This window comes from Loktanella gaetbuli (assembly GCF_020531945.1).
In the GTDB taxonomy this organism is placed as follows: Bacteria; Pseudomonadota; Alphaproteobacteria; order Rhodobacterales; family Rhodobacteraceae; genus Loktanella; species Loktanella gaetbuli.
Genome location: NZ_JAJATZ010000001.1, coordinates 679205 through 725450, shown reverse-complemented (window position 1 = coordinate 725450; position 46246 = coordinate 679205). Strand labels below are relative to the sequence as shown.

Sequence of the window (46246 nt, the reverse complement as noted above, 5' to 3'; positions counted from 1 at the left end):
GTACCGGCCTGTCACGCCGGGGGTCGCGGGTTCGAGCCCCGTCAACCGCGCCATTGACCCCCGAAACGTACGCAAACGTGATGAAATGCGCGGTTGTAGCTCAGTTGGTTAGAGTACCGGCCTGTCACGCCGGGGGTCGCGGGTTCGAGCCCCGTCAACCGCGCCATTTCACCCCTTTCTCAACCTGCTTTCCGGTGCCGATTTTTCGCGAAAAATCGGTTGCACGCCCGACCCTGCGACAGGCCGGACGCATTCTTGATTTTTCGCGAAAAATCGCGGCCCCGTCAGCGGGTCATCGCATGCAGGATTCGCGCCCAACTGCGCGTGCCCTTGTGAAAGGATGACAGGTCGTATTTCTCGTTCGGGGAATGAATTTGATCGTCGTCCTTTCCGAAACCGATCAGCATGGCGTCCATGTCGAGATAGGTCTTGAAATAGGCGGCGATGGGAATCGAACCGCCACAGCCGACATATGCCGCTGCATTGGGCCATTCGTCCGACAGGGCGCGGCGGGCCTGATCGAACGCCGGATGAGTTGTCGTCATCTGGCCCGCTGCCGATGCCCCGTGCGCGTGAAACGTCACACCGCAATCGGCAGGAATCATGTCGCTGACTTGCTTGCGGAACGCCACGCGGATCGCCTCGGGATCCTGCTGGCCCACAAGGCGGAAACTGATTTTCGCGCTGGCCTGCGCAGGCAAGACTGTCTTAAACCCGTCACCGGTATAGCCTGCGGTCATGCCGTTGACCTCGCAGGTGGGGCGCGACCAGATCATTTCCAGCGGGCGGCGGCCTTGTTCGCCAGCAGGATATTTCAGTCCGACTTCGCCCAGGAACGCTTCGGCGTCGAAATTCAGGTCGTCCCAGGCGGCGGCCAGTTCGTTCGACAGTTCGGGTACGCCGTCATAGAAACCAGGCACAGTGATACGTCCCGTTTCATCGTGCAGTGCTGCAATCACCTTGGCCAGGACGCGGGCAGGGTTCATCGCGATCCCGCCATACATGCCCGAATGCAAATCCTTGGACGGGCCGGTGATCGTGACTTCTTCGCCCAGCAGTCCGCGCAACTGCGTGATGATCGCAGGTGTCGCGTCGCCATACATGCCGGTGTCGCAAATCAGCGCGATATCCGCGCGCAACAGGTCGGCGTTGTCTTTCAGAAACGGGATCAGCGACGGCGACCCTGATTCCTCCTCACCTTCGAAAAAGATGGTGATGTTTCCGGGCAGGGTGCCATGCACCGCTTTCCAGGCGCGACAGGCCTCGATGAATGTCATCAGCTGGCCCTTGTCGTCCGATGCGCCACGCCCGCGAATGACCGGCCCCTTGTCCGTCTGCTCGACTGCGGGGTCGAACGGGTCGCGGTCCCACAGATGCAGCGGGTCCACGGGTTGCACGTCGTAATGCCCGTAAAACAGGATGTGCGGGCCGTCGCCGCCGGACTGCGCGACCACCATCGGGTGTCCTGTTGTCGGGTGCTTGGTGGCCTCGAATCCGATGGATTGCAGGTCCGCAACCAGCCAGTCGGCCGCACGGTCGCAATCACCCTTGTAGGCGGGATCGGTGGAAATGGACGGAATGCGGAGCAGGTCCAGCAGCCGTTCGGTCGCAGGATCAATGTTTGCGTCGATGTGGTCGAGTACTGGGTCAAGGGACATTGCGGCGTCTTTCTCTGCTGTTTGAAGTGAAACCTAGCCGGTTTCACCGCATGTGCCAGTAGCGTGACAGTGGGTCGCGTATTGTCGTCCGGTGATGCGCCCTATATGTCCGGAACCGAAGAAACGATAACAGGACCTGCCCGGTGAATTACGACGCTGCCCTCGCGACCGCTATCGACCGTCTGCATGCCGAAGACCGGTATCGCACCTTTATCGACATCGAACGCACCCGGGGTCAGTATCCACATGCTGTCTGGAACAAACCCGATGGCAGCACCCAGCAGGTCACCGTCTGGTGCGGAAACGATTATCTGGGCATGGGTCAGCATCCCGTCGTGCTGTCCGCCATGCACGAGGCACTGGATGCGACCGGCGCGGGATCGGGCGGCACCCGCAACATTTCCGGCACCACCGTCTATCACAAGCGGCTGGAGGCCGAACTGGCCGATCTGCACCGCAAGGAAGCAGCACTGCTGTTCACCAGCGCCTACATCGCCAATGACGCGACGCTGTCGACCCTGCCGAAACTGTTTCCCGGTCTGATCATTTATTCAGACGCACTGAACCATGCGTCCATGATCGAAGGTGTGCGTCGCAACGGCGGGGCCAAGCGGATCTTCCGCCACAACGATGTGACGCATTTGCGCGAATTGCTGGCAGCGGATGATCCTGCCGCCCCCAAGCTGATTGCATTTGAATCGATCTATTCGATGGACGGTGATTTTGGTCCCATCGCCGAAATCTGCGACCTGGCACAGGAATTCGACGCGCTGACGTATATCGACGAGGTCCATGCAGTCGGCATGTATGGCCCGCGCGGTGCGGGCGTGGCCGAACGTGACGGATTGATGGGGCGGATCGACATCATCAACGGGACGCTGGCCAAGGCATATGGCGTCATGGGGGGCTATATCGCGGCCTCGGCCCGGATGTGCGACGCGGTTAGGTCCTATGCACCGGGTTTCATCTTTACCACCTCGATCCCTCCAGCCGTGGCTGCAGGGGCTGCCGCGAGTGTTCGCCACCTCAAGACCGACCAGGGGTTGCGCGACGCGCAGCAGACGCAAGCCGCCATTCTGAAAACCCGGCTCAAGGGGATGGGTCTGCCCATCATCGACCATGGCAGCCATATCGTGCCGCTGATCGTGGGTGATCCGAAACACACCAAGAAACTGTCCGACATGCTGTTGCAGGATTTCGGGATCTATGTGCAGCCGATCAACTATCCGACAGTGCCGCGCGGAACAGAACGTCTGCGTTTCACACCATCACCGGTGCATGGTCCGCGCGAGATGGACACGTTGGTTCGTGCGTTGGACGGTCTGTGGTCCCATTGTGCGCTGAATCGCGCCGATTTAGCGGGCTGACCTTTCTGCGAGTGCAAAGGCTGTGACGCTCTGCTAGATGTTGTGTGTCAAATTTCTACAAATAAATCGACTTTAGGTCGCATTTATGTGAGATAATGGCACAAGGCAGGGCAGACGGCGGTTAAGCACATGATCGTAAAGACTTTTCGGCGAAACAAAACGCCCGATGAGATCGAATCCAAGGGATTCGACGCATTCGACTTGCGCCTTGGCGACCTGATGCGTGGCGAGCGTGCCACCTTGGGCAAGAGTCTCTTGGACGTTCAAAGCGAGCTTAAAATCAAGGCGTCTTACATTGCCGCGATTGAAAATGCTGATCCTGCCGCGTTCGACACACCGGGTTTCATTGCCGGTTATGTGCGGTCCTATGCGCGCTATCTCAAGATGGATCCGGACTGGGCTTTTGATACATTCTGCCGCGAAAGCGGGTTTGCCACGGCTCACGGTATGTCAAAGGCGGCATCATCTGCCAAACCGGCTGTCGGCACCGCAACCCCGAGTGCGGGTCGTGATATCTTTGCCAGTTCCGCCACGCCATTCATTCCGCGGGGCGATCGGATGTTCACGGGTGTTGAACCTGCGGCAGTTGGTTCCCTCATGGTGTTGGTTGCATTGATCGGCAGTTTAGGCTGGGGCGGTTTCGCCATTCTGCAAGAAGTGCAAAAGGTACGCTTGGCACCCGTGGAACAAACGCCGGTCGTGCTGACCGACCTGGATCCGCTGGCTGGTGCCACCGCATTGCCCGACACTGACACCGATGCAACGCCGGAACTTGCCGGAACCAGCACCGAGGCGCTGGACCGTCTGTATCGCCCCCAGGCTCTCGAGGTGCCCGTGCTTGTGGCGCGGGATGCGCCAATCTCTACGTTGAACCCCGGCACGATCGGCACATTGATCCCCAATAGCGTCGATGCAGGGCTTGCGCAGGCGGTGGCCGATGCGACGCCGACGCTCGAAACGCCGATCGGACCAGCCATTCAAGTCAGCGAAGACCCGGCACCCGGCGTTCAACTGGTTGCTGTGCGACCCGCATGGGTGCGCGTGCGTGCGGCAGACGATTCCGTCATTTTCGAAGGGATCATGAACGCGGGTGACACCTTTGCACTGCCAAACACCGAAGAGCCGGCAACCCTGCGGGTCGGAGAAAGCGGCGCCGTGTATTTTGCCGTGAATGGTCAGCACTACGGCCCGGCCGGTGCCGCAGGCACTGTCACCTCGAACCTTGCGCTGTCCGCAGAGAGTCTGACTGCCACCTATGCGCTGGCTGATCTCGAGGCCGATGGCGATTTGGCAGCCGTGGTGAATGTCGCCGAAGTGGTGACTGAATAAACCGTGCCGGTGGTTGCCGCTGCACTGTGCAGGGATTAGGTTCTGATCAACATTCCTGATCCGAAAGCTGCGTGATGTCGCTGAATTCAATCCGTCCCTGGCGCGAGATCGATCGCCGTAAATCCCGTCAGATCATGGTCGGCAATGTGCCGGTCGGGGGGGATGCGCCGATCAGCGTCCAGACGATGACGAATACCCTGACCACCGACGTCAAGGCGACGATTGCGCAGATCCAGGCGGCCGCAGATGCCGGTGCCGACATCGTGCGTGTGTCTGTCCCCGACGAGGCATCGAGCAAGGCGCTGAAGCTGATCGTGCCAGAGGTCAGCGTGCCCATCGTTGCGGACATCCATTTCCATTACAAACGCGGGATTGAGGCGGCAGAAGCGGGTGCGGCCTGTCTGCGGATCAACCCGGGTAACATCGGTGACGAAAAGCGCGTCAAAGAGGTCATCAAGGCCGCGCGCGACCACAATTGCAGCATCCGGATCGGCGTGAACGCCGGTAGCCTCGAACGGCATCTGTTGGAAAAATACGGCGAACCCTGTCCCGATGCGATGGTCGAAAGCGGGCTGGATCATATCAAGATCCTGCAAGACAATGATTTTCACGAATTCAAGATCAGCTGCAAGGCGTCCGACGTGTTCATGGCGGCGGCTGCCTATCAGCAGTTGGCCGATGCCACCGACGCGCCCATCCATCTGGGCATCACCGAAGCCGGGGGCCTGATTTCCGGCACCGTCAAATCCGCGATCGGCATGGGCAACCTCTTGTGGGCGGGGATTGGTGACACGATCCGAGTCAGCCTGTCCGCTGATCCGGTCGAAGAGGTCAAGATGGGGTTCGAGATCCTCAAATCCCTCGGGCTGCGGCATCGCGGTGTCAACATCATTTCCTGCCCCAGCTGTGCGCGGCAGGGATTTGACGTGATCAAGACCGTCGAGGCGTTGGAAAAACGTCTGGAACACATCAAGACGCCGATGTCGTTGTCGATCATCGGTTGCGTGGTCAACGGCCCCGGAGAGGCACTGATGACCGACGTGGGTTTCACCGGCGGCGGCGCGGGGCATGGCATGGTCTATCTGGCTGGCAAGCAAAGCCACAAGCAGGACAACGCCAACATGATCGAGCACATTGTCGAACAGGTTGAAAAGAAGGCAGCTGAACTGGAAGCCGCCGCCGCACAGGAGGCGGCAGAATAAACCATGTCACACGGCCTCAATCGGTCACGGGGATGGCGCGCTACATCTGGCCGCTGACCTTGCGACAGGGTGACATGAATGCGGCTCCGCCGATGTATCTGCCGATGCGGTTGCCCCTCAGGCATTCTTCGGCGGCCTCCCGAAACTGGTTTGTCAGGTAGAATGACCCTCTTGGAAGTAGATCTGCATAGGTAGCCGCAGACCAGCCCAGAACCACAGTCAGCCGACCGGTGTCGTGCGCCGTGATGACCGTCCGTTTTGTCTGTCAGGCTCATGCGTCTTCTGACATCTCGCAACAGGGTCAAAACCGGTGCTGCAAGATGAGGTCCACAGCGACGTGCCAGACGAGCGTGGTGCCTCAGGGCAAGCCAAGACTTGCCGGCTATCAAGCGGAAATTTCGCACATTCGGGATCAGGACCCCTGCAACCCCGGCGCGGGTGGCGGTCCCGACTGTGGTCATGCCCACGAAAAAAGGCGTCAGATCGCTCTGACGCCTTTGTGCTGTCGCTGTGTCTGTTGGGTCAGGACGGCATCACATCGCCGCCATACCAGTCACCGATCCGCACTTCGATTGCGTCATCGACCAGTTCGGCAAATGCATTGGGGTCCTGTGTGCCGCCATCGCGGCCACGGTAGTGGTAGGGATAGACATAGGTCGGCGCGAATTCGTTCACGGCGGATGCGGCCGCCTCCATATCCATGGTGAACGGCAAGTTGTTCGACACGAAGGCCAGATCAATCTCTGTCAGCGCGCGCATCTCGGGTGTGTCCTCGGTGTCGCCGGACACGTAGATGCGGAACCCGTCAAAGCCGAGGATATAGCCGTTGTCGCGGCCTTCGGGGTGAAAGTTCAGGCGTTCTTCGGTGATGTTGTAGGCCGGGATCGCCTCGATCCCGAGGGTGTCGAACGTGCCTGTTTCGCCATTGGCGATGGACATCGTAACGGCCTGAAGGTTTTCGGGCATCATGTCGAACACGGCGGGGTTGGCGAACATGACGGTCGCGTCGGTAATAACGCCGTTCAGGGTGTCAACGTTGTAGTGGTCGCCGTGCTCGTGCGTGATCATCACCAGATCGGGGCGCGGGAAATCCGCATAGAGGGACGGATCACCAACCGGATCGACGTAGATCGTGCCGACAGGCGTTTCCAGCACGATGGAGGCATGTTCGACCGGATGTACCGTGATATCGCCCGCGGGCGTGTTGAACACGTTGGATGTATGGGCAGCGGCCTGTGCTGCAAATGGCAGCACGGTCATGGACCCTGCGGCCGCGCCGGAAATGAGGAATGTGCGACGTGTCGTTTTCATTGTCAGTCTCCGTTGTTTACGATTGAGGCTGACCTAGCGCGGCCCGATGCCGCGGCAACTGACGCAGGCGTGAACGGTCAGCCGCGCAGATCGTCCACCAACTGTTGCAGTTGGTCGGCCGGCACATATCCGCGCACCATCTGGTCGGCCACGACAAAGGTCGGCGTGCCACTGATCCGCAGCGCCTGACCCAGCGCACGATTGTTGGCGATCACCTGCGTGACCGCATCGTCGTTCATCATGGCCGTGATCGCGTCGGTATCCAGTCCCAGCGTGTTCCCCAGCCGCACCAGCGTGTCGATATTGGGGCTGCCGTTCAATTCCATCAGCGTGTCGTGGACCGCCTTGTAGGCATCGTCCCCTGCGATCATCTTGGTCGCGATGGCAAACCGAGAGGCAAGCACCGACTCCTCACCCAGAATCGGGAATTCCTTGACGATCAGGCGGATGTTGCCGTCAGCCGACAGCAGGCTCTCGACCTCGGGAAAGGCACGTTTGCAGTAGCCGCAACGATAATCCATGAATTCGACAATGGTGATGTCGCCGTCGGGATTGCCGTCGACAAAGGAAAATCCGTCGTTGGTCAGCGCCTCCATCTGGGCCTGCACCATGGCGGCGTCGGCCTGTGCCTGCATCGCTTCTTCGCGGGCTTGCAGCACGTCGATGGCTTCCATGATGACTTCGGGGTTTTCCATGAGGTAGGCGCGCACTTCTGCCCGGAATGCATCGCGTTCAGCTTCTGACATCTGTGTCTGGGCCTGCGCGGGCAGGGCGATGGTCAGGGCGGCGAGGGCAGCAAAGGCGAGGCGCATGGCATGTCTTTCGGTTGGGTTTCGGGCGGCAGATGACCATAGAACCGGCCAACTGCCAAGCGCCGTGGTTGACGCAGACCAGCCTGCGCGGGCACAAGCATGGCAAAGAGCATAGAAGGTCAGGCATGAGACAATCCACCCGTGGTGACGTCGATCCCTTTATCGTGATGGACGTCATGGAATCCGCCCGCAAGGCCGAGGCCGCAGGCCGGTCGATCATTCACATGGAAGTGGGCCAGCCCGGTACCGGTGCGCCCGCCGCGGCGCTGACGGCGCTGAAATCGGACCTGTCGGATACGCTGGGCTATACCGTGGGCCTTGGTCTGCCGGCATTGCGGACGCGGATCGCGCAGCACTATGGCGACATCTACGACATCGATCTGGACCCCGCCCGCGTTGTCGTGACGGCGGGTGCATCGGGTGCCTTTGTGCTGGCGTTTTCGGCGCTGTTCGACAACGGCGACCGGGTGGGTCTGGGGCTGCCGTGCTATCCGAGCTACCGCCAGATCCTGCGCGCGATGGGGCTGACCCCGGTCGAAATCACGACGACGCCGCAGGGACGGTTTCAGCCGCAACCGGGCGATGTCGACGGCCTGGACGGTCTGATCGTGGCCTCGCCTGCCAATCCCACCGGCACGATGCTGTCGAAAACCGAATTGGCCGCATTGGCCTATGCCTGCGAGGACACGAACACCGCGCTGATCTCTGACGAGATTTATCACGGGATCGACTATGGCACCCGCGCCGTCAGCGCGCTGGAGGTCACGGATGATGTCTATGTCATCAATTCGTTTTCCAAGTATTTCTCGATGACAGGCTGGCGCGTGGGCTGGATGGTCGTGCCCGCCGATCACGTCCGCCAGGTCGAGAGGCTGGCGCAGAACATGTTCATCTGTCCGTCCCACGCATCGCAGCGACTGGCATTGCATGCGATGGATGCACGCCCCGAACTGGATGCCAATCTGGAGGTTTATGCCGCCAACCGCGCCTTGTTGTTGGATGGGCTGCCCAAGGCCGGTTTCGGCACCTTTGCACCACCCGACGGGGCGTTTTACGTTTACGCGGATGTCAGCGACCATACCGACGATGCGCTGGCCTTTGCGGCCGAAATTCTGGACCGCGCGGGTGTCGCGGTCACACCGGGGCTGGATTTTGACCCGCAGGACGGCCACCGATGGTTGCGGTTTTCCTATGCTGGATCGACAGCAGACATCGCCGAGGGATTGCGCCGTCTGACTGCATTCATGGCTGAGCGATGATCCGCGCGCTGGCGTTGCTGCTGATGATGATGGCTGGCCCGCTTGCAGCGCAGGATTTCGGCGCATTGGCGCGGGTCGATCCAACACAAAGCCGGATTGCCGATGCGGGCGGCGATCTGGTGGTGGACCTGGCCCTGTCGCAACCGGTGCCCTACCGGGTGTTCACTCTCGACACTCCAAGGCGGCTTGTCGTCGAATTCCGCGAGGTGGACTGGACCGGATTGCAGCCTGCGGATCTTTTGCAGGGCGCTCTGGCGACCGATCTGGGGTTCGGCGTGCCGCGTCCGGGGTGGTCGTCCTTGACGGTGGCCATTGCGGCACCGCTGGCATTGACCACAGCCGGACTGCGTGTCGATGATCTGACAGGACGTGCCGCCCTGACCATCAGACTGACCCCGACAGATGCCACCAGCTTTGCGGCTGCCACTGGCGGATCGTTGGATCGCAGCCTGCCTGCGCCCGCGCTGACTGCCCCCGATTCCGACGCGGGTCCCCCCGTCATCGTGATCGATCCCGGTCACGGCGGTGTCGATCCCGGTGCCCTGCGCGGCGGGGTCAAGGAGGCCGACCTGATGCTGGCACTGGGGATTGAGCTGGCCGACGCCCTGAACCGCACGGGCCGGTTGCGTGCGGTGCTGACCCGGCAGGCCGATGACTTTGTCCCGCTGGAGGCGCGCATGACCATCGCGCGGGCGGCGCGGGCGGATGCGCTGATTTCGCTGCATGCCGATGCGCTGGACGAGGGCGGCGCGCAGGGTGCGTCGGTCTATACCCTGAGTGCCGAAGGTGTGGACCGCGCATCGCAGCGCATGGCCGAACGGCACGAACGGGGCGATCTGCTGGCAGGGCTGGATCTGACGGGGCAGGACGACCGTGTTGCAACCGTTTTGATGGACCTTGCACGGGCGCAGACACGGCCTGCATCGGATCAATTGGCCGAGGCGGTCGTGGCAGGCCTGCGCCAGTCGGGCGCACGCGTGAACACCCGCGCGCGACGCGAAGGGCGATTGGCGGTGCTGAACGCCGCCGACTTCGCATCGGTCCTGATTGAGGCAGGATTTTTGTCCGACGCACGCGATCGCGAGACCTTGTCCACGCCACAGGGGCGCGCGCCGATCGTGGCGGGGTTGACCACTGCGATCCTAGCCTGGGTCGATGCGCAGGCCGCCCGTGCGCCACTCTTGCGTCAGTAGGGCGCAACCTCATGCAGTCGTGATCCGGACGGGCGCGGAAACCGGCCGTCACCGGGTGCTTCCGCTTTTGACGTGACCACGTGTCCGCCCTATAAGCGGGCAAGTTTCACACACCAAGGTAGGGTTACGTGCTGCGTTTCATCATGTCCTTTTTCGGCGCCATCTTTTCGATGGCGACACTGGGCCTTGCCATGCTGGCCGTCAGCATTGGTGCGGTGTTCTACCTGTATGGTCGCGATCTGCCATCCTACGATACGCTGGCGCAATATACGCCCAAGACGATCAGCCGGATCTATTCCGGCGAGGGCAATATCATAGACGAATTCGCCGTCGAACGCCGCCTGTTCACGCCTGCCGAGGAAATCCCCGATATCGTCAAGCAGGCGTTCATTTCCGCCGAGGACAAAAATTTCTACATCCACGAAGGTTATGACCCCGTTGGTATGGCCTCGGCCTTTGTCGATGCGGTGAAATCCCGTGGCGAGGACGTGCGCGGCGCATCCACAATCACCCAGCAGGTGATGAAAAACTTCCTTTTGGACGGGTCCCGTTCCGCCGAACGCAAGATCAAGGAAATCATCCTGGCCAGCCGGATCGAGGGCGCGATGCCCAAGGAAAAGATCCTGGAACTGTACCTGAACGAGATTTTCCTGGGCAAGAACAGCTACGGCGTGACCGCAGCAGCCCTGACCTATTTCAACAAGCCGCTGACCGAACTGACCGTCGAAGAAGCGGCCTATCTGGCCGTTCTGCCCAAGGCCCCGTCGGATTATGACCCCGTGCGCCAATACGACCGGTCTGTGGCCCGGCGCGCATTCGTGCTGCGCGAGATGTGGGAAAACGGCTATATAGACGAAGAAACCTATCAGACCGCGCGCGTGGCCCCGCTGCGCACCGTGCAGAACGGCGATTTCGAGAGCTTTCGGTCCGAACTTCCGCCGCGCGACTATTTCACCGATGAAATCCGTCGCCAGCTCAGCCAGAACTTTGGCGAAGACGAATTTTTTTCCGGTGGTCTGGCGATCCGCGCCACGGTCGACCCGTCCTTGCAGGTCGAGGCGGCTCATGCGCTGCAACGCGCACTTGAAACCTATGACCGCGGGCAGGGGCGGTGGCGCGGCACGGGTGAAACCATTCCTGCCGATCAGCTGGACAACTGGCGCGACGCGTTGGGCGACGTTCAGGTGGCCCGCGACATCACGCTGGAAAACCGCTGGTATCCCGCCGTGGTGCTGGACATCGCCGATCAGGAAATGACCGTCGGCGTCGAAGGCCAGGCAGAGGTCAAGACCATCCCGCGCGAGGATATTGCGTGGATATCCGGCGATTTCTTTGCCAACTTCGAGGTGGGCGACGTTGTCCACGTGCGCGAGATGACCGATGATGCCGATGGATCACTGATCCGCTGGACCCTGCGGCAAACCCCAGAGGTGCAGGGCGCATTCATGGCGATGGACGTGAACACGGGCCGCGTGTTGGCGATGCAGGGCGGATTTTCCTACCAGTCGTCGGTGTTCAACCGCGCGACGCAGGCAAACCGCCAGCCCGGGTCCAGCTTCAAGCCGTTCGTCTATGCGGCAGCACTCGATTCCGGCTATTCGCCTGCAACGGTGGTCGTTGACGCACCGATCGAAATCAACACCCCGCAGGGCGTCTGGCGGCCGCAGAACTATTCCAACCGATTCTACGGACCAACACCGCTGCGCACGGGCATCGAACAGTCACGCAACCTGATGACGGTCCGTCTGGCCCAAGAGGTCGGGATCGATACCGTCGGCAATTACGCCGAGAAATTCGGCGTCTATGATCGGATGAATCGCGTGCTGGCGGCCTCGCTCGGTTCCGACGAAACGACGCTGTTCAAGATGGTCGCTGCCTACGCGATGTTCGCCAACGGCGGTGAACGGGTTGAACCCACGCTTGTCGACCGGGTTCAGGACCGCTTCGGCAACACCGTCTATCGCCACGACCAGCGGATCTGCGAGGATTGCGCCCTGACCAGCCTGCCGTCCGGCGAGGCCCCGACCATCACGTCAAACCGCCAGCGCGTGATGAATGAAGTGACGGCCTACCAGTTGACCTCGATGATGCAGGGCGTGGTCGATCGCGGCACAGCCAAGAATGCGATCAATCTGCCTGTGGCCATCGCAGGCAAGACCGGCACGACCAATGATGAAAAGGACGCCTGGTTCGTCGGATTTTCGTCCAACATCGCGGCGGGTTGCTACATTGGTTTCGACAACCCGCGTCCCATGGGCAAGAGCGCCTCGGGCGGTGGTATCTGCGCGCCCGTGTTCAATGCCTTCATGCGCGAGGCGATCAAGACCTATGGCGGCACGGCGTTCCGCGCCCCCGAAAGCTGTCAGTTCATCAATATCGACCGCTTTACCGGCGCGCGGATGCCCGACGGTGCATCGGGTGACAACATCATCGCGGAATGTTTCCGCGCTGGCGAAGAGCCGATCTTTGGCATCACCTTTGACGGTGGCTTTGCCATGGCGGCGGATTTGCCGTTGTTCGACGAGGTGCCGCAAGCGGCACGTCAGGTCACGACCTCGACCGGGTCCACGGCGACGGTCGGGCCGCGTGCCACCGCCGGCGCATTGTCGTCGGGTGGCCTATATTAATCTGCGTCGCTTGCCGACGTCTGCGGGCCGGGGTATTCCCGGCCCGATCCTATTTTGATGAGGGGCTGCCATGCGCGCCGAGACTGAAACCACCATCGCCGCCATTCAGAAATCGCTGGCACTGTTGGCGCAGCGTCTGGACTATGACACGGCGGCCCACCGGCTGGAGGAATTCAACGCGCGCGTCGAGGATCCGACCCTGTGGGATGATCCCGCAAACGCGCAGAAACTGATGCGTGAACGGCAGATGCTGGTCGATGCGATGGACAGCTACCACGGCATCAAACAGGAACTGTCGGACAACGTCGAACTGATCGAACTGGGCGAAATGGAAGACGACGCCGGTGTGGTCGCCGAAGCCGAAGAGGCCTTGACCGCGCTGCGGGCCAAGGCCGCCGAAAAAGAGCTGGAGGCGCTCTTGAACGGCGAGGCGGACGGCAACGATACTTTCCTTGAAATCAACGCAGGTGCTGGCGGCACCGAATCCTGTGACTGGGCCAACATGCTCAAACGCATGTACATCCGCTGGGCCGAGAAAAAGGGCTACAAGGTCGAATTGCAGTCCGAAAGCCAGGGCGAAGAGGTCGGCATCAAATCGACCGCGCTGAAAATCAGCGGCCCGAACGCCTATGGCTGGCTGAAATCGGAATCCGGTGTGCACCGTCTGGTGCGGATCAGCCCCTACGATTCCGCGGCCAAGCGGCATACGTCGTTTTCATCGGTCTGGGTCTATCCGGTCGTCGACGACAACATCGAAATCGAAGTGAACCCATCCGATATCCGCATCGACACCTACCGGTCGTCGGGGGCGGGCGGTCAGCACGTGAACACGACGGACTCGGCTGTGCGGATCACCCACGAACCGACCGGCATCGTCGTGACCAGCTCGGAAAAATCCCAGCACCAGAACCGCGATATCGCGATGAAGGCGCTGAAATCCCGCCTGTATCAGATCGAACTGGACCGCCGGAATGCGGCGATCAACGAGGCGCATGAAAACAAGGGCGACGCGGGCTGGGGCAACCAGATCCGGTCCTACGTTCTTCAGCCTTACCAGATGGTGAAAGACCTGCGCACCCGCTACGAGACGTCGGATACTTCGGGCGTGCTGGATGGCGATCTGGATGGTCTGATGGCGGCGACACTGGCGATGGATGTCAGCGGTAAATCCCGCGCCGAGGCGACAGCAGAAGACTGAACCTTGCCAATCCTGATCCGGCAGGGTCAGGATGTGGGATATGGACCAGATACTTGATCAGGATGCACTGGCGCTGTCCGCAGCCTTGGCCAATGGCCAACTGACTGCCGAACAGCTAATGCGGGCGACGCTCGACCGGATTGCAATGCGCAACCCGGATTTGAATGCCATCGTCGGCCTGCGCGATGCTGACGATTTGCTGGCAGAGGCGCGTGCGGCAGACAACGCCCCGCGCAAGGGCTGGCTGCATGGTATCCCCATCGCGGTCAAGGATCTGTCCAACGTCGCAGGCCTGCCCACATCCATGGGCTCGCCTGCATTGGCCGGGCGCGTGGCGAAAACATCCGACATCATGGTGCAACGGATGCAGGACGCAGGTGCCATCGTAATCGGCAAGACGAACACCCCGGAATTCGGTCTGGGCAGTCACACCTTTAATCCGGTGTTCGGTGCGACGCAGAACGGCTTGCTGCCCGGGCGTAGCGCTGGGGGATCGTCAGGCGGTGCCGCCGTTGCGCTGTCGTCCCGCATGATCGCGGTGGCGGACGGGTCCGACATGATGGGCAGTCTGCGCAACCCAGCGGGCTGGAACGGGGTTTACGGCATGCGCCCGACATGGGGGCTGGTGCCGTCGGAACCCGCTGGCGACAGTTTCCTGCACCAGCTGTCTACCAATGGCCCCATGGCGCGCAGCCCTGCCGATCTCTCTGCCTTGCTGGCCACGCAGTCGGGCCCTGATCCACGCCAGCCGCATGGTTTGCCAGCCTATGTGCATGAAAGCCTGGACGTCGATCTTACGGGGCGCCGCATCGGCTGGCTGGGTGACTGGGGCGGGGCCTATCCGATGGAGGACGGTGTGCTGGACCATTGTGCAGGCCAAATCCAGCGCATGTCGGATCTGGGCTGTTCGGTGATTCAGATTGCCCCACCGTTTGATGCGTCGGCACTATGGGACAGTTGGACCACGCTGCGCAGCTTTGCCATCGCGGGCAGCCTCGGGTCACTTTATGACACTGCGGCCACGCGTGACGCCCTCAAACCCGAGGCGATCTGGGAAATCGAACGGGGCCGCGCCTTGACGGCTGTCGAAATCCAGCGTGCCAGCAACATACGCTCTGACTGGTTTCGTGCGGCGGTACGTCTGTTCGATAAGGTAGATGCAGTGGTGCTGCCCACGGCGCAATGCTGGCCATTTCCGCTGGACTGGACCTGGCCCCAGAATATCGCGGGCGTTGCGATGGATACCTACCATCGCTGGATGGAGGTCGTCGTGCCCGCATCGTTGATCGGCCTGCCAGCCGTCGCGGTGCCGCTGCCACCGACAGCGGCGGGGGAACCAATGGGCCTGCAATTCATCGGGCGCGCCCGTGATGATCGCCGGTTGCTGGAACTGGCACAGGGCTGGCACCGGATCAACGCCTGACCAGCAGTGCCGCGATGATGGCCGATAGCGCCGCCAGTCCGGACGACCCCCAGGCGATCACGGCAAACCCGCTGTTCATCGCGTCCAGATGGCCGGGCAGGGTGGATACCTCGCCAAAGCTGGCTGGCCCGCCGTTGATCGCATAGCCGATGGCCACGACCGACGACATCGCCGCCACCGCGATCAGCCCCGCGATCCGACTGACGGCGTTATTGATCCCGGATGCAATCCCGTCGCGGCCCGGACCTGCCGCGCCCATGATGCTGGCAGACAGCGGGGCGACGACCATGCTCATGCCCAGTCCGACGACCGCCATGGTCGGCAAAACCCCCAGCCAGAAATTCTGGGACGGTATCACCAGTGCCAGGCCCGCATAGCCGATTGCGACCAACGCCGATCCCCCGGTGATCAGGGGGCCGGCACCGTGCTGGTCCGCCATCTTGCCGAACCGGGTGGAAAACGCCGCGATGAACACGGTGATTGGCCCAAAGGCAAAGATCGTCTGAAACGCCGTCAGACCCCAACCCGCCACGGTGAGCATCGGTAAAAAGAACAGGATCGCCGACATGCCGAAGTACAAAAGAAAGGTCGAGGCATTCGCCGCTGAAAACGTGCGGTTCCGGAACATCCATAGCGGCATCATCGGGGCGGCTGCACGACGTTGCTGGAAAAGAAAAACCGCAAGGACCAGACAACCTGCAACGCCTGTTACCACCGTCAGGCGGGTGTCATTGCTGCCCTCCAGGTGGGTTAGCGTCCAGGCCAGCAGACCCAGACCAGTGATTGCCAGCAACGCGCCGGCGATATCGACCGGTTCGCCCTGGCGGCGGGGGTCGGCATTGACCGCGCGCCAGACCAGAAACAGGGTCGTAATCCCAAGCGGCAGGTTGATTGCAAAGATACCGCGCCAGGCCTCTGGCGCACCCGACGAGAGCAGGAGACCGCCGACAATCGGCCCCGCTGCCGTTGTGAGGCCGGATGCTGCGGCCCAGATTCCGATCGCGCGTCCGCGCTCTTCGCGCGGGTAGGCCCGCGAAATCATGGCCAGTGATCCTGGCACCATGAGGGCTGCACCCACGCCTTGGGCCAGCCGGGCGATGATCAGCAGATCCGGGGTCGGTGCCACGGCGCAGAGGAGCGAGGTCATCAGGAACAGCCCCACGCCAAGCGAGAAGACCCGTGCCAGACCGAACCTGTCGCCAAAGGCCCCGCCGGTCAGGATCAGGGCCGACAATGTCAGCATGTAGGCGTTGTTGATCCAGGTGGCCTGGTCGAGCGTCGCGCCAAGCGAAGCGCGAATCGCGGGGATGGCAATACTGACGACCGTGCCGTCGATAAACCCCATCGACGAGGCCAGAACACCCGCAGCCAGAATCCAGCCGCGTCTGCCATCGCGCGCAAAGTCCGGCACGAAAACGGGCCGCGTCCGATAAGACGTGGCCCGTAAGGGATCATTATCCTGCGTCAAGGATCAGCTTTTGTCGGCGTCCCCGGATGCACCCTTGGGCGCAGCGGTCGGCATTTTGGTGGACTTGCCACCAGCAGAGAGGGGATCATCCTGACGCTGAACCGATCCTTCGAAATGGGCACCAGATTCGATGGCGATCGTCTTGTGGATGATGTCGCCCTCGACGCGGGCCGTCGATGTCAGCCGCACCTTGAGGCCGCGCACGCGACCGATGATGCGGCCATGAATGACGATATCGTCGCCGATCACTTCGCCTTTGACGGTGGCGCCTTCGCCGACGGTCAGCAGGTGGGCATGCACGTCGCCCTCGACCTGACCTTCGATCTGCACGTCACCGCTGGTTTTCATGTTGCCGGTGACCAGAAGGTCCGACGACAGGATGGATGCCGGCGGCTTGGCCTTGGCGGGGGTGGGCGATTTGTAATCGCTGCTGGACGACGACGGTGCGGGGCTTGCAGGTGCAGGCGCGGCGGTGTCGGCCTTGGGGCCAGGTTCATTGATCTTGGATTTAGAAAACATCTTGTCCCGCTCTTATGTAGGTCATCGGATTGACGGGTGTACCACCCACGCGCACTTCGTAATGCAGATGGGAACCAGTAGACCGTCCTGAATTGCCCATATCACCGATCCGCTCACCGCGCGAGACCCTTTGACCGACCTTCACACGCATCGCGGAGAGGTGAGCATAGCGGGTCTCGATCCCGAACTCGTGCTGGATCTTGATCAGGCGACCATAGCCGGACGACCAGCCTGCGTTGGTGACCACGCCATCGGCCGTCGCATAGATCGGTGTGCCCACGGGGGCTGCGAAATCGGTGCCCGCATGCAGGCGTCCCCAACGCTGGCCAAAGCCCGAGGTAAAGCGGTAGGCCGCCTTGACCGGGGTATCGAACGGCGCCTTTTCGGCGGCGATGCGATACAGGTTGATTTCGTCCAGGCGGTTCAGGATGCCGTTGGCGCGTTCCGCGTTCGGATCGGGCGCACCGCCACGGGTCGAGAACGACAGCGGTGTCAGAGGACCGCCGGACCCAGAGTAGCCCCGGCGCACCTGGCTGATCATGTTGTCGGGGTTCATGCCGGCCGCGCGGAACATCTTGTCCAGCGGTTCGACAGATACCGTCATCGCGTCTTCGAGCTGACGGAAGATATCGTCGTTGCGGTCCTGCAAGAGCCGCAGTTCCAGTTGCGTTTCCGCGGCGCTGTCCAGTGCGAACTGCGCGTCGGCGGCGATCTTGTCGCGTTCTGCCGCAGTTTCGGCCAGCGCGGATGCCAGCAGATCGACGGTGCTGTCGGCCTGTGCGGACATCACGGCCCCGGCGGCAGCAGATCCCGGCTCGGCGGCCAGCTGTTCCAGTGCAAGGCGGCTTGTCTTTACGTCCTGCATGGTGTCGCGCAGCGTTGCCTGCACCACGTCCAGACCGGTTTCCAGCTCGCGGCGTTGATCCTCGGTTTCCAGCAGCGCGCTTTGCATGATCGAAATCTGTTCAAGTGCAGAGCTGAACCGCTGCTGTGCCGCGACAGCCTCGGCGGCACGGGCGTCACGTTCGGTCGAGAGGGCGTTCAGACGCTGTTCGTAGATGATCTGATCACGCTGGGCCTGTGCGCGGAAATTGCCGGCCCCGATGCTGTCCATCAGGATCACGGCGGTCGAGATGATGGACCAGCCAACCAGGAGCGATGCAACGCTCCACCCGACGAGCTGATGAGAAGGACGCAGACGAATGAAACGGGTTTCGGTGTCCGAGCGAATAAAAAGCCGCTTTTCCGGAAATCTCTTTTCAAGCCGTGTATGCACGGCCATCGCCAAACGTGATCTCACGCGTCTCTCCCTACCTGTCCCACGGCGCAGCTGCCTGTATTGTTTTTTGCCGCGTCAAGACCGTTTACAAAGACTGACGCATCGGAGCAACGCTTTTGGTAAAATTAAGTGACGATTGGAATTCTTGGGCAATATTACGCCGAAACCGGCCGAATCTGCATCAATTCCCAGCAGCCAATGGCCAATAGAAATCCGGCGGAATCCCTGATTCTGCACGCTTTTCTTCGTTGAACGGTGGTTTCAGCGCACCGTGGAAATAGCGTCTGACCAAGGCGTGAAATACGGGCGTTGGATCGCGGTTGTCGCGCCCGCAGAGAAAGTTGAACCACTTTGACCCGTAGGACACATGGTGGACCTCTTCGGCGTAGATCACGTTCAGGGCTGCGACCGTGTCCTTGTCGCCAGCGCGTTTGAAGACCTCGATCATGTTCGGCGTCACATCCAGACCGCGCGCCTCGAGCACCATTGGAACAACCGCAAGACGGCCCAGCAGGTCATCGGCTGTGTCCTCGGCCGCACGCCACATCCCCGCATGGGCGGGCAAGGCCCCGTAATGCGAACCCTGTGCCTCGAGCCTGTCGCACATCAAATTGAAATGCTTGGATTCTTCGTCAGCGGCCTAGACCCAGTCGTCGTAGAAACCGACGGGCATAGGCGAATCGGCAAACCGCGCGATGATGTCCCAGTGCAGATCCACGGCGTTCAGTTCGATATGCGCAACCGCGTGCAGCAAGGCCAGCCGCCCTTCCGGAGAGCCGGGTTTGCGCTGAGGCACATCGCGCGGGTCAAGCAGCTCTGGCCGGGCGGGACGGGCTGGCTGGTCGGGCGGCGCTGCCTGCCCGACCGCGATGGGCGTGCCAGCCGCCCGCGCCGCGCGCCAGGTCGCGGCATGTGCATGACTGATTGCCGTCTTGGCGCGACCGTCGGCCGTGGTCAGGACCTCGACCGCCATCTGGGCCAATGTTAGGGTCACAGGGCCTGCGCCGCTTCGAGAACGGCATCGACGTGACCAGGTACCTTGACCTTGGGCCAGACCTGCGCAATCCGGCCTTCGGTATCGATCAGGAATGTCGCCCTTTCGATTCCCATGAAGGTCTTGCCGTACATCTGTTTTTCGCCCCAGACGCCGTAGCGTTCACAGACATCGCCGTCGGCATCGGACAGCAGGACCACGCTCAGATTATGCTTGTCGCGGAATTTGTCGTGTTTTGCGACGGTATCCTTGGAAATGCCCAGAACGACTGTATTGGCGGCTGCGAAATCGGATGCACGTTCAGTAAATCCCACAGCCTCCTTGGTGCAGCCGGGCGTGTCGTCGCGCGGGTAGAAATAGACGACGACCTTTTGTCCTGCGTATTGTGCGAGTGTCACCGTTTCACCGCCGTCGCGTGGCAGGCTGATTTCAGGTGCGTTATCACCGGGGGCAGGTTGTGACATATCTGTGATCCTTCAGCAGTGGGCCCGGGCGCGGGGTTTCGCTTTGCGCCATCTGCGGCGAAACTAACGCGGTGAGGCGGACAGGCAAACCATGACAGACCCCGAAACAGCGACAATCCCGCGCAGGCGGATGCCGTCCCGCGGCATCAGGGCGCTGTTGTGGCTGTTCGGGCTGCCGGTTCTGTTGCTGTTTGTGGCCGGAATTGCGGTGCTGGACCGCGACATCACGGCCCCTGCCTGGGTACGCGACCGGGTCGAATCGCGTGCCGCCGAGGTGCTGGGCGGCGGGACGCTGCATTTTGGCGATATCCACCTGCGCGTGGGACGTGATCTGCATCCGCAGATATGGCTGACGGATACGGTGCTGCGCGATGGCACGGGCCAGGTGCTGGCAGAGGTCGACCAGATCGCAGCTGGCCTGTCGCCAAGAGGCGTGCTGTTCGAACGTGCGGCACTGGTGCAGCGGATCGCACTGACGGGGACGCAGGTGTCTGTCCGGCGTGACGCGGATGGTGCGTTTCAATTCGGATTTGACCGCCCCGGTGGCAACGGCGCGTTGTTGGCCGACGGTCTGGGCGGCTTGGTGGCGCAGCTCGACGGGTTGCGCGAACGTCCGGCCTTTGCCGCCCTCGAACAGGTGACGCTGGACGGGGTGGCGATGACCTATAGCGACGCGCGTGTCGATCGGGTCTGGACCGTGGACGACGGGCGTTTCGATCTGCGTCTGACGGCAGCCCGCACGACGGCCGAGCTTGCGGTCGCGCTCGCGGGGGACGCAGGGACAGCGCAGGTCGACTTGGCGCTGGACAGTCCGCGTGACAGTCGGGCTGCCGATATCAGCGTATCCGTGCGCGACCTGCCTGCGCGTGATCTGGCCAGCCAGTCGGCGGCGCTGGCTGTGCTGGACGCGCTGGATGCACCCGTGTCCGCGCAACTGACGACAGCGCTGGATGCAGATGGGGTTCTGGCCCCACTCGCCGTTACCTTGTCCGTTGGTGCCGGTGAAATCACAGGCGGGCCGGTTCCGCTGCCGGTGGATTCTGCCACGATCACGGGCCGTTATGATCCCGTTGCCCAACGGGTTGCGGTCGATGCGCTGTCGCTTGCATCTCCTTCGACGAGGTTCGCCGCACAAGGACACGTCTTGTTGCAGGATTTCCGCGCCGGTCTGCCGCGCAGTTTCGTGATGCAGATGGTTGCGACCGAAATCGCGCTGAACCCGCGCGGCTTTTACGACGATCCCCTGCCGCTTGCGCGGGCGGATATCGACATGCGTCTGCGGCTTGCGCCCTTTCGTCTGGATATCGGGCAGGTCACGGTGACCGACCCGGCCATCACCGCGCAGGCCGCCATGACGGTCGCGGCCACGGCGCAAGGCTGGACCTCGCGTCTGGATATCGCGGCGAATCGCCTGACACCCGAGGCGCTGATGCGGGTCTGGCCGGAACAGGTCCGACCGGGGACACGTCGGTGGATTGCCAACAATATCGACGGTGGCACACTAAAGGATGTGAACCTCGGGTTGCGGTTGCTGCCCGAAGCGGCACCCGTTCTTGCGGCCAGTTTCGGGTTCGAGGGCGCGCGGGTGCGCTATCTGCGCGATAATCCGTGGATCGAGAATGCGGCGGGTTTTGCCAGTCTTGCGCAGGATCGGTTTGCGCTGTCGCTTGGCAGTGGTCGGGTAATCGCCCCGCAAGGAGGGGCCGTCAGCGTGGCAGGTTCCACGCTGGTCATTCCCGATCTGGCCGAGAAACCGGCACGCCTTGACATTGATCTGCGCACCGACGGCACGGTGACGGCGGCACTGTCGCTGTTGTCGCAGCCACCACTGCGGTTGATGGACCGGGCAAACCTGCCAGTGACATTGGCAGACGGCCGCGCGGCAGTGCGCGCCGCAATTGGCCTGCCTATCCGTGACGGCGTGCGTGGGCCGGATGTTTCCTATGACGCGACGGCGGTCCTGACGCGCATCAGCAGCGACGTGCTGGTGCCAAACCGCAGGCTGACAAGTAGCCGTCTGGAGGCCGAAATCGGTCCCGATGGTCTGACCCTGACTGGCCCAGCCAGTCTGGATGGTGTCGCGCTGCGCGGGGTCTACCGGCAGGGGTTCGGCCCCTCTGGCGCGCGACCGCAGATCACGGCGGATGTCACGATCACGCCTGGTGCCTTGCAGACCTTTGGTATCGGTTTGCCGCCGGGGGCGGTCCGCGGTCGCGGCTTGGCACGCATTGACCTGACCTTGCCCAGAAACAGCCCGCCACGTCTGCGTCTGACATCGGACCTCGCCGGGGTCGGCCTGTCCGTGCCTGCGATCAACTGGATCAAGCCCGAGACGACATCGGCCAGTCTGGCGCTGACTGCGACACTGGGCGCCACGCCACAGGTCGAGGAAATCAACCTCGAGGCACCCGGCCTGCGCGCCACGGGTGCCGTTTCATTGGCGCAAGGCCAGTTGCAGGCGGCGCGGTTTGACCGTGTGCGGGTCGGCAACTGGTTCGACGGGCCTGTCACCCTGACTGGACGCGGTGCCGGGCGGGCCGTTGGTGTGACCATCTCGGGCGGGGTGCTGGACCTGTCGCGCGCTCAGCTGGGGGGCGGGTCCGGTGGCGGGCAGGGCGGGCCGATCGACGTAACGCTGAACCGGCTCGACATTGCGGGCGGTCTTGCGCTGACGGGGTTTCGTGGCCGCTTTGATACGACCGGTGGGCTGACGGGTCGTTTCGACGGACAGTTCAACGGGCAGGCCCCGGTGACCGGAGAGGTGACGCCGACCGGCGGACGCACGGCGGTGCGCATTGCGGCAACGGACGCCGGGGCGGTGCTGCGCGCGGGCGGTTTCATGGAAGGGGCGCTGGGTGGCAATCTGGACCTGACACTGGTCCCGGCGCCCGAACGCCGCGCCTATGACGGTACACTTGCGATCCGCAATTTGCGGGTACGGGACGCGCCGGGTGTCGCCGCGCTGCTGGATGCCATCAGCGTTGTCGGCCTGTTGCAGCAACTGGACGGTCAGGGGTTGTCGTTCGATACGGTGGATGCAGCGTTTCGGTTGACCCCCGAAGCGATCACCGTGACCCAATCCAGCGCGGTTGGACCGGGACTTGGCATTTCGTTGGATGGAATTTACACGCTGGCGTCAAAGCAGGTGGCGTTTCAAGGCGTCGTCTCGCCGTTCTATATCCTCAACGGGATCGGCAGTTTCCTGACCCGCAGGGGCGAAGGGCTGATCGGTTTCAATTTCAACCTTGCGGGAACGGCAGCGGCCCCACAGGTCACGGTCAACCCGCTGTCACTGTTCACGCCGGGTATGTTCCGCGAGATTTTTCGCCGCCCGCCACCACAGGTTAGCCGATGAAACTATCCGATTTCGATTTCGACCTGCCCGAGGACCTGATTGCAACCCGTCCTGCGCGTCCGCGGACGGCCGCGCGGCTGCTGGTGGCGACACCTGACAGACTGGACGACCGCCGGGTCAGTGATCTGGTCGATCTGCTGCAACCCGGCGACCGTCTGGTGCTGAATGATACCAAGGTGATCCCAGCGCGGCTGACCGGCACGCGCAGCCGCACCGGCGAGGCAGGCGAGACGACGGCGCGGATCGAGGTCACGCTGCTGGCCCCGCAGGCCATCGGTTGGACAGCGCTGGTCAAGCCGCTGAAAAAGGTGCGCGATGGCGAGGTGATCGTGTTTTCCGACACTCTTCGGGCCCGCGTGCTGGGACGTGCGGACGGTCAGGCGCATCTTGAATTCGACCTGACAGGCAGTGATTTCGACAAGGCGCTCGATCAGGCAGGACAGATGCCGTTGCCACCCTACATTGCCGCCCTGCGCCCCGCCGATGAGGCGGACCGCACGGATTACCAGACGGCCTGGGCGCGCACGTCTGGTGCTGTGGCGGCACCGACCGCATCGCTGCATTTCGACGAAGCCTTGTTGCAGGCGCTACGCGACAAGGGTGTGCAGTTTACTTATGTCACCCTGCACGTCGGTGCGGGCACGTTCCTGCCGGTCAAGGTCGACGACATTGCGCAGCACAAGATGCATGCCGAATGGGGCGAGGTCACGGCCGAGGCGGCAGGCCAGATCAATGCGACCCGTGCTGCCGGTGGCCGGATCATTCCCGTGGGAACGACCGCGCTGCGCCTGATCGAAACGGCAGCCACCGATGACGGGGTTCAGCCGTGGACGGGTGATACCGACATTTTCATCACGCCGGGGTTCCGGTTGCGTGCGTCTGATGCGCTGATGACCAATTTCCATCTGCCGAAATCCACGCTGATGATGCTGGTATCGGCAGTCATGGGCGTCGACCGCGTGCGCGACATCTACGCGCACGCGATTGAAGAGCGTTACCGCTTTTTCTCTTACGGGGATTCGTCGTTGTTGTTGCCGGGTGGCGATCCTAGCGGTTGAACAGGCGCAGCAGCGTCCGCTGATCCGGCAGTCCCGTCGGGTCGAGTGCGTTGTCGGTCTGGAATGCGGCGATCGCATCGGTCAGGCCCGCATCGCCGTCTGCCACGTCATAATCCAGCGCCGTCAATGCATCGCGCACGCCCTGTGCCACAGCGGTGTAGACTTGGATGCTTTCCTCGTCCGCGGTCAGGGTGAGCGGCTCACTGGCCTCGGTCAGTTTGACCGCGTCCAGCTGCCGGATCAGGCGGCGCAGCGCCTCGAAAAAGGGCACATCGGGGTTTTGACGGCAATATGTGCCGACCTGCGCGAGGATCAGGCTCTCTGATTGCCACGGGGTCATGTCGAATGTTCCCGGTGCCAGCGCGTTGGTCGCAGTCAGATAGCCCGATGCCCAGCTGCCAAAGCCCGCAACCAGTGCGGTGTCGCCAGCATCATTCGCGGCGACCAGAACCGAACACCGCCCGACACCGATCCCGTCAACGGCAAACCTGTTTTCGCTGTCGGCCGCCATGGCGGTCAGCGGGGCAAGGGCGGTGATCAGGGCAAGGCTGCGCAGTAACATCTGGTGGCTCCGTCGTTCGGTGTGATGCGTTCGGCTGTGCCCTAACGGATTGTCGGGTGGCGGAACAGGCACCGCTCGCGGCTAAGCGATCAACCGCCTGCAACCCGTGGCACAATACGACCCCTCAAATGCGACTTGCGACATGAGCCGGCAGAAACACGCGAACTGTCACGAAGCCTTTGCCACAATCTGTTGCAAAGTGTTGACAACCTTCGCCATGACGGCGACGGGGGCACCTGACTGACTGCGTCACTGATTGAAAGGGCCGCGCCATGATCAACGTATTCACCTCGTCCTGGGCGCTGTTCCTGGGCATGTTCATGCTGATGATCGGCAACGGTCTGCAAGGCACGCTGCTGGGTCTGCGCGGCGAAATCGAAGGTTTCAGCACGCTGCAGATCTCGATCGTGATGTCGGGCTATTTCATGGGGTTTCTGTTTGCCTCGAAAACGGTGCCGGAACTGATCCGCAGGGTCGGTCATGTGCGGGTCTTTGCGGCGCTGGGATCGACCATCTCGGCTGTGTTGATCCTGTATCCCGTGCTGGCCGATCCGATTTCCTGGACCGTTGGCCGTGTGGTGATCGGGTTCTGTTTCTGCGGTGTCTATGTCACCGCCGAAAGCTGGCTGAACGATGCCTCGTCGAACGAGACGCGCGGGCAGGCGTTGTCGCTGTACATGATCGTGCAGATGGCGGGCATCGTCACGGCGCAATTCGTCATCACGCGGGGTGACGTGTCGGGCTATACGCTGTTCATCGTGTCGAGCGCGCTGGTGTCGATGGCCTTTGCGCCGATCCTTTTGTCGATCAAGCCGATGCCTGCATTCGGTCGCACCAAACCGATGAAGGTCACGCAGCTGATCAAGACCTCTCCGCTGGCCTGCGTTGGCATGTTCCTGCTGGGTGGGGTGTTTTCCGCACAGTTCGGCATGTCGGCGGTCTATGGCGCGCGGGCAGGGTTCAGCGTCGCGCAGATTTCGTTGTTCGTGTCGGGTATCTACACGGCGGCGCTGATCGCGCAGTATCCGATCGGCTGGCTGTCCGACCGTCTGGACCGGCGTATCCTGATCATCGGTGTCGCCTTCGTCGGCGGTCTGGGGTCATTGATCGCAGGATTCTTTCCGGCATCCTACACCCTCGCGTTGCTGTCGGGGGCGTTGGTGGGTGGTACGTCCAACCCGCTGTATGCGCTGCTGATCGCCTATTGCAACGACTACCTCGAACGCGAGGATATGGCGGCTGCATCGGGTGGTTTGCTGTTCGTGAACGGCGTGGGCGCGATCCTGGGACCTATCACCCTGGGCTATATGCTCGATATGATCGGACCCGCCGGATACTGGTTTTTCCTCGCGTTCCTGATGATCGTGATGGGTGCCTATGGTCTGGTGCGGATGGTTCAGCGTGAACGCATCGCCGACGAATTCGATCAGGTCAGCTATTCCGCGCTGAGCCCGTCGACGACGCCGATCGTCACCGAGATGGCGCAAGAGGTTTACATCGACAACGAGGAAACCGCTGCCGAGCACGCCCTCACCGAAAGAGACGAAGACGACACAGCCGCGACACCCCCGGTCAGCTGAGGCTTGCGCGGTGCGCGCGGATTTGCTTGGGTCTGTAACACTTTGGCCCTGAACAGGGCCTACGCGGAGGGCGTTTCGATGATTACACCACAGGATGTGTTGCGGTTCTGGCTCGAGGAATGTGACCCGGCGGATTGGTACCGACAGAACGATGCGCTGGATGCCAAGATCCGCGAGACGTTCATGGATCGCTGGCAAGAGGCAGAGGACGGCGGGTTGGGCCTGTGGCTGACATGCCCGTCAGAGGCGCTTGCCTATATCATTTTGACGGATCAGTTCCCGCGCAACATGTTTCGCGGTGACGGGCGGTCCTTTGCAACCGACCATCTGGCGCGGTCGGCGGCAAAAATGGCAATCGACCGCGATTGGGATCTGCGGATCGACCCGCCCGCCAGACAGTTCTTTTATCTGCCTCTGATGCATTCCGAAAATCTGACGGACCAGGATCGTGCCGTTCGGCTGCTGCATGCGCGGATGCCGGAGGGTGACAATGGTGTGCACGCGCAAGCGCACCGCGAGGTGATCCGTGAATTCGGTCGGTTCCCGTATCGCAATGCAGCGCTCGATCGCACCAGCACCAAGGCCGAGGTCGATTATCTGGCAAACGGCGGCTATGGTCTGACCTTGCGTAAGCTTCAGGCGGACGAGGCCTGAAACTTCGGGTTGCCCTTGGCCACGAGGGTCATATAGTTGGGTCAGGACATTTAGTTCAACGTTAAACTATTCTTGCTCAGGGAGCCGCGACATGGCCGCACAAAATTTCGACGTGATCGTGATCGGGGCTGGTCCCGGCGGCTACGTGGCCGCGATCCGTGCGGCCCAACTGGGTCAGAAGGTCGTGATCGTCGAGCGCGAACACATGGGCGGCATCTGCCTGAACTGGGGCTGTATCCCGACCAAGGCGTTGTTGCGATCATCAGAGGTGTTCCACCTGATGCACCGGGCCAAGGAATTCGGCCTGTCGGTTGAAAAACCAAGCTTTGACCTGGCGGCCGTGGTCAAGCGGTCGCGCAATGTCGCAGGTCAACTGTCGTCCGGCATCGGCCACCTGATGAAAAAGAACAAGATCACCACGATCATGGGCGAGGCCCGGATCACCGCCAAGGGCAAGGTCAGCGTCAAGACCGACAAGGGCGAAGAACAGCTGGAGGCCAAGAACATCGTTCTGGCCACAGGTGCGCGTGCACGCAATCTGCCCGGCCTCGAGGCCGACGGCGACCGCGTCTGGAATTACAAGCATGCCTTGCAGGCACCACGCATGCCCGAAAAACTGCTGGTCATCGGGTCGGGTGCCATCGGGATCGAATTCGCCAGCTTCTTCAACACCATGGGTGCCGATACCACGGTGGTCGAGGTCATGGACCGCGTGCTGCCCGTCGAGGACGCCGAGATCAGCAAGTTCGCCAAGAAGCAGTTCGAAAAGCAGGGCATGAAGATCATGGAGAAATCCGTGGTCAAGCAGTTGGACCGCGCCAAGGACAAGGTGACCGCCCATATCGAAAGCAAGGGCAAGGTCGAAAAGATGGAATTCGACACGGTGATTTCCGCCGTGGGGATCGTGGGCAACGTCGAAAACCTTGGGCTGGAGGAGTTGGGCGTCAAGATCGACCGCACCCATGTGGTCACCGATGAATATTGCCGCACGGGCGTCGACGGTCTGTTCGCCATCGGCGATATCGCGGGCGCGCCCTGGCTTGCGCACAAGGCGTCCCACGAGGGCGTCATGGTGGCGGAACTGATCGCAGGCAAACATCCGCACCCCGTGAAACCCGAGAGCATCGCGGGCTGCACCTATTGCCACCCGCAGGTGGCATCCGTCGGCTATACCGAGGCGAAGGCCAAGGAATTGGGCTATGACATCAAGGTTGGCCGGTTCCCGTTCATCGGCAATGGCAAGGCCATCGCGCTGGGTGAACCCGAAGGCATGGTCAAGACGATCTTTGATGCAAAAACCGGCGAACTGCTGGGTGCCCACATGGTCGGCGCGGAAGTGACCGAACTGATCCAGGGCTATGTCGTCGGCCGCCAGTTGGAGACCACCGAAGAAGACCTGATGAACACCGTGTTCCCGCATCCCACCTTGTCGGAGATGATGCACGAAAGCGTGCTGGACGCCTACGGCCGCGTTATTCACATGTAAGGATTGGGGGCGCTGCCCCCAAACCCCCGGGATATTTTTGACCAGAAGAAGGATGGACGCCGCTGAATCTTTCGGTGTTCATCGTTTGTTCATTTTCGGGGCTGGCAAACGGCTGTTTGCTTGCTATCTGAGAGGGAACACTGCCTTGGGGGCGATATGGCCGAGCTGAAGAACATCGAAGTGCGCGGCGCGCGCGAACACAACCTCAAGAATATCGACGTGGATATACCGCGCGATCAGCTGGTCGTGATTACCGGCCTGTCCGGATCCGGCAAGTCCTCACTCGCGTTTGACACGATTTATGCCGAAGGCCAGCGGCGCTATGTCGAAAGCCTGAGTGCCTATGCGCGCCAGTTTCTGGACATGATGGAAAAGCCGGATGTGGATCACATCTCCGGCCTGTCGCCCGCCATTTCGATCGAACAGAAAACCACGTCGAAAAACCCCCGATCGACAGTTGGCACGATCACCGAGATCTATGACTACATGCGCCTGCTGTTTGCGCGTGCAGGCACGCCCTATTCACCCGCGACCGGAATGCCCATCGAGGCGCAGCAGGTGCAGGACATGGTTGACCGTGTCATGGCGATGGAGGAGGGCACGCGCGGTTATCTGCTGGCCCCGATCATCCGCGACCGCAAGGGGGAGTACCGCAAGGAATTCCTGGAACTGCGCAAACAGGGATTCCAGCGGGTCAAGGTCGACGGGCAGTTCTACGAGTTGGACGAACCGCCCACGCTGGACAAGAAGTTCCGTCACGATATCGACGTGGTGGTCGACCGGATCGTGGTGCGCGAGGGGCTTGAGACGCGGCTGGCGGATTCGTTCCGAACGGCACTTGATCTGGCTGACGGGATCACGATCCTGGAAACCGCACCCAGTGAGGGTGAGCCGGAGCGCATAACGTTTTCCGAGAATTTCGCCTGCCCTGTCAGCGGGTTCACCATTCCCGAGATCGAGCCGCGGCTGTTTTCATTCAACGCGCCCGTGGGGGCCTGTCCCAAGTGTGACGGTCTGGGCGTCGAGCTGTTTTTCGACGAACAGCTTGTGGTACCTGACGTCACACTGAAAATCGAGGATGGTGCGCTCGCCCCGTGGCGCAAGGGGAAATCGCCCTATTTTCTGCAAACCATTGAGGCGATCGCCAAACACTACGGGTTCAAGAAAACCGCGCGTTGGAAGGATCTGGACCCTGCTGTTCAGCAGGTGTTCCTGCGGGGATCGGGCAAGGAAGAGATCAAGTTCCGCTACGATGAGGGCGGGCGCGTCTATACCGTCAGCCGTCCCTTTGAGGGCGTCATTCCCAACATGGAACGCCGCTACCGCGAGACAGACAGCAATTGGATCCGCGAAGAGTTCGAGCAGTTCCAGAACAACCGGCCTTGCGGTGCCTGCGGCGGATACCGGCTGCGCGAAGAGGCGCTGGCGATCAAGATCGGCAAATTGCATATCGGTGAGATCGTGCAGATGTCCATCGCGGACGCCTATGACTGGTGTCTGGCGGTGCCCGATCAGCTGTCCAAGCAGAAAAACGAGATCGCGCGCGCAATCCTCAAGGAAATTCGCGAACGGCTGGGGTTCCTGAACAACGTCGGTCTTAACTATCTCAACATGGCGCGTAATGCGGGCACGCTGTCGGGTGGCGAAAGCCAGCGGATCAGGCTGGCCAGCCAGATCGGGTCCGGGTTGACGGGGGTTCTCTATGTGCTGGACGAGCCGAGCATCGGTCTGCACCAGCGTGACAACGATCGTTTGCTGACCACGCTGAAGAACCTGCGCGATCAGGGAAACACCGTCATCGTGGTCGAACACGACGAAGAAGCCATCCGCGAGGCGGATTACGTGTTCGATATCGGTCCGGGGGCCGGCGTGCATGGTGGACAGGTCGTGGCCAAGGGCACCCCGGCCGAGATCATGGCAAATGCCGATTCCGTAACCGGCCAGTATCTGACCGGCACGCGTGAAATCGCGGTGCCCACGGAACGGCGCAAGGGCAGCGGCAAGAAACTGACGGTGGTCAAGGCGACGGGCAACAACCTGCAAAACGTGACGGCTGATTTTCCATTGGGTAAATTCGTCTGCGTGACGGGCGTGTCGGGCGGCGGGAAATCGACGCTCACAATTGAAACCCTGTTCAAGAACGCCGCGATGAAGCTGAATGGTGCCCGCCAGGCCCCGGCCCCTTGCGAGACGATCAAGGGGTTCGAGCATCTGGATAAGGTGATCGACATCGACCAGCGGCCCATCGGCCGGACGCCGCGTTCGAACCCTGCGACCTATACGGGGGCGTTCACACCGATCCGCGACTGGTTCTCTGGTTTGCCCGAGGCCAAGGCGCGGGGCTACAAACCCGGGCGGTTCAGTTTCAACGTCAAGGGCGGGCGCTGCGAAGCCTGTCAGGGTGACGGCGTCATCAAGATCGAGATGCACTTTCTGCCTGACGTCTATGTCACCTGCGAAACCTGCAAGGGCGCGCGCTATAACCGCGAGACGCTGGAAATCCGGTTCAAGGGCAAGAGCATCGCGGATGTGCTGGACATGACCGTCGAGGACGCGCAGGAATTTTTCAAGGCGGTGCCTTCGATCCGGACCAAGATGGATGCGCTGATGCGCGTGGGTCTGGGGTATATCAAGGTCGGCCAGCAGGCGACGACGCTTTCTGGCGGTGAGGCGCAGCGCGTCAAACTGTCAAAGGAGCTGGCGCGCGCATCAACGGGTCGCACGCTGTATATTCTGGACGAACCGACAACAGGCCTGCATTTCGAAGATGTGCGCAAGCTGTTGGAAGTGCTGCATGAACTGGTCGATCAGGGCAATTCGGTCGTGGTCATCGAACACAATCTGGATGTGATCAAAACGGCGGATCACCTGATTGATATCGGACCAGAAGGCGGCGACGGGGGCGGTCGGATCGTCGCAGAGGGGACACCGGAGGAGGTCTCGGTCGTGGCCGAGAGTCATACGGGGCGCTATCTAAAGCCGATGCTGGATGCCAAGCGGGTTGCCGCAGAATAAGTAGGTCCGCATTCCGAGCCTCCGGAATGCGGACCCTGACGATCAGATCACCTGCTTTGGGGCTCAGGTGACCGTGATCGAACCGGTCATGCGCGGATGTACCGAGCAGATATATGAATAGGTTGCGGCACCCGGAAACGTCAGCTGCGCCGATTGGCCTGCGTTCAGGCGCGGCGTCTTGAACGCACCGTTGTTGGCCGTTGCGTCATGAGGCGCGCGGTCTTCGTTTCTGAAAATCACGGTGTCGCCGGCCTTGATGGTGAGGTTCGCCGGATTGAATGCCATGTTCTGGATTGTCACGGTATGGGTCGTCGGCTGCGCATGGGCCGCGGCATAGGCGGTCGTCACCATCAGTGGAACGGCGGCAGATGATGCCATGATGCGCAGGGCGCGGCGGCGGGTCATCGTATTGGACATGTGATATTTCCTCCTCAATGATTTGAACCACGATGGTTGCGGGGAAATGGTTTCAGTCAGTGAAAAGTTTTTGCGCGTGCTTTTGCTTTTTTTGCCGGCTGTTTGTGCCGCCGAGGCAAAAAAAAGGGTGACGCGCATTGCTGCGCGCCACCCTGTGCATGATGATCTGATGCGTGATCAGTCCATCGGTTTGAAGTTGAATTCACCACCCTGCTTGATGCCCGACGGCCAGCGCGCGGTCACGGTTTTGGTCCGGGTGTAGAATTTGAACGCATCCGGGCCGTGCTGGTTCAGGTCGCCAAAGACGGATTTTTTCCAGCCGCCAAAGGTGTGATAGGCCAGCGGCACCGGGATCGGGACGTTGACGCCGATCATGCCGACGTTGACACGGTTGGCAAAGTCACGTGCCGCGTCGCCGTCACGGGTAAAGATCGCAGTGCCATTGCCCATCTCGTGATCCATTGCGAGGCCAAGTGCCTCTTCGTAGTCGTTTGCGCGGACGACTGACAGCACTGGGCCAAAGATTTCGTGCTTGTAGATGTCCATATCCTTGGTCACGCGGTCGAACAGATGCGGGCCGACGAAAAAGCCGTCTTCGTAGCCTTGCAGGCTGAAATCGCGACCGTCGACGACCAGCTCGGCACCTTGTTCCACACCCGTTTCGACCAGCCGCAGGATGTTCGCCTTGGCCGCTGCGGTCACGACGGGGCCGTAGTCCACGTCCTTGCCACCCGTGTAGGGGCCAACCTTGAGCGCGTCGATGCGCGGGATCAGCTTTTCGATCAGCGCATCGGCGGTTTTTTCCCCGACGGGAACCGCGACGGAAATTGCCATGCAGCGTTCGCCGGCAGCGCCATAGCCTGCGCCGATCAGTGCGTCAGCGGCCTGATCCATGTCGGCGTCGGGCATGATGATCATGTGGTTTTTCGCGCCGCCAAAGCACTGGACGCGCTTGCCGTTGGAACAGCCGCGACCATAGATGTATTCCGCAATCGGGGTCGATCCGACGAAACCGACGGACTGGATCACGTCGTGATCGAGGATCGCGTCGACCGCTTCCTTGTCGCCGTTGACCACCTGCAGGATGCCCTTGGGCAGGCCCGCTTCCTCGATCAGTTCGGCCAGCATCAGCGGGACGGATGGATCACGTTCCGACGGCTTCAGGATGAATGCGTTGCCGCAGACGATGGCAGGGGCGAACATCCACATCGGGATCATGGCGGGAAAGTTGAACGGCGTGATACCTGCGGACACACCCAGCGGCTGGCGCATGGAATACATGTCGATGCCCGGGCCTGCACCATCGGTGAATTCACCCTTCAGCAGTTGCGGTGCGCCGATGCAGTATTCGACCACCTCGAGCCCGCGCTGCACGTCGCCTGCGGCGTCGGGCAGCGTCTTGCCGTGTTCACGGCTCAGCGCTTCGGCCAGTTTGTCCATGTCGCGGTGCAGCAGATCGACGAATTTCATCATCACGCGCGCGCGGCGCTGCGGGTTGGTCGCGGCCCATGCCGGCTGTGCCCTGAGCGCGATCTGGACGGCGCGGTCCATTTCTTCGGCATTCGCCAGTGGCACCTTGGCCTGCACCTCGCCCGTGGCAGGATTGAAAACGTCCGCGAAACGGCCGGACGTGCCTTTGACATGTGCGCCGTCGATGTAATGGGTCAGTTCTTGCATCATAGCCTCCTCTGGTTTGGCAGGACCTTAGTCTTGCGTTTTTGGGTGCGAAAGCGTCAATTTGACAAATCGGTTTTGCAAATTTGCGGGTATGCGATGAATTGGGATGATATGCGCGTGTTCCTCGCGGTCGCCCGCGCCGAGAGCTTGTCTGCGGCGGCACCGGGATTGCGGATGGACCCTGCCACGCTGGGGCGACGGATCAACCGGCTGGAACAGACCATGGGTGCGGCGCTGTTCGTGAAATCACCCCAAGGCTATGCCGTCACGGATTTGGGTGCGCGGATGCAAGAGGCCGCCGAGCAGGCCGAGGTCGCGCTGAGCCGGGCCTGGGATATCGGCCAGACGCCCAGCGCAGGGTTGTCGGGGCAGATCCGCATCGGCGCACCGGACGGCTGTGCAAATTACCTGCTGCCGCAGGTCTGTGCCGCGATACAGGCCGACAATCCAGAGCTTGAGGTCCAGATCCTGTCGCTGCCGCGTGTGGTGAACCTGTCGCGGCGCGAGGCGGATATGGCGATCACCGTCAGTCCGCCGCAGGCCGGGCGGCTGACCGTGCAGAAAATCACCGACTACCGCCTGCATCTGGCGCAGAACCGCAGGCTGGCGGTGCCGCAAACGCTGGAGGCGCTACAGGGCAGGGCGCTGGTGGGGTATATCCCCGACATGATCTTTGACGCGGCGTTGGATTATCTGGGTCCGCTTGCGCGTGCCGGGGTGCAGTTGGCCAGCAATTCCGTGTCCGTGCAGTTGCAGATGCTGCGCGCGGGTGCGGGCATCGGCATCGTGCATGATTTCGCGCTGCCGTCGGCACCTGACCTGCACCGGGTTCTGATGGATCAGGTGTCATTGACGCGGTCGTTCTATCTGGTGCGCCACGACGCGGACCGCAGGTCAGAACGTCTGACCCGGTTTGCGGATCTGTTGCTGGCCGGGATCAAGACCGAGGTCGCGCGACTGGAGGCTATTCCGGATCGTCCATCATGCTGATGCCGTGACGCCGCATGTAGAGTGTTGCGGGAATGATCTCGATCAGCGCCATCGTCACAAGGGAAAAGAACAACCAGTTCGTGTCAAACAGGATCATCGAAAACCGGATCCCTGATCCGTAATACAGCAATCCCGCCAGGATCAGTGCGGCACTGCCGATGATCAGGTCGAACAGCGCGAGCCTGTTCATCGTCCGCACCCGCAGCATGGGGTAGGCGAACCCGTAGGCAAACCCCACAAAGACCGCGTTGATAACTAAAATCGTCAGTTCCGGTGACATCGGACCCCCCTGTGATTCCCGACGGAAAATTTAGGTTGCGGCCTTCGGGACGGCAATGATCCTTGACCTGTGGCAGCGTGTCTGGAACCTTTGGTTCAGGCAGACGGGAGGGTCATCATGCTTGTGCAACAAATACTTGGGTCGAAAACCTCGCAAGAGATGTTCTGGGTCAAACCCAGCAGCAGCGTCGCTGACGCAGCCAAAGTGATGTCTGACAACCGGATCGGTACGGTGGTGGTGTCCAGCGATGGTGCGGCACTGACGGGCATCCTGTCCGAACGCGATATCGTCCGTGAAATCGGCAAGCGCGGCCCGGAGTGTCTATCCGATACCGTCGAGACGATGATGACATCGAAAATCACCACCTGCACTACCCGCGACAATGCCGACAGCGTGCTGTCGATGATGACCGAAGGACGGTTCCGCCACTTGCCGGTCATGGACGGTGACGCGATGATCGGGTTGATTTCCATCGGTGACGTTGTCAAAGCTCGGCTGTCAGAGCTGTCGATGGAAAAAGACGCGCTTGAAGGCATGATAAAGGGCTACTGATCGCCCGACCGAATTGCGAGGTGCCGATGCGCACAGGATTATACCCCGGCACCTTTGATCCGGTGACCCATGGTCATATTGATATCGTGCGCCGTGCCTGTTCGCTGGTCGACAGGCTGGTAATCGGTGTCGCCATCAACCGGGACAAGGGGCCGCTTTTCGATCTGCACGAGCGGGTCGAGATGATCCGGTCAGAGGTCGTGCCACTGGGCAAACCGCTGGGCACCGAAATTGTGGTGCATCCGTTTGAAAATCTGCTGATCCACTGCGCCCGCGACGTGGGTGCCGGGGTCATCATCCGCGGTCTGCGCGCGGTCGCCGATTTTGAATATGAATTTCAGATGGTCGGCATGAACCGCAGTCTGGATAACAGCATCGAAACCGTGTTCCTGATGGCGGATGCGAAAAATCAGGCGATCGCCAGCAAGCTGGTCAAGGAAATCGCCCGTCTGGATGGCGACGTCTCAAAGTTCGTGACCCCGGCTGTGGTGGACGCCCTGCATGACAAGCTGAAGCCAGGCCGCTGAAACGAAAAGGCGGCCACCCGGGTCATCCCGGGGGCCGCTTTGGGTCACGATGTGCCGCATTCAGCGATAGACGGCGTTGTATGCGATCTTGTCCGCATCGGCGCGATCGATATCCAGATCAAGCGCCACATCCAGCGGCAGACGACGCAGTTCCTTGCGGGTTTTCTCATAGACAGCGCGCTTTTGGAGCGTGGTCCGGATGGTCTCGACGAGGGTCATGGTAGGCTCCTTTCGGGCTAATTTGTTTCGATGATCCAAAGATAGGGATGCTGCGCTGCAGCGCAACTGCCATAGCGTGATAACCGCCTTGCATAAAATGCAGGGCTGCATGGTGCGTTTCGCTAATTTTTGGGGCGTTATGATTGGTTTTCGGGCGACCTGTCGGCGGTGCAGAGGACGGTCAAAAGCGCTGTCAGATGAGGCCTGCAAGCCCACAAAACACAACAAGTCCTGCTTGAAACGCCTGTATTTCTAGTTAAATGGTCAAAGCTGCGGAAGGGCCATGCACGAAATTCATTTGTGCCTACATTGGCGGGGCATTGTCTTACGCAGGTGCAGCAATTTTGGTTCCGCCATAAAAAAGGCCGCCCCGGTGTGGGGGCGGCCTGATGTGCGTGGTCGTGCGGGTGTTAAAGGAACTTGCCCATGGCGACGGCGGTATCGCTCATCCGGTTGGAAAAGCCCCATTCGTTGTCGTACCAGGTCAGAATGCGCACCATGTTGCCGTCCAGAACCTTGGTCTGGTCCATGTGGAACGTGCTGGATGCCGGGTCATGGTTGAAATCGATGCTGACCATCGGCAGGTCGGTATAGGCCAGAATACCCTTCATCGGGCCGTCTGCTGCAGCGCGGATCGCGTCATTGATTTCCTGCACGGTGGTGTCGCGGCTGGCCTCGAACGTCAGATCGACGACCGACACGTTGGGGGTTGGGACGCGGATCGCGACGCCGTCCAGTTTGCCGTTCAGTTCCGGCAGGACCAGACCCACGGCCTTGGCCGCACCGGTGGACGTTGGGATCATCGACAGGGCCGCCGCGCGGGCGCGGTACAGATCCTTGTGCATGGTATCCAGCGTCGGCTGGTCGCCGGTGTAGCTGTGGATCGTCGTCATGAAACCCTTGGTGATGCCGACAGCGTCGTTCAGCACCTTGGCCACCGGTGACAGGCAGTTGGTGGTGCAGGACGCGTTGCTGACGATGATGTCGTCGGCGGTCAGCGTGTCGTGGTTTACACCATATACGATGGTTTTGTCAGCGTCCGAACCGGGGGCGGAAATCAGCACACGCTTGGACCCGTTGTCCAGATGCGCCTGGCATTTTTCCTTGGAGGTGAAGATACCGGTGCATTCCATGACGATATCCACGTCGGACCAGGGCAGGTCGGCAGGATTGCGGATCGCGGTGACGCGGATCGGACCACGGCCCACGTCGATCGAATCCTCGGTCGTCGTCACGGTTGCGGGGAATTTGCCGTGCACGCTGTCAAAGCGGAGCAGATGCGCGTTTGTTTCCACCGGGCCCAGATCGTTGATCGCGATGACCTCGATATCCGTGCGACCGGATTCGACGATGGCGCGCAGCACGTTGCGCCCGATACGTCCGAACCCGTTGATTGCGACTTTGACGGCCATGAGAGTCTCCATTTGCGTAAGAGCGCACCAGGGGGGTGCGCAGTTAGCGCAAACATTGTCTTTTTGAGCGAAAGGTCAAGCGCAAGTGGGCGGAATCAGGCGGTAATCAGCGCCAGAATGCCAGCCATTGCAGCAATTCCACGAACTTGCGTGCCAGAAACAGCGGGGCTTCCCAATGCAGGACATAGTGGTCCAACGCAAAGAATGCGGCGATGGCAATCAGGATTCCGATGGCGACGGCATTGGTCATGCGGATGTCGTAGCGTCCGACGGGATGCAGGTAAAGCGCGCTTAGTTCAGGCGACCCATGGTTGCGGCCACGTCTGCCATACGTGCGGAAAATCCCCATTCGTTGTCATACCATGCCAGCACGCGGACGGTGCGGCCGCCGACGACCTTGGTCTGGTCGGGGGCTACGGTGCAGCTTTCCGTGGTATGGTTGAAATCGATGCTGACCTTGGCCTCGGCGTCATAGGCCATGACGCCCAGCAGCGCGCCCTGTGCGGCCTCGGCCAGGATCATGTTGACCTCGGCCACTGATGTGGACCGGCCTGCCTCGAATGTCAGGTCAACGGCGGACACATTGGGTGTGGGCACGCGGATCGCTGTGCCGTCCAGTTTGCCGGCCATTTCCGGCAGCACCTCGCCCAGCGCCTTGGCCGCACCGGTCGAGGTCGGGATCATCGCAAGGGCTGCGGCGCGCGCGCGGTACAGGTCGTCGTGGCGGCGGTCCAGCGTGGGCTGGTCACCGGTGTAGCTGTGGATCGTCGTCATGATGCCACGGTCAATCCCGATGGTGTCGTTCAGCGTCTTGACCAGCGGGGCCAGGCAATTTGTCGTGCAGGACCCGTTGGAAATCATCCGTTCACCACCTGACAGGTCACGGTGGTTCACGCCGTAAACCACCGTACGGTCGACGTTTTTGGCAGGTGCGGAAATCAGGACCTTTTTCGCGCCTTGGGTCAGGTGCACCGACGCCTTGTGGCCATCGTTGAATTTTCCGGTGCATTCCAGAACGACGTCCACGCCTGACCAGTCCAGTGCGGCGGGATCATAGGTGGACATGATCTGGATCGGGCCCGTGCCCACGTCCAGCGTTTGCCCATCAACGGTCACGGGGCGGGCAAACCGGCCATGCACACTGTCGTATTTCATCAGGTGGGCGGTTGTTTCAATCGGGCCCGTTGCATTGATCCGCGTCACGCGCACATCGTCGCGCAGGCTCTCTGCGATATGGCCCAGCGTGCAGCGCCCGATGCGGCCAAAGCCATTGATCCCCAGCGTGATGGTCATGACGGTATCCTATGGTATTCCCAATTGCGCCAGCCTTAGGGGAAGCCAGGTCAACGAAAAAGGGAAAATCCATCAAAAACATAATGATAACGATAACAGGCGGGGGTTATCGCTAACCGTTTGCGCCAACGGTCGGGGTTGCGATCACGCGCCGACGCGCTAGGATTCGCAAAAGCGTGATTGGCGCGCAAAAAGGAGAGACCATGAGCGGATTGTTGGCGTTGCTGGATGATGTCGCAGCCATCGCAAAGGTCGCGGCGGCAAGCGTGGACGACGTTATTGGTCAGGCGACCAAGGCGGGCGCCAAGGCCGCAGGGGCCGTGATCGACGACGCCGCTGTCAGTCCCAAATATGTTCAGGGCTTTGCGCCTGCACGTGAATTGCCGATCGTCGGCAAGATTGCCTGGGGATCCATCCGCAACAAGGTGCTGATTCTGCTGCCGGCCGCGATGTTGCTGTCGGTCTTTGCCCCTTGGCTGATCGCGCCACTGCTAATTCTGGGTGGCAGTTATCTGTGCTATGAAGGGGCCGAAAAGATCGTCCATGCCTTTGGCCACAAGGACCCCCATTCCAAGGCGACAGGCGATCCGGCCCATCTCGAAGAGGAAAAGGTAAAGGGCGCGATCAAGACCGATTTCATCCTATCGGCCGAGATCATGACCATCGCGCTGGCCGCCATCGAGACGGACAACCTGTGGACCCGTGCGGCCGTGCTGTTCGTGGTTGCCATCGGGATCACCGCTGCCGTTTACGGTGCTGTTGCATTGATCGTAAAGGCCGATGACGTCGGCCTGTTGATGGCCAAAAAGGGCCGGCTGTCCATCACGCGCCTGCTGGGGCGGGGGATCGTGGCAGGCATGCCGAAATTCCTGTTCGTGCTAACCTGGGTCGGCACGGCTGCGATGCTGTGGGTCGGTGGTCAGATCATCGTGCACAGTATCGGCCAACTGGGATGGCACGCACCCGAGGACCTGATCCACGGTTGGGCCGTGGCGGCCGCCAGCGGTGTGGGTGCGGCATGGCAGGGGATCGTTGAATGGGCCGTGACGGCAGGATGCGACGGCGTGCTGGGGTTCATCTGGGGATTGATCCTGATCCCGATCGTGGCATCCGTGATCAAACCGGCAATGGCTGCGGTCATGCCCAAATGACAAACGCTGCCCTGTTCATCGCCCGTTTCCTGATCGGGTTTCTGATGATCGGCGGGGCCGTGAACAAGGGGCTGGGGCCCGATGGGGCAGGCGAACTGCTGGTTGCGGCGGGCCTGCCGTTCTGGCTGGTCTGGCCTGCGCTTGCCTATAACCTGCTGGCCGGCGGTGCCCTGTGGGTGGGCATCGCGGTGCGGCCGGTCGCCGTCACGGCCGCGATCTATTGCGCTGTGACCAGTTTTTTCCATCTTCAGGTTTTCATCGCGCAGGACGATCCCTGGCAGTTGACCATATTCGTCAAGAACTGGGCCATTGCGGGGGGCTGTCTCGCGCTTGCGGTGGCGGGGTCAGGTGCCTGGGCCTGGAAACCGGATCACCCGCATGCGTGAGTGGCTGCGCGACCTCTACAAAGGTGAGAGCCCGCGCGCGGTCGCGTTTCGTTATGGTCTGCTTGCCTTCGATCTGGTGACTTTGGCTTATGTGATCGTAACGTCCTTCTTTCCGTCGTCGCCCGTCATTTTCGCGGCAGACCTGTTTTTCGGAACGATCATTCTGGCGGATTTCTGTATCCGTGCATGGCTCACACCCAGTTGGGGGCGGGCGCTGACGCGGATGGCAACCTGGGCGGACATCATCGCGGTCATCAGCTTTCTGGGGCCGTTGTTCGCCCAAGGGTTGGGGTTCCTGCGCGTGCTGCGCACCCTGCGGCTGCTCAAGAGCTATGAGACGTTGCGCAGGCTCAGGCGTGACTTCGACTATTTCCGGCGCCACGAAGAGGTGTTTCTGGCGACCGTCCACCTGGGCGTTTTCGTCTTTGTCATGACGGGCCTGATCTATGCGTCACAGGTGCAGGTCAACGATGCCATCAACAATTATGCGGATGCGTTTTATTTCACGGTCTCGACACTAACCACGACAGGGTTCGGTGACATCGTGGCACAGGGCTGGTGGGGGCGGTTGCTGTCGGTCGTGGTGATGATTTTTGGCGTGACATTGTTCCTGCAACTCGCGCGGGTGCTGTTCCGCCCCAACAAGGTGCGGATCGAATGCGACGAATGCGGGCTGACGAAACACGACCGGGACGCAAGCCATTGCAAGCATTGCGGAACGATCATGCATATTGAAACGGATGGCGCTGTCTGATCGGGCCTCCTGCTGCTGGTGAGTGCGGGACGCCTCGCCAGCGGGGCAGATATTTCTGACCAGAAGAAGACAGGGGGCAGCGCGATGCGGCCCCCTGTTGCCGGTTTAAAGCAGGTCGCGCGCGGCGGTGGCGACGGCCTCGGCGGTGATGCCGAACTTTTCGAACAACTCTTCTGCCGGGGCAGAGGCACCAAAGCTGTCCATGCCGACAAATGCGGATTTTTTCGCAGCACCGCGTTCACCCATGAGGATCATGTCCCAGGACTGACGCACGCCAGCCTCGACGGCGACGCGGACTGGCCCTGCAGGCAGCACGCGGCGGCGATAGGCCTCGTCCTGTTGCATGAACAACTCCATGCAGGGCATGGACACCACGCGGGTGCCGACCCCTTCGGCCTGAAGTGCGTCGCGTGCCTGCATGGCCAGATGCACCTCGGACCCGGTGGCGATCAGGATCACGCTGCGCTTGCCCTCCGCCTCGGCCAGCACGTAGCCGCCGAATGCGGTGAGGTTCTTGGTCTTGTGCTCGGTCCGGACGGCGGGCAGGTTTTGCCGAGACAGCGCCAGAACAGAGGGCGTCTTCGTGTCCGTCAGCGCCAGTTCCCAGGCCTCGGCGGTTTCGACCGTGTCGGCAGGGCGGAACACGTTGGTGTTCGGCGTGGCGCGCAGCATCGACAGATGTTCGACCGGCTGGTGAGTCGGGCCGTCCTCGCCCAGACCGATGCTGTCGTGGGTCATGACATAGACCGCAGGCACCGCCATCAGCGCCGACAGGCGCATGGCACCGCGTGCGTAATCGGTAAAGCACATGAAAGTGCCGCCGTAGGGACGCACGCCACCATGAAGCACCATGCCGTTCATGGCCGCCGCCATGCCGTGTTCGCGGATGCCGTAGTGGATGTAGCGCCCCTTGCGGTTGGCAGGGCTGAATACGCCCATGTCGGAGGATTTCGTGTTGTTGGACCCGGTCAGATCGGCAGAGCCGCCGATGGTTTCGGGCATGATCGGGTTGATCACCTCGAGCACGTTTTCCGATGCCTTGCGGGTCGCGACCTTGGGCAGTGTTTCAGTCGCCTGTTTCTTGAACGCGCGGATGGTGGAGGCAAGCTTCTTGGGGGCCTCCAGGTCATAGGCGCGGTTGAATTCCTTTTGCTTGGCGTCCGACAGTTTGGCGAAACGGTCGTGCCATGCGGCATGCGCGTTCTGGCCGCGGGTGCCCATGTCTTCCCACTGCTGCTTGACCTCGGCGGGCACCTCATAGGGGCCGTAGTGCCAGTCGTAGACCTGCTTGGCGTCGGTCAACTGGGCGGGATCGGTCAGGGCACCGTGACCTTTGGACGTGTCCTGTGCGGCATGACCCAGTGCGATATGGGTCTTGCAGGCGATCATGGACGGGCGCGGATCGGCCTTGGCCGCGATGATGGCCGCGTCGATCGCGTCGGGGTCATGACCGTCGATGGACAACACATGCCAACCGGACGCCGTAAAACGCGCGGCCTGGTCAGTGATGTCGGCGATGCCCACATGACCGTCGATGGTGATGTCGTTGTTGTCGAAGAACACGATCAGGTGGCCCAGTTCCTGCATCCCGGCAAGGCCGATGGCCTCTTGGCTGATGCCTTCCATCAGGCAGCCGTCACCGGCCATGACGTAGGTGTAGTGATTGACGATTTTTTCGCCCCAGACGGCGCGCTGATGGGCCTCTGCGATGGCAAAGCCGACCGCATTGGAAATGCCCTGACCCAATGGTCCGGTCGTGACCTCGACGCCAGCGCCGTGGCCGTATTCGGGATGGCCTGCGGTATAGGCCCCCCACTGGCGAAAGTTCTTGATCTGCTCCAGCGGGAAATCCGCGTAGCCCGTCAGGTGCAGCAGCGAATACAGCAGCATCGAGCCGTGACCGGCGGACAGGATGAAACGGTCGCGGTCGGGCCAGTGCGGTGTCTTGGGGTCGAAATTCAGATGCTTTTCGAACAACACGGTCGCCACGTCCGCCATGCCCATCGGCATGCCGGAGTGGCCCGAGTTCGCGCCGGCCACGGCATCGAGTGTCAGCGCGCGGATCGCGGCGGCCTTTTTCCAATGAGCGGGATGTGCGGACTTGAGGGTTTCGATATCCATGTGGTGTTCCTGACGGGTGCAAAACAAAGTTGGTCGTGTCATATCAGGCGAACCGGTCAATTCAAGCGCGCCATTTGTGTGGATGCGACCGATGACTTAGGGTTTGGCGCGGAACGACGCCGAATCGTGTGATAAAGGACCGTTGAAGAGATGAACGATCTCAAGAGCCTGGAATACCGGATCAACACGGCATTGGACCGGATCAGATCCCATGTCGGCGAACAGGCGGGCCAATCCGACCTGCGGGCGCAACTGGCCACGCAGCAGGCTGCGAATGCAGACCTCGAGGACCGGGTTGCCGCACTCAAGGCGCGTCAGGATGACAAGATCGCCAAGCTGGAGGCCGAGGTCGCCGCACATGCCGACCGCATGACAGAGCTGGACGGCGCGTTGCAACGCCTGCGCGCTGCGAATGCCGATCTGCGCGAAGAGGCGGATGCGCTGCGGCAGGCGGCAATGGAAGGTGTGCCCGATGCGGCGGATATCAATCGCGCGCTGATCGCAGAGGTCGAGGCCCTGCAGGCTGACCGTGCAGCCGAGGCCGCAGAGGTGGCCGCCTTGCTGGGCGAATTGAAACCTGCACTGCAACAGGAGGGCTGATCATGCCGCAAGTCGAGATCACAATCGGTGGCCGCGTGTTCGAGGTGGCCTGTCAGGACGGCGAGGAACATTTCCTGCGCACGGCCTCTGCCATGCTGGATGAAGAGGCGCAGCATCTGTCCAACCAGATCGGGCGCATGCCTGAATCGCGGATGTTGCTGATGTCTGGCCTGATGCTGGCCGACCGGACTGCCGGGATTGCAGAGCGTCTGCGCGAAGTCGAGCTGGAACTGGAAAGTCTGCAGGCCCAGATCGCCGAAGCCCAATCACGCCCGGCCGAGCGGATCGAGGTACCGGTCATTCCAGCCGAAGTGACCGATGCCTTTGCCGAGATCGCGGCCCGCGCGGAGGCATTGGCAGATTCGCTGGACAACACGCAAAAGGCCGACCCGTCCTAGGGTCGGCCCATCACTGCGTGAATAAGCGCCCAGTGACGCGCGCGTGGTCTGTGCGTCAGGCGTTGGCTTCGCGGATCTTGTCGGCTGCGGCCTTGTCAAACGCGATGTCATTTTCGGTGAGCAATGTATCCAGTTCACCCGAAAGCGTCATTTCGGTGATGATATCGCAACCACCCACAAATTCGCCCTTGACGTAAAGCTGCGGAATCGTCGGCCAGTCGGAGTAATCCTTGATGCCCTGGCGCACGCCGTCGTCGGCCAGCACGTTCACGTCCGTGTATTCAATGCCCATAAAGTTCAGCACGCCTGCCACGCGGCTGGAAAAACCGCACTGCGGCATCGTTTTCGTGCCTTTCATGAACAGGACGACGTCGTTGCTGGTGACGGTTTGCTTGATCTGGTCTTCGGCGGTCATGGTCTGGTCCTTTTTGAGGGGGATCAAATTTTCTGCGAAAATTTGCGCGCGGTTCAATCGGGTGCGCGTGTGGTCAGGGCGAGGGCATGCAGTTCGCCATTGCTGCCATCCATCTTGCCCTTGAGGGCGGCATAGACGGCACGTTGCTGCTGCACGCGATTTTTGCCCGCAAAGCTGGCATCGACGACTTCGGCTGCGAAATGTGCGCCATCGTCGCCCTGCACCGTAATCTTGGCGTCGGGAAATTCCGCGCGGATCAGGGCTTCGATTTCGTGGGCTGTGATGGGCATTGTCGGCTCCTTGCAGGCTTTTCCATAACCTATGAACGCGCCGCAGCGGGGGCAAGGGCCAGTGTGGGTGCCGCGGCGCGTTTGTCCGCGCCGCTGCAGCGCTAAATCAGGCCAGATGTCTGGCAAAGGCCTCGTGATAGACTGCGGCAAGATCGGCCAGTGGTGCGCTGGACGCGCCGAATGTGACGTCGCTGCCGCCGGCCTGACCCACGCGCGCAAGCGGCACGCCAGCGGCGGCTGCGGCCGCAAACAGGGCCTCGGCACCGTCAAAGGACGCGGCGATCAGATAGCGCGCCTGATCCTCTGCAAACAGCTGGGCGGTGTCATCGGTTTCGACCGTGATGCCGATATCGGCTGCCACCGCCATTTCGAATGCCGCAAGCGCAAGCCCGCCGTCCGACAGGTCGGTGCAGGCCGTGATGGCGCTGCGGTTGGCACGGATGAAATCGCCATGTGCACGTTCCGCCACCAGGTCGACCGTAGGTGCATCGCCTTCGACGCGGCCCAGGTGTTCGGCCAGCAGCGCCGTCTGGCCCATATGTCCCGCCGTTTCGCCCAGCAGCAGTAGCATGTGACCGGTTTCCAACTGACCAGTGATGGCCTGTGTGTAATCGGCAATCAGTCCGACGGCACCGATGGTCGGCGTGGGCAGAATGCCCTTGCCGTCTGTTTCGTTGTACAGCGACACGTTGCCGGACACGATCGGCATGTCCAGCGCCTTGACGGCGTCACCGATCCCTTTGATCGCGCCGACGAACTGACCCATGATGCGGGGCTTTTCGGGATTGCCAAAGTTCATGTTGTCGGTGGTCGCCAGTGGTGTGGCACCGACGGCAGTGAGGTTGCGGTAGGCCTCTGCCACGGCTTGTGCGCCGCCCTGATAGGGATTTGCAAAAACATAGCGCGGCGTCACGTCAGAGGTGAAGGCCAGTGCCTTTTGCGTGCCGTGCA

The 46246-nt window shown here is 61.5% G+C and carries 41 protein-coding genes, 1 tRNA gene and 1 pseudogene (1 of these 43 only partly in view); 23 read left to right on the top strand and 20 right to left on the bottom strand.

From position 1 onward, the window contains the following. Positions 1-89 precede the first annotated feature (89 nt). Positions 90-166 (top strand) — tRNA-Asp (locus LGQ03_RS03565). 118 nt (positions 167-284) lie between these two features. On the opposite strand, the gene LGQ03_RS03560 is transcribed toward LGQ03_RS03565, so the two are convergent. Next, positions 285-1658, bottom strand: coding sequence for a M20/M25/M40 family metallo-hydrolase (locus tag LGQ03_RS03560; protein ID WP_226747249.1), 1374 nt, complete (start codon positions 1656-1658; stop codon positions 285-287). A 143-nt stretch (positions 1659-1801) separates the two neighbouring features. Between LGQ03_RS03560 and hemA the strand changes: the two genes are divergently transcribed. The 3 genes from hemA (at position 1802) to ispG (ending at position 5556) form a co-directional block, all read left to right on the top strand. Continuing rightward, positions 1802-3025, top strand: coding sequence for a 5-aminolevulinate synthase (hemA, locus tag LGQ03_RS03555; protein WP_090160586.1), 1224 nt, complete (start codon positions 1802-1804; stop codon positions 3023-3025). A 129-nt stretch (positions 3026-3154) separates the two neighbouring features. Then, the gene (locus LGQ03_RS03550) at positions 3155-4354 is read left to right on the top strand and encodes a helix-turn-helix domain-containing protein (protein ID WP_226747248.1); all 1200 of its coding nucleotides are present in this window, start codon (positions 3155-3157) and stop codon (positions 4352-4354) included. A gap of 74 nt (positions 4355-4428) precedes the next feature. Further along, on the top strand, positions 4429-5556 hold the full coding sequence (ispG, locus tag LGQ03_RS03545) for a flavodoxin-dependent (E)-4-hydroxy-3-methylbut-2-enyl-diphosphate synthase (RefSeq protein WP_226747247.1): 1128 nt from the start codon (positions 4429-4431) through the stop codon (positions 5554-5556). A gap of 522 nt (positions 5557-6078) precedes the next feature. On the opposite strand, the gene LGQ03_RS03540 is transcribed toward ispG, so the two are convergent. Further along, positions 6079-6867, bottom strand: a complete 789-nt coding sequence (locus tag LGQ03_RS03540) for an MBL fold metallo-hydrolase (RefSeq protein WP_090160592.1) — start codon at positions 6865-6867, stop codon at positions 6079-6081. A 77-nt stretch (positions 6868-6944) separates the two neighbouring features. Further along, entirely contained in the window at positions 6945-7679 is a 735-nt protein-coding gene (locus LGQ03_RS03535) for a DsbA family protein (RefSeq protein WP_226747246.1), read from the bottom strand. A gap of 125 nt (positions 7680-7804) precedes the next feature. Between LGQ03_RS03535 and LGQ03_RS03530 the strand changes: the two genes are divergently transcribed. The 5 genes from LGQ03_RS03530 to LGQ03_RS03510 all read left to right on the top strand — a co-directional run bounded on the left by LGQ03_RS03530 (position 7805) and on the right by LGQ03_RS03510 (position 15379). Beyond that, positions 7805-8938, top strand: a complete 1134-nt coding sequence (locus LGQ03_RS03530; RefSeq protein WP_226747245.1) for a pyridoxal phosphate-dependent aminotransferase — start codon at positions 7805-7807, stop codon at positions 8936-8938. Then, positions 8935-10131, top strand: a complete 1197-nt coding sequence (locus LGQ03_RS03525) for an N-acetylmuramoyl-L-alanine amidase (protein WP_226747244.1) — start codon at positions 8935-8937, stop codon at positions 10129-10131. Before LGQ03_RS03530 ends, LGQ03_RS03525 begins: the two co-directional genes overlap by 4 nt. 128 nt (positions 10132-10259) lie before the next feature. Then, positions 10260-12758, top strand: coding sequence for a penicillin-binding protein 1A (locus tag LGQ03_RS03520; protein WP_226747243.1), 2499 nt, complete (start codon positions 10260-10262; stop codon positions 12756-12758). Between the two features lie 70 nt (positions 12759-12828). Next, the gene (gene prfB, locus LGQ03_RS03515) at positions 12829-13956 is read left to right on the top strand and encodes a peptide chain release factor 2 (RefSeq protein ID WP_226747242.1); all 1128 of its coding nucleotides are present in this window, start codon (positions 12829-12831) and stop codon (positions 13954-13956) included. Positions 13957-13996: 40 nt separating this feature from the next. Then, complete coding sequence (locus LGQ03_RS03510; RefSeq protein ID WP_226747241.1) at positions 13997-15379, top strand: amidase; 1383 nt, start codon at positions 13997-13999, stop codon at positions 15377-15379. Here LGQ03_RS03510 and LGQ03_RS03505 read toward each other — a convergent pair. From LGQ03_RS03505 to bcp, 5 genes and pseudogenes are all read right to left on the bottom strand, one after another. Next, on the bottom strand, positions 15369-16790 hold the full coding sequence (locus LGQ03_RS03505) for an MFS transporter (protein WP_226747240.1): 1422 nt from the start codon (positions 16788-16790) through the stop codon (positions 15369-15371). The two genes, LGQ03_RS03510 and LGQ03_RS03505, sit on opposite strands and share 11 nt — an antisense overlap. Before the next feature lie 60 nt (positions 16791-16850). Beyond that, positions 16851-17366: a bactofilin family protein gene (locus tag LGQ03_RS03500; protein WP_090160606.1), complete on the bottom strand. Its 516-nt coding sequence runs from the start codon at positions 17364-17366 to the stop codon at positions 16851-16853. Next, positions 17356-18666 (bottom strand): M23 family metallopeptidase, encoded by a 1311-nt coding sequence (locus LGQ03_RS03495; protein WP_177172734.1) that lies wholly within the window; start codon positions 18664-18666, stop codon positions 17356-17358. The genes LGQ03_RS03500 and LGQ03_RS03495 overlap by 11 nt, the downstream gene beginning before the upstream one ends. Positions 18667-18826: 160 nt before the next feature. After that, positions 18827-19618: pseudogene (locus LGQ03_RS03490) on the bottom strand (ferritin-like domain-containing protein). A 17-nt stretch (positions 19619-19635) separates the two neighbouring features. Beyond that, positions 19636-20103 carry a thioredoxin-dependent thiol peroxidase gene (bcp, locus tag LGQ03_RS03485; RefSeq protein WP_090160612.1) on the bottom strand — a complete coding sequence of 156 codons (468 nt, stop codon included), beginning with the start codon at positions 20101-20103 and terminating at the stop codon, positions 19636-19638. Between the two features lie 91 nt (positions 20104-20194). On the opposite strand from bcp, the gene LGQ03_RS03480 reads away from it, so the two are divergent. Both LGQ03_RS03480 and queA read left to right on the top strand, forming a co-directional pair. After that, positions 20195-23458, top strand: coding sequence for a DUF3971 domain-containing protein (locus LGQ03_RS03480; protein ID WP_226747239.1), 3264 nt, complete (start codon positions 20195-20197; stop codon positions 23456-23458). After that, a complete protein-coding gene (gene queA, locus LGQ03_RS03475; protein ID WP_226747238.1) occupies positions 23455-24516 on the top strand; it encodes a tRNA preQ1(34) S-adenosylmethionine ribosyltransferase-isomerase QueA in 1062 nt (353 codons plus the stop codon). The genes LGQ03_RS03480 and queA overlap by 4 nt, the downstream gene beginning before the upstream one ends. On the opposite strand, the gene LGQ03_RS03470 is transcribed toward queA, so the two are convergent. Then, positions 24506-25078 carry a peptidoglycan-binding domain-containing protein gene (locus LGQ03_RS03470; protein ID WP_226747237.1) on the bottom strand — a complete coding sequence of 191 codons (573 nt, stop codon included), beginning with the start codon at positions 25076-25078 and terminating at the stop codon, positions 24506-24508. The genes queA and LGQ03_RS03470 overlap by 11 nt on opposite strands. 272 nt (positions 25079-25350) lie before the next feature. On the opposite strand from LGQ03_RS03470, the gene LGQ03_RS03465 reads away from it, so the two are divergent. From LGQ03_RS03465 to uvrA, 4 genes are all read left to right on the top strand, one after another. Then, complete coding sequence (locus LGQ03_RS03465; protein WP_226747236.1) at positions 25351-26658, top strand: MFS transporter; 1308 nt, start codon at positions 25351-25353, stop codon at positions 26656-26658. A 78-nt stretch (positions 26659-26736) separates the two neighbouring features. Beyond that, positions 26737-27312, top strand: a complete 576-nt coding sequence (locus LGQ03_RS03460; RefSeq protein WP_226747235.1) for a DUF924 family protein — start codon at positions 26737-26739, stop codon at positions 27310-27312. A 91-nt stretch (positions 27313-27403) separates the two neighbouring features. Further along, positions 27404-28798 (top strand): dihydrolipoyl dehydrogenase, encoded by a 1395-nt coding sequence (gene lpdA, locus LGQ03_RS03455; protein ID WP_226747234.1) that lies wholly within the window; start codon positions 27404-27406, stop codon positions 28796-28798. Positions 28799-28954: 156 nt separating this feature from the next. Next, a complete protein-coding gene (gene uvrA / locus LGQ03_RS03450; RefSeq protein WP_090160626.1) occupies positions 28955-31813 on the top strand; it encodes an excinuclease ABC subunit UvrA in 2859 nt (952 codons plus the stop codon). 63 nt (positions 31814-31876) lie between these two features. Here uvrA and LGQ03_RS03445 read toward each other — a convergent pair whose 3' ends face one another. Together LGQ03_RS03445 and LGQ03_RS03440 are read right to left on the bottom strand one after the other, a co-directional pair. After that, the gene (locus tag LGQ03_RS03445; protein WP_226747233.1) at positions 31877-32230 is read right to left on the bottom strand and encodes a cupredoxin domain-containing protein; all 354 of its coding nucleotides are present in this window, start codon (positions 32228-32230) and stop codon (positions 31877-31879) included. 177 nt (positions 32231-32407) lie between these two features. Next, complete coding sequence (locus LGQ03_RS03440; protein WP_226747232.1) at positions 32408-33907, bottom strand: CoA-acylating methylmalonate-semialdehyde dehydrogenase; 1500 nt, start codon at positions 33905-33907, stop codon at positions 32408-32410. 96 nt (positions 33908-34003) lie between these two features. On the opposite strand from LGQ03_RS03440, the gene LGQ03_RS03435 reads away from it, so the two are divergent. After that, entirely contained in the window at positions 34004-34897 is an 894-nt protein-coding gene (locus LGQ03_RS03435; protein ID WP_226747231.1) for a LysR family transcriptional regulator, read from the top strand. Here LGQ03_RS03435 and LGQ03_RS03430 read toward each other — a convergent pair. Next, positions 34872-35177 (bottom strand): hypothetical protein, encoded by a 306-nt coding sequence (locus LGQ03_RS03430; RefSeq protein ID WP_090160632.1) that lies wholly within the window; start codon positions 35175-35177, stop codon positions 34872-34874. The two genes, LGQ03_RS03435 and LGQ03_RS03430, sit on opposite strands and share 26 nt — an antisense overlap. A gap of 117 nt (positions 35178-35294) precedes the next feature. Here LGQ03_RS03430 and LGQ03_RS03425 point away from each other — a divergent pair, with 117 nt between their 5' ends. Both LGQ03_RS03425 and coaD read left to right on the top strand, forming a co-directional pair. Continuing rightward, positions 35295-35729 (top strand): CBS domain-containing protein, encoded by a 435-nt coding sequence (locus tag LGQ03_RS03425; RefSeq protein ID WP_090160634.1) that lies wholly within the window; start codon positions 35295-35297, stop codon positions 35727-35729. A gap of 26 nt (positions 35730-35755) precedes the next feature. Beyond that, positions 35756-36256: a pantetheine-phosphate adenylyltransferase gene (gene coaD, locus LGQ03_RS03420; protein WP_090160636.1), complete on the top strand. Its 501-nt coding sequence runs from the start codon at positions 35756-35758 to the stop codon at positions 36254-36256. 60 nt (positions 36257-36316) lie between these two features. On the opposite strand, the gene LGQ03_RS03415 is transcribed toward coaD, so the two are convergent. The 4 genes from LGQ03_RS03415 to gap (LGQ03_RS03400) all read right to left on the bottom strand — a co-directional run bounded on the left by LGQ03_RS03415 (position 36317) and on the right by gap (LGQ03_RS03400) (position 39180). Further along, positions 36317-36475, bottom strand: a complete 159-nt coding sequence (locus LGQ03_RS03415; RefSeq protein WP_177172735.1) for a hypothetical protein — start codon at positions 36473-36475, stop codon at positions 36317-36319. Between the two features lie 410 nt (positions 36476-36885). Further along, a complete protein-coding gene (gene gap / locus LGQ03_RS03410; RefSeq protein ID WP_056034899.1) occupies positions 36886-37887 on the bottom strand; it encodes a type I glyceraldehyde-3-phosphate dehydrogenase in 1002 nt (333 codons plus the stop codon). A 106-nt stretch (positions 37888-37993) separates the two neighbouring features. After that, a complete protein-coding gene (locus LGQ03_RS03405; protein WP_177172736.1) occupies positions 37994-38137 on the bottom strand; it encodes a hypothetical protein in 144 nt (47 codons plus the stop codon). A gap of 41 nt (positions 38138-38178) precedes the next feature. Beyond that, positions 38179-39180, bottom strand: coding sequence for a type I glyceraldehyde-3-phosphate dehydrogenase (gene gap / locus LGQ03_RS03400; protein ID WP_226747230.1), 1002 nt, complete (start codon positions 39178-39180; stop codon positions 38179-38181). Positions 39181-39383: 203 nt separating this feature from the next. Here gap (LGQ03_RS03400) and LGQ03_RS03395 point away from each other — a divergent pair, with 203 nt between their 5' ends. Genes LGQ03_RS03395 through LGQ03_RS03385 form a run of 3 tightly spaced genes read left to right on the top strand, consistent with a single transcriptional unit; the run spans position 39384 to position 41471 of the window. Beyond that, positions 39384-40331, top strand: a complete 948-nt coding sequence (locus LGQ03_RS03395; RefSeq protein ID WP_090160640.1) for a DUF808 domain-containing protein — start codon at positions 39384-39386, stop codon at positions 40329-40331. Continuing rightward, positions 40328-40717, top strand: a complete 390-nt coding sequence (locus LGQ03_RS03390; protein WP_226747229.1) for a DoxX family protein — start codon at positions 40328-40330, stop codon at positions 40715-40717. The genes LGQ03_RS03395 and LGQ03_RS03390 overlap by 4 nt, the downstream gene beginning before the upstream one ends. After that, positions 40710-41471 (top strand): ion channel, encoded by a 762-nt coding sequence (locus LGQ03_RS03385; protein WP_226747228.1) that lies wholly within the window; start codon positions 40710-40712, stop codon positions 41469-41471. Before LGQ03_RS03390 ends, LGQ03_RS03385 begins: the two co-directional genes overlap by 8 nt. Positions 41472-41576: 105 nt before the next feature. Here LGQ03_RS03385 and tkt read toward each other — a convergent pair whose 3' ends face one another. Next, positions 41577-43592, bottom strand: a complete 2016-nt coding sequence (tkt, locus tag LGQ03_RS03380) for a transketolase (protein ID WP_226747227.1) — start codon at positions 43590-43592, stop codon at positions 41577-41579. 150 nt (positions 43593-43742) lie between these two features. Here tkt and LGQ03_RS03375 point away from each other — a divergent pair, with 150 nt between their 5' ends. Then, the gene (locus tag LGQ03_RS03375) at positions 43743-44192 is read left to right on the top strand and encodes a hypothetical protein (protein WP_090160649.1); all 450 of its coding nucleotides are present in this window, start codon (positions 43743-43745) and stop codon (positions 44190-44192) included. A gap of 2 nt (positions 44193-44194) precedes the next feature. Next, on the top strand, positions 44195-44590 hold the full coding sequence (locus LGQ03_RS03370) for a cell division protein ZapA (protein ID WP_226747226.1): 396 nt from the start codon (positions 44195-44197) through the stop codon (positions 44588-44590). 55 nt (positions 44591-44645) lie between these two features. Here LGQ03_RS03370 and grxD read toward each other — a convergent pair whose 3' ends face one another. The 3 genes from grxD to purL form a co-directional block, all read right to left on the bottom strand. After that, on the bottom strand, positions 44646-45005 hold the full coding sequence (grxD, locus tag LGQ03_RS03365) for a Grx4 family monothiol glutaredoxin (RefSeq protein WP_056035069.1): 360 nt from the start codon (positions 45003-45005) through the stop codon (positions 44646-44648). A 53-nt stretch (positions 45006-45058) separates the two neighbouring features. Beyond that, positions 45059-45295: a BolA family protein gene (locus LGQ03_RS03360; RefSeq protein WP_090160653.1), complete on the bottom strand. Its 237-nt coding sequence runs from the start codon at positions 45293-45295 to the stop codon at positions 45059-45061. Between the two features lie 106 nt (positions 45296-45401). Further along, positions 45402-46246, bottom strand: the end of a protein-coding gene (gene purL, locus LGQ03_RS03355; RefSeq protein WP_226747225.1) for a phosphoribosylformylglycinamidine synthase subunit PurL. Its footprint extends 1315 nt past the window's final position; the window shows 845 of its 2160 coding nt (coding positions 1316-2160); its start codon lies beyond the right edge, outside the window — the gene reads right to left on this strand; its stop codon occupies positions 45402-45404.

Coding starts and splice junctions, on each gene's coding strand:
- uvrA (WP_090160626.1), top strand. CDS start 28,955: ATGGCCGAGCTGAAGAACATCGAAGTGCGCGGCGCGCGCGAACACAAC.
- LGQ03_RS03425 (WP_090160634.1), top strand. CDS start 35,295: ATGCTTGTGCAACAAATACTTGGGTCGAAAACCTCGCAAGAGATGTTC.
- LGQ03_RS03540 (WP_090160592.1), bottom strand. CDS start 6,867: ATGAAAACGACACGTCGCACATTCCTCATTTCCGGCGCGGCCGCAGGG.
- LGQ03_RS03385 (WP_226747228.1), top strand. CDS start 40,710: ATGCGTGAGTGGCTGCGCGACCTCTACAAAGGTGAGAGCCCGCGCGCG.
- LGQ03_RS03360 (WP_090160653.1), bottom strand. CDS start 45,295: ATGCCCATCACAGCCCACGAAATCGAAGCCCTGATCCGCGCGGAATTT.
- LGQ03_RS03395 (WP_090160640.1), top strand. CDS start 39,384: ATGAGCGGATTGTTGGCGTTGCTGGATGATGTCGCAGCCATCGCAAAG.
- LGQ03_RS03405 (WP_177172736.1), bottom strand. CDS start 38,137: ATGACCAATGCCGTCGCCATCGGAATCCTGATTGCCATCGCCGCATTC.
- LGQ03_RS03445 (WP_226747233.1), bottom strand. CDS start 32,230: ATGTCCAATACGATGACCCGCCGCCGCGCCCTGCGCATCATGGCATCA.
- LGQ03_RS03530 (WP_226747245.1), top strand. CDS start 7,805: ATGAGACAATCCACCCGTGGTGACGTCGATCCCTTTATCGTGATGGAC.
- LGQ03_RS03535 (WP_226747246.1), bottom strand. CDS start 7,679: ATGCGCCTCGCCTTTGCTGCCCTCGCCGCCCTGACCATCGCCCTGCCC.
- gap (WP_056034899.1), bottom strand. CDS start 37,887: ATGGCCGTCAAAGTCGCAATCAACGGGTTCGGACGTATCGGGCGCAAC.
- LGQ03_RS03430 (WP_090160632.1), bottom strand. CDS start 35,177: ATGTCACCGGAACTGACGATTTTAGTTATCAACGCGGTCTTTGTGGGG.
- LGQ03_RS03500 (WP_090160606.1), bottom strand. CDS start 17,366: ATGTTTTCTAAATCCAAGATCAATGAACCTGGCCCCAAGGCCGACACC.
- LGQ03_RS03370 (WP_226747226.1), top strand. CDS start 44,195: ATGCCGCAAGTCGAGATCACAATCGGTGGCCGCGTGTTCGAGGTGGCC.
- ispG (WP_226747247.1), top strand. CDS start 4,429: ATGTCGCTGAATTCAATCCGTCCCTGGCGCGAGATCGATCGCCGTAAA.
- bcp (WP_090160612.1), bottom strand. CDS start 20,103: ATGTCACAACCTGCCCCCGGTGATAACGCACCTGAAATCAGCCTGCCA.
- prfB (WP_226747242.1), top strand. CDS start 12,829: ATGCGCGCCGAGACTGAAACCACCATCGCCGCCATTCAGAAATCGCTG.
- LGQ03_RS03415 (WP_177172735.1), bottom strand. CDS start 36,475: ATGACCCTCGTCGAGACCATCCGGACCACGCTCCAAAAGCGCGCTGTC.
- lpdA (WP_226747234.1), top strand. CDS start 27,404: ATGGCCGCACAAAATTTCGACGTGATCGTGATCGGGGCTGGTCCCGGC.
- coaD (WP_090160636.1), top strand. CDS start 35,756: ATGCGCACAGGATTATACCCCGGCACCTTTGATCCGGTGACCCATGGT.
- LGQ03_RS03440 (WP_226747232.1), bottom strand. CDS start 33,907: ATGCAAGAACTGACCCATTACATCGACGGCGCACATGTCAAAGGCACG.
- queA (WP_226747238.1), top strand. CDS start 23,455: ATGAAACTATCCGATTTCGATTTCGACCTGCCCGAGGACCTGATTGCA.
- LGQ03_RS03480 (WP_226747239.1), top strand. CDS start 20,195: ATGACAGACCCCGAAACAGCGACAATCCCGCGCAGGCGGATGCCGTCC.
- LGQ03_RS03550 (WP_226747248.1), top strand. CDS start 3,155: ATGATCGTAAAGACTTTTCGGCGAAACAAAACGCCCGATGAGATCGAA.
- gap (WP_226747230.1), bottom strand. CDS start 39,180: ATGACCATCACGCTGGGGATCAATGGCTTTGGCCGCATCGGGCGCTGC.
- LGQ03_RS03560 (WP_226747249.1), bottom strand. CDS start 1,658: ATGTCCCTTGACCCAGTACTCGACCACATCGACGCAAACATTGATCCT.
- LGQ03_RS03375 (WP_090160649.1), top strand. CDS start 43,743: ATGAACGATCTCAAGAGCCTGGAATACCGGATCAACACGGCATTGGAC.
- LGQ03_RS03465 (WP_226747236.1), top strand. CDS start 25,351: ATGATCAACGTATTCACCTCGTCCTGGGCGCTGTTCCTGGGCATGTTC.
- tkt (WP_226747227.1), bottom strand. CDS start 43,592: ATGGATATCGAAACCCTCAAGTCCGCACATCCCGCTCATTGGAAAAAG.
- LGQ03_RS03525 (WP_226747244.1), top strand. CDS start 8,935: ATGATCCGCGCGCTGGCGTTGCTGCTGATGATGATGGCTGGCCCGCTT.
- LGQ03_RS03460 (WP_226747235.1), top strand. CDS start 26,737: ATGATTACACCACAGGATGTGTTGCGGTTCTGGCTCGAGGAATGTGAC.
- LGQ03_RS03390 (WP_226747229.1), top strand. CDS start 40,328: ATGACAAACGCTGCCCTGTTCATCGCCCGTTTCCTGATCGGGTTTCTG.
- LGQ03_RS03435 (WP_226747231.1), top strand. CDS start 34,004: ATGAATTGGGATGATATGCGCGTGTTCCTCGCGGTCGCCCGCGCCGAG.
- grxD (WP_056035069.1), bottom strand. CDS start 45,005: ATGACCGCCGAAGACCAGATCAAGCAAACCGTCACCAGCAACGACGTC.
- LGQ03_RS03470 (WP_226747237.1), bottom strand. CDS start 25,078: ATGTTACTGCGCAGCCTTGCCCTGATCACCGCCCTTGCCCCGCTGACC.
- LGQ03_RS03510 (WP_226747241.1), top strand. CDS start 13,997: ATGGACCAGATACTTGATCAGGATGCACTGGCGCTGTCCGCAGCCTTG.